This window comes from Methylobacterium bullatum, from assembly GCF_014845095.1.
GTDB lineage: Bacteria > Pseudomonadota > Alphaproteobacteria > Rhizobiales > Beijerinckiaceae > Methylobacterium > Methylobacterium bullatum.
Genome location: NZ_NKUG01000043.1, coordinates 1 through 57,671, shown reverse-complemented (window position 1 = coordinate 57,671; position 57,671 = coordinate 1). Strand labels below are relative to the sequence as shown.

Below are 57,671 nucleotides of genomic sequence, written 5' to 3'. Positions count from 1 at the left end.
ATCAAGACCTTCCCGATCTGCCGCTGGTCGGGCCAGCTCGGCCCCAAGCGCAAGACCGGCGACCGGCAGACGCCGGAGGGGTTCTACACGGTGCCCCAGCGCCAGATGAACCCGAATTCGAGCTACTACCTCTCCTTCGATGTGGGCTATCCCAACGCCTACGACCGTGCGCAGGGCTCCACCGGCTCGGCCGTGATGGTCCATGGCGTCTGCTCGTCCATGGGGTGTTTCGCCATGACCGATCAGGTGGTCGGCGAGATCTACGCCATCGCCCGCGACGCCTTCGCCGGCGGTCAGGCGGCGTTCCAGTTCCAGTCCTACCCGTTCCGGATGAATGCGGCGAACATGGCCCGCTACCGGACGGACCCGAACATCGCCTTCTGGCGCCAGCTCAAGGAAGGCTCGGACCGGTTCGAGGCGACGGGTGAGGAGCCCAACGTCACCGTCACCGCCGGCCGCTACGCCTTCCTCCCCTACAAGGACCCTGCCCTCGAATCCCTGGTGACGGCGCGCCGGGTGCAGGAGGAGGCGCGCATCGCGAGCCTCGTGGAGGAAGGGAGTGCCGCCGTGCGCACCACCTATTCCGACGGCGCGCAGCATCCGTTCTGGGCCGCCCTCTCCGCCAAGGGCGTCTCCCTCGGCGATGTGAGCCGGCCCGAGGCCCTGGCCTATGCCGGCCAGGACGTGATCGTGATCCCGGCCCAGCGCCGCCCGATTCTCGTCGCCGAGGCGGTCTGGTCGCGCTGGATGGTGGCGGCCTCGGTTCCCGCGCTCATGCGGGTGCGCGGGTTCAAGCCGGCCTACGAGCAGGCGCCGTCGCGCTTCGCCGCCCTCGTCACGCGCTACGATCAGACCCTGCCGACGATCCTCTCGGCCTCTCTCACCGGACAAATGCCGGCCCCGACCCCGCCGGCCATCATAGAGACTCTGGCGCAGCGCTAGAGCGCATACGGATGAGCGGGTTCCCCTCTCCCCGCGCGCGGGGAGAGGATCACAGGCACCTTGTCGTGCCTGTGATGAGCGGAGCGAGGGTGAGGGGGCGGTTCCGAATGAGCCTCACCCCGGACGAGCCCCCTCACCTTCGGCTACCGCCTCGACGCGTTCCCCGACGAGAGGGAGACGCGTCCCTCTCCCCGCAGGCGGGGCGAGGGGATGCTCACGCCCGGACCGCACGCGGTCGCTCAGCTCAGCCGAATAACTCAGCCGCCGCCCAACTCACTGCCCCGCGCTCGACAGGCGCGCGGGCGGCGTCCCTCGCAGGGCGGTGCTGACGGGGACGAGGCGGATGCCACGGGTTTCGAGGTCGCGCGACCAGCGGGCGATCCGCTCGATCGTCATGGGCATCGCCCCGGCCGAGGCCAGCGCGAACCCATTGGCTTTGGCCTGGGCTTCGAGCCGGGCGAGTTCGCGGTCGATCGCCTCGGCCTGGGGCATGGCGTCGAGGACGATCTCGGCGCGGGCGACGGGAATCTTCAGCTTGCCGCCGAGAGACGTCGCCAGGGAGCGCGACGAGGTGCCGTCATCCACGAAGCCCAGCCCCCTGGTGCCGATCTCGCGCAGCACCGGTTCGAAGGCGGCCGCATCGCCCTCGAGCTTGGCTCCCATGAAGTTCACGAGGCCGACATAGCCCCCGAACCGGCTCATCACCCAGGACAGCCGGTCGAGATTCTCAGGGGCACGCGAACTCGTCAGCATGGTCTGCGGGCCGGGATCGCTGTCGGGATAGTCGAACGGCTCCATCGGCGCCTGGACCAGGATCTCGTGGCCGAAATCGCGGGCGCGGGCGACGCTGCGTTCGAGGTCGCCGCCATAGGGCGAGAAGGCGAGGCTGATCGCGGGCGGCAGCTTGGCGATGGCGCCCGCCGTGGCGGCCTGCCCGACGCCGAGGCCGGTGACGAGAATGGCGATGCGCGCGCCCGGCGCCCCCGCACCGGAATCGGGGCGGGCATAGACGTCGAGGGGCCGGCGGCGACCGTCGCCGATCTTCGGCACGTTGCCGTGACGGCCTCGTTCCATCAGCCGGGGATCGGGACCGACGAGGCGCACGGGTTCGCTGTCGGGCACGCGGATGATCACCGCCTCGGTGGGGGCGTCCGTGCCGGCGGGCCGCACCACACGGACGCCCGATGCCGTCTCGACCTCGCCGGCCGAGCGCGGGGCCGATGGCGGGGGCTCGGGGGCTTTCGCCACGGGAGGAGGAGCGGCCGGTTCGCGCAGGGTGATCGTCGCGACGGCGGACGGCTCGCCGCCCTGGGGGTCGCCAACCATCGCCAGGATGGTGAGGCCGATGGCGAGGCCCGCCACCGCCATTGCGACCACTGCCGCCGGGCTCATCCGGGGCATCGAGACGCCGCGCAACCGCTGGCCGAGCGTGCGGGACGCCGCAGCACTCTTGGTCCCCAGCGGACGGGTCAGGATGTCGTCGGTGGCCACGGTCAGCCGTTTCCCTGAAGGCTCGCGACCGACGGATGCTGGGCGCGCACGATGCGAGAAACGAAGCGGCCCGCAGAGTCGGTTCTCACCGACATTGCGGGCCGCGCTGGTTAATGTTTGTTTAAATCCAGCGACACGAGTCGCGTTTCAGGACAGTGCCGGGATCGTCAGTTCGGAACGGCGGCCTTCGGCGTGTTGGCCGCGCCCTTCTGGATGCCGCGGATGAAGTCGACGGCGGCGATGAGCTGCTTGTCCTTGGCCGGGTCCGGCGGGACGTAAGCCGACGAACCGCCGCGCTCCTCGACATCCTTCTGCTTGAGGTGACCCTTCAGGCCGGCCTCGCCCTTGGTCTCGTCCTTGCCCTTCAGCTCGTCCGGGATCTCCTGCAGGACCTCCTGGTCCGGCTCGATGCCCTTGGCCTGGATGGAGCGGCCCGACGGCGTGTAGTAGCGCGCCGTGGTGAGGCGCAGGGCGCCGCTGCCGCCCAGCGGGATGATCGACTGGACCGAGCCCTTGCCGAAGGAGCGCGTGCCGAGCACCGTGGCGCGCTTGTGATCCTGCAGGGCGCCGGCCACGATCTCCGAGGCCGAGGCCGAGCCGCCATTCACCAACACGACGATGGGCTTGCCCTTGGTGAGGTCGCCGGACTTGGCCGAGAAGCGCTGGGTCTCGTCCGGGTTGCGGCCTCGGGTGGAGACGATCTCGCCCCGGTCGAGGAACGCGTCGGAGACCGACACGGCCTGATCGAGGAGGCCGCCCGGATTGTTGCGCAGGTCGAGGACGTAGCCCTTCAGCTTGTCCTGGCCCACTTCCGTGGAGAGCTTGTCGATGGCGTTGCGCAGGCCGTCATAGGTCTGCTCGGTGAACTGCGTCAGGCGAATGTAGCCGACATCGCCGCCCTCGGCCCGCGAGCGCACCGGCTTGATCTTGATGACGTCGCGGTTGAGCACGACGTCGATGGGATCCTTGGACTCCTTGCGGGAGATCTTGAGCTTCACCGGCGAGTTCACCGGACCGCGCATCTTGTCGACGGCCTGGTTCAGGGTGAGCCCCTGGACCTGGTCCTCGTCGATCTGCGTGATGATGTCGTTGGTGAGGATGCCGGCCTTGGAGGCGGGGGTGTCGTCGATGGGGCTGACCACCTTGATCAGGCCGTCCTCCATCGTGACCTCGATGCCGAGGCCGCCGAACTCGCCCTTGGTCTGCACCTGCATGTCACGGAAGCTCTTCGAGTCCATGTAGCTCGAATGCGGGTCCAGCGAGGTGAGCATGCCGTTGACGGCCGCCTCGATCAGCTTGGCCTCGTCGGGCTTCTCGACATAGTCGGTCCGCACCTTCTCGAACACGTCGCCGAACAGGCTGAGTTGGCGATAGGTCTCCGCGGAGGCCGCCACCGCGCTGGTCCCGGAGAGCAGATGCGTCTGGGTCGCGAGGAGGGAGGAACCGACGCCAAGAAACGCGCCGGCCAGGACTAGGGAAATCTTGCGCATTATCCGCGAACCTTCTCGCTGGGGCTCTTCGCCCACCACGGCTCCGGATCGATGGAGCCGCCGTCTTTCCTGAACTCGACGTATAGAACCGGCCCGTCACGGTCGCCCGGAGCGGTGCCCTGGCCGCCCTCACCCATGGCCGCCACCGGTTCCCCCGCAAGCACGAACTGTCCGACCTCGACGCTGATCTGATCCATACCGGCCAGCAGCAGATAGTAGCCATCGCCGGCATTGATGATCAAGAGTCGTCCATACGAGCGAAACTGCCCGGCGAACGACACCCACCCATCGGACGGAGACGAGACCACCGCCTTCGGGCGGGTCGCGAGCGATATGCCGCGGGTCGTTCCGCCATTGCCGTCGGGCTGGTTGAAGCCGCGCAGGGTGGCGCCGCTCACGGGCTTGGGCACCTCGCCGCGGGTGTCGACGAAGCGAATCTTGGGGGCGAGCCGCGCGGGATCGCGCGTGCCGGCCGCCGCGAAGCGCTCCTGGGTCGCCCGCGCCTCCTTCGTCTCGGCGGCGCGGGCCTCCTCCGCCGCCCGGCGGGCCGAGGCGACCTCGTTCTCCATCCGGTCGAGGAGCTCCTTCAGGCTTTTCGCCTGGACGCCGAGCTCGGCCGTGCGCGCGCGCTCGGTGACAAGCCCGCTCTCCACCTCGGCGAGGCGGGTGCGGCGGGCCGAGATGAGGGCGTTGATCCGCTGCTGCTCCCTGGCCCAGCCGGTGAGGTCGTTCTGCAGGCCCTCGCGATCGGCGGCGATGAGCCCCTTCAGCCGCACCATCTCGGTGAGGTCGGCGGCCAGGGTCTCGGCCTCGCCGCGCAGTTCGGGCACCACGGCCCCGAGCAGCATCGAGGTGCGGATCACGGCGAGCACGTCCTCCGGCTGGACCAGCACGGCCGGGGGCGGCCTCCGGCCCATGCGCTGCAGGGCGGCGAGGATTTCGGCGATGACGCCCCGGCGGGCTTCCAGGGAGCGGCGGATGCCGGATTCGCTGGCGGTGAGCGTCTTCAGGCGCTCCTCCAGCCGGCTCATCCGGTCCTCCGTCGCCTGGGCCTGGCGTGTGGCATCGAGGAGGGCGGCATTCAGCTTGGCCCGGTCTCCGGCGACCGAGGCGATCTCCGCCTCGAGCTTGGCCCGCGCGCCGGTGGAGGCGGCAAGCTGCTCCTCGATCCGCTTCAGGTTCTCGGCGCGGCGGGCCTTCTCGTCGATGGCGCGCTGCACCGCGTCGGCGGCGGCGGCATCCTGCGGTTTCGGCGCGTCCTGTTGTTTCGCGCTGTCCTGGGCCTGGGCACGACCGAGCGCCAGCAACGCCATCGCCGCCAAGGCAGCGATGCGGATCGCTCCGCCGTCAGGCCCGCGCCGCGCGTATCCGCCCCTCATGCGTCGATGTCGCCCCGGTGATAGGGATGTCCCGCAAGGATCGTCAGCGTTCTGTACACCTGCTCCAGGGCCAGCACGCGCACAAGGCCGTGAGGCAGGGTGGCCGCCCCGAATGCGAGAGAGAGGTCGGCGCGCGTGCGCACCGCAGGCGCCAGCCCGTCGGCGCCGCCGATGGCGACGACCAAGGTCGCCGTGGCCGCGTCGCGCCAGGACGCGATCCGCTCGGCGATGCGCTCGCTGGTCCAGTCGGAGCGCCCGCGCTCGTCATAGACCAGCAGCACGCTCGACGCCGCCGGGGCATGGGACAGGATCGTTGCCCCCTCCTCCACGCTGCGGTCGACGGGGCGCCGGGCCCGGCTCTCCGGAATCTCGACGACGTCGCAGGCGGTGAGACCCAACCCGCGACCGAGCTGGACCGCCCGTTCACGATAGCGCGAAGCCAGATCCCGCTCGGGACCGGGCTTGAGGCGCCCCACCGCCGTCACGAGCAGACGCACGCGTCAGGCGCCCCGCGCCATCGGGCCGGTGCTCAGCCGGCCATGAGGTCGGTGGTGGGACGATCGGCGCCCCACATCTTCTCGAGATTGTAGAAGCCGCGGACTTCCGGGCGGAAGATATGGACGATGATGTCGCCCGTATCGATCAGCACCCAATCGCAGGCGGGCAAGCCCTCGACACGGGCCGTTCCGAAGCCCTTGGACTTCATTTCCTGCAGGATCCGGTCGGCGATGGCGCTGACATGGCGCTGCGAGCGGCCGGAGGTGATGATCATCGTGTCGGCGAGCGAGGTCCGACCGGCGAGATCGATCTCGATGGTTTCCTCGGCCTTCATGTCTTCGAGACAATCGAGCGCGAGCGCCTTGAGATCGCCGATGCGCTGATCGGTGGCGTGGTCGGAACCTGTGGTCCCGGAAGGGTGCGAATCGGTCAGTGTCTCGATTCCCGAAGTGACGGCGGTCATTTTACCTGAACAATCTATAGTCTGGAGAGAGTGGAACGATCACTCTCCGTTTTCAAGAGTCGCGACGCGCTCGTCATCGTCCGGCCCGGAGGGCCGTGGACGACAGGGTCGAGCGCGGGCCATGGAGAAACACCCAGGCCGGGGGTTCGAGATCGGCGAGGAGCCCCGCATCCGATTCGTCGATGCGCCATCGTCCCATCGCCTGCGCCCCTCGGGCGCTCGGCGCCGTCAGGGTGAAGCCCGGCCTATCGATGATGGCAATCGGCATCGTGGCGGCGATAGCACGAAAATCGCGCCAGCGGTGAAATGCCGCGAGAGAGTCGGCCCCCATGATCCAGACGAAGCGCACGGCGGGGCGGCGGGCCTGGAGGTAGGCCAGGCTCTGGCGGGTGTAGCGGGCGCCGATCTGCGTCTCGAAACCGGTGATGGCGATACGCGGATGGTCGGCGACGGCGGATGCCACCGCGATCCGCGTCTCGAGGGGAGCGAGAGCCGTGCGGTCCTTGAGCGGGTTGCCGGGGGTGACCATCCACCAGATGCGGTCGAGCCGCAGCCGTTTCAGCGCCACGAGGCTCACGTGGCGATGGCCGAGATGGGCCGGATTGAAGGACCCGCCATAAAGGCCGATCCGCAGGCCGGGCACGGCGGGAGGCAGCCGGACGAGCCCCTCCGCCTCAAGCCGCACGGGTGGAGCCGGCGAGCCGCATCAGGCAGGCCGCATCAAGGACGCGTCTGCCCGCGGCCATGGACCCGGTACTTGAAGGTCGTCAGCTGCTCCACGCCCACGGGACCGCGCGCATGCATGCGCCCGGTGGCGATGCCGATCTCGGCGCCGAAGCCGAATTCGCCGCCATCGGCGAATTGCGTCGAGGCATTGTGGGTGACGATGGCCGAATCGACTTCCGCGAGGAAGCGCGTCGCCTCGGCGGCATCGGCCGTGACGATGGCGTCGGTATGGTGCGAGCCGTTGGCCTCGATATGGGCGATCGCCGCGTCGAGCCCGTCCACCACCTTCACGGCGATAATGGCGTCGAGATACTCGGTGCGCCAGTCGATCTCGGTGGCGGCGGTGACCCGCGCATCCACCGCCTGCGTCGCCTCATCGCCGCGGACGCTGCAACCGGCCTCGATCAGCGCCGTGACCAGGGGGGCGAGGTGGGTCTCCGCCACGGCGGCATCGACGAGCAGGGTCTCGGCGGCGCCACAGATGCCGGTGCGGCGCATCTTGCTGTTGATCACCAGCGTGCGCGCCATGTCGAGATCCGCGCCGGCGGCCACGTAGACGTGGCAGATGCCGTCGAGATGGGCGAAGACCGGGACCTTGGCCTCGGACTGGACCCGCTCCACGAGGCCGCGCCCGCCACGGGGCACGATGACGTCGATGCAGCCGTCGAGGCCCGACAGCATGGCGCCCACCGCCGCGCGGTCACGGGTGGGGACGATCTGCACCGCGTCCGCCGGCAGACCGGCGGCCTCCAGCCCCTCCCGCATGGCACGCGCGATGGCCATGGCGGTGCGGTGGCTGTCCGACCCGGCGCGCAGGATAGCGGCATTGCCGGCCTTGAGGCACAGGGCCCCCGCATCGGCGGTGACGTTGGGACGGCTCTCGAAGATGACGCCGACGACGCCGAGCGGCACGGCGATCCGCTCGATCAGCAGCCCGTTCGGGCGCTCGAACGCCGCGAGCTGGCGACCGACGGGGTCGGGCAGCGCGCCGATCTTGGCCACCGCATCGGCCATGGCGGCGAGCCGGCCCTCGTCGAGGGTGAGACGGTCGATCAGCGCCTGGGTCTGTCCGCTCGCCTTGGCGGCGGCGACGTCGCGGGCGTTCTCGGCCAGGATCGCCTCCCGGCTCGCCCTCAGGCACTCGGCCACCTGGCGCAGGGCGACATCCTTCGCCTGGGCCGAGGCCTGAGCGATCTTGCGGGCGGCCGCGCGGGCGCGGTGGCCGATCTCCTGCATCTGCTCGGTAAGATCGGGGGCGGCGGTGAAATCGGATCTCAGGTTCAGAACGGGCACGGTCTGTTTCCTCGCAGCTCACCGTTCAAGGCGATGGCAGCATATCGATTGTGCCCTCATGCCATGCGTCGAGGCGGCAAAACAAGCACATTGCTTAATAGTCGAGCCTATTCTCCGACCATCGCCAGGTCATCGCGATGCACCATTTCAGCGCGACCGGGATGAGTGAGCAATTCCGCAATCTCCCGACTCGGGCGACCGATGATCTGTGCCGCCTGTGCACTGTCATAAGCCACGAGGCCGCGCCCCAGGGTGCGGCCCTGCACGTCCCGGATGATCACGGCATCCCCCCGCCCGAAATTTCCCGACAATCCGGTGACGCCGACCGGCAGCAAACTCGCGCCACCCTGCAGTGCGCGGGCCGCTCCGGCATCGACCACGAGGATACCGCGCGGCTCGAGCGAGCCGGCGATCCAGGCCTTGCGCGCGGCGACGGGGTTCGAGCCGGACAGGAACCAGGTGCAGCGCCCCCCCTGCAGGATGGTGCGCAGGGGGTTCTTCTCGCGCCCGTCGGCGATGATCATGTGGGTGCCGCCGCTCGCGGCGATCTTACCCGCCTCGACCTTGGTGCGCATGCCGCCCCGCGACAGTTCCGAGGCCGGCCCGCCCGCCATGGCCTCGATCTCGGGCGTGATCCGCTCGATGAGGGGCAGATGACGCGCGTTCGGGTCACTGGCGGGGGGCGCCGTGTAGAGGCCGTCGATATCGGAGAACAGCACCAGGACGTCGGCCCCGATCATGGTGGCGACGCGGGCGGCGAGACGGTCGTTGTCGCCGTAGCGGATCTCGCTGGTGGCCACCGTGTCGTTCTCGTTGACCACCGGCACGGCACGGACTTCGAGGAGCTTCAGCACGGTGGCGCGGGCATTGAGGTAGCGGCGGCGCTCCTCGGTGTCCTGCGGCGTCACCAGGATCTGGCCCGCCGCGATGCCGTGATGGCCGAGCGCCTCGGCCCAGTAGCGCGCGAGCGCGATCTGCCCCACGGCGGCGGCGGCCTGGCTCTCCTCCAGCCGGAGCGTGCCTGGCGCGTAGCCGAGCACCGTCCGCCCCAGGGCGATGGCCCCGGACGAGACGACGAGAACGTCGACGCCCCGCGCATGCAGATCGGCAATGTCCTCGGCGAGCGCCGCCAGCCAGGCATGGCGCAGGCGACCGCGCGCGCGGTCGACGAGCAGCGCCGAGCCGACCTTGATGACGACGCGGCGGAAATCCTGAAGGGAGGGGATCTGGGACGGGGCGGTCTGGGGAGAAGAGGTCATGGCACGGGGGTGTAGGCGAACGCGATATCCGTGTGAACGAAGTCCTCGCCGTTGAACAGCAGCGGCAGCGCATGGGTCCGGTCCACGAAGGTCGGGCAAGTGGCGCATGTCTCGGTCTGCTACGTATGCAAGCCCGTTCCCCCGTCTTGAATAGGGGGTAAACGTTGCGGGAGTGAAAACGTACCCATGGACCGAACGGAGCACCGCCCTCGCCGCAGGCTGAGACCGGGGTTAGACCTTCGCCGCTTGTGGGCGGATCGCGGAGTAATTCTGCTGGGCTCAGAAGGGATAAGAAGCACTGTCCTTTTCGCAGTGTAGCGAGAGGAAGCGATCGCTAAGCCGTCCTCGCCAGGGCACGCCACCATTCTGGGGATGCGTCGAAACACGATCTCCTTGAACCACATCCCGTTAAGATTGCATGCGCGATAATGTTCGCCCTGGAGGAGTGCTTCTTACGGCATCGCCTTCGATCAATCATGCCTCAGGTTGGTACTGCTGTGAACGTGCATCCTAGAATCGCCTCTCCCGCGGTCGATTTTGAGGATTTCATGGATACATTGCGTGGCCGACTCACGGAGATCGGCATCGCATACGATCACAAGCGCCGACTTCTCATCACGACCCTGATGTTCCGTGACCGCCCATGCTTCTCGCTCCAACTTCTCCGAGATTACAGGGCGCTCTGCGATGGCTTGGCGGACTTTATGGTGGGCATCCCATTCGAAGCTAGACCGGTGCGCTTCCTTCTCCACACCTCGGGTGAGCCAGGGATCTGGTGCCTGGGTGGCGACCTCGACCTCTTTGTCCGATGCATCAGAGAAGGAGACCATGAAACCCTTCGCGATTACGGCAACGAGTGCATCCACTCGGGTTATATCAGCCATACGGGGCTTGGGCTCTCGGTGGTGACCATGTGCCTCGTACAGGGCCAGGCCCTCGGCGGCGGGTTCGAATCCGCGCGTTCTTGCAACTTCCTTTTCGCAGAGGAGCAATCCCGCTTCGGACTGCCCGAGATGAAGTTCAATATGTTTCCCGGTATGGGCGCATATTCCTACATCGCGGAGCGTATCGGCATGCGACGTACCGAAGATATGGTTCTGAAAGCCGGTTCACACACCGCCCACACGATGTATGACATGGGTGCGGTGGATTACGTGGTTTCGAAAGGCGAAGGCATTCGAAAGGTCCGTGCCTTCGTCGACCTCTATGGCGAGAAGTTTAATGGCCTCGCGTCGATGATGGAGGCTCGCAGGCTCTCAATGCGGATAGACTTAGATAGCATGCACCGCGTGGTAGATACCTGGGTTGATTGCGCTTTTCGTATCGGCTCCACTGACCTGAAGAGGATGGAGCGGCTAGTGGCGGCACAGCGTCAACGTCGACAGCGTGCCTCAACCACGCGCACTCTAGGGAATTAGGGCTGCCAAGCCTCCACCGGCTGTGCCTCGGCCTCGGCCGCCTTGGCTTCCATCATCTCCCGGGTGATCGCGCGCAGGGCGTCCTGCACGCCCAGCCCAGTGGCCGAGGACAGGATCAGCGGCTTCGCCTTGGAAGCCCGCTTCAGACGCGCCACCTGTTCCTTCAGCGTGTCGGGATCGACGGCGTCGGATTTCGACAGGGCGACGATCTCGTGCTTGTCGGCAAGACCGTTGCCGTAGGCCTCCAGTTCCTTGCGCACCAGCTTGTAGGTCTTGCCGGCATGCTCGCTCGTCGCCTCCACGAGGTGGAGCAGCACGCGGCAGCGCTCCACATGGGCGAGGAACTTGTCGCCGAGGCCGACGCCGTCATGGGCGCCCTCGATCAGGCCGGGAATGTCGGCGAGCACGAATTCGCGCTCGTCCGAGCGGACCACGCCGAGCCCCGGATGCAGGGTGGTGAAGGGATAATCGGCGATCTTGGGCCTCGCCGCCGTCACCGTGGCGAGGAAGGTGGACTTGCCGGCATTGGGCAGGCCGACGAGGCCGGCATCGGCGATGAGCTTCAGGCGCAGCCAGATCCATTGCTCATGGCCTTCGAGGCCCGGATTGGCGTGTTTCGGGGCGCGGTTCGTCGAGGTGGTGAAATAGGCGTTGCCGAAGCCGCCATTGCCGCCCTTGGCCAAACGCACGCGCTGGCCGACATGGGTCATGTCGGCGATCAGGGTCTCGCCGTCCTCGGCGATGATCTCGGTGCCGGCGGGCACCTTCAGCACCACGTCCGCCCCATTGGCGCCGTGGCGGTTCGAGCCCATGCCGTGCTCGCCCTTCTTGGCCTTGAAGTGCTGCTGGTAGCGGTAGTCGATCAGCGTGTTGAGGCCGTCGACGCACTCGACCCAGACATCGCCGCCCCGGCCGCCATCGCCGCCGTTGGGGCCGCCGAACTCGATGAACTTTTCGCGCCGGAACGCGACGCAGCCGGCGCCGCCGTCACCGGAGCGCACATAGACCTTGGCTTCGTCGAGGAATTTCACGGGTGTTCTCGTCTCTGTCGTTCATTCGCCGAGCGCGGGGCCTGCCGGCTCCGGACCTTGGCGAATCACATGCGGGTTCGGGTTCAGGCTGCGCCTTGTCGGCACTTCCCGTCGAGGTTCAGGTACTGCACGCTGCGCAGGCCCGCCTCGAACCACGCCCCACCCGACTTCGTCCGGTCGTAGGCGTAGAGATTGATGACGATGGCGCCATCCGGCGAGGTGAGGGTCGCCGGTACCTGCGCGTCGTCGAAGGCCCAGATCGGGCGGGCATCGGAGCCGAACTCGGCCCGTGTCCCGTCCATCTCGAACTGGCTCACCTGGGCGAAGACCGGCCGCTCGTCCTGGTCGGAGATCGCAAAGGTGAAGCCGACCTTGGGGCTTCGCCCGACGAAGTTGTAGAATTCGCAGTAGAGCGTCGGGCTCCGTGGCGACGGTCTTTGAATGTCCGCGACCGGGGTCGCGGGAGGCTCCCCTCCGCCACCCAGAAGCACGAGGGCGACCGCGACCGAACCGGTCGCGGCGAGGGCCGCCAGAACGAGCGTGCGTTGCGTCATCGCGGCTCCGCTTCCGAGGGCGACACCGTCCGGACGACGGAGACCCGCGCAGACGACGAAAGGGAGGATGGCGCACCATCCTCCCTTCGATGTCCGACGATCGTCGATGACGGGATGCCCGGTGCGGGCGCCGCCTCGCGGTGGGAGGCCGTGGATTACTCCGCGGCTTCCTGGTGCGGCACGACAGCGACGAAGGCGCGGCCGCGCTTCACCTGGAACAGCACGCGTCCGTCCGCCTTGGCGAACAGGGTGTGGTCCGTGCCGATGCCGACATTGACGCCGGGGTGGAACTTGGTGCCGCGCTGACGGACGATGATGTTGCCGGCGATGACGGCTTCGGCACCGAACTTCTTCACGCCGAGGCGCTGACCGGCCGAATCACGGCCGTTGCGGGACGAGCCGCCTGCTTTTTTATGGGCCATTGTGGTTGACTCCGAATGTCTCGATCAGAACGTCAGGCGCTGATGCCGGTGATGCGCACCACGGTGTGGTGCTGGCGATGACCGCGCTTGCGGCGCGAGTTCTGACGGCGGCGCTTCTTGAAGGCGATGACCTTCGCGTCGCGGCCGTGGCTGACGATCTCGCCGGCGACGCTGATGCCCGACAGGAGCGGCGCGCCGACCTGGGTGGCGCCCGCGTCGTCCGCGAACAGGAGGACTTCGCCGAAGGTCACGGCGGAGCCGGGCTCGCCCTCGACGGTGGCGATCGTGATGGTGTCGTTGGCGGCAACGCGATACTGCTTGCCGCCCGTCTTGATGACTGCGAACATCGTTCTCTCTTCGTGTTCTCTGCCGGCCTCCAGCCTTGCGAGCCTGGACCGTCTTCTTGTTCAGGTCATCCGCGACACCGATTCGAGCGATGCTGCGAACGCGAAACGCGCGGACTTCGTCGAGGAAGCCGCGCGTTGCGGATGTCAGCTAGTCGGGTTTCGCCCGCCTGTCAATGAATGGACGGGCCTTTGCGTCGAGCGCCGCTCAGGCGGCGCGCACGTTGGCCAGGAACCGGCCGACCTCGGCTCTCAGGTGTTCGGACTGGCGCGACAGCTCGGAGGCCGACGACAGTACCTGGGAGGCGGCCGCTCCGGTCTCCTCAGCGGCGCCCGCCACTCCGGAGATGTTGCTCGTCACCTCGTTGGTGCCCACGGCCGCCTGGGCGACGGTCCGAACGATCTCCTGCGTCGCCGCGCCTTGTTCCTCGACGGCCGCGGCAATCGTGGCGGCCACCGCGTTGATCTCGCGGATGCGGGTCGAGATTCCACCGATGGCATGAACCGCATCGCCGGTCGCTCCCTGGATCCGTGTGATCTGGCTGGAGATCTCCTCGGTCGCCCGTGCCGTCTGGCTGGCGAGTTCCTTCACCTCCGTGGCGACCACCGCGAAGCCGCGACCCGCTTCGCCGGCCCGCGCGGCCTCGATCGTCGCGTTCAGGGCGAGGAGGTTGGTCTGCCCAGCGATGGTCGAGATCAGGCTCACCACGTCGCCGATCCGGCTGGCCGCCCGGCTCAGTTCGTTCACGAGGCGGGCGGTCTGGTCCGCCTCGCCGACCGCCGTGAGGGCGAGGGTCGCGGAGCCCGCGACCTGGCGGCTGATCTCCTGGACGGAGGAACCGAGCTCCTCCGCCGCCGCCGCAACCGTGCCGACATTGGTCGCGGTCTGCTCGGCCGCCGCCGCGACCGTCGTCGACTGGCTGGCCGTTTCATGGGCGGTGGCCGTCATGGTGGAGGCGGTGGCCTGCAGTTCTGTCGCGGACGACGAGACCATGCCGACGATTCCACCCACCGCCAGTTCGAAACCATCGGCGAGTTCGATCATCCCGCGGCGGCGCTCGGTGGCCGCGGCCTCGTCGGCGATGCGCGTGATCTCCGTCTGCTCGGCGGCCCTGGCGGCGACCATGGTCCGGATCCCGTCAACGGCCCTGCCGATCGCGCCGATCTCGTCACCGCGCGCGGCCTCGGAGATGCGGATATCGGTGGCGCCTCCGGCCATGCGCTGAAGCACGGCGACGAGGTTGCCCATGGGCCGGGTGATGCCGAAGATCGAGATCAGTCCCGCGCAGACCAGGCTCAGCACGATGCCGAGCCCACTCGCCGCCAAAGCGGCGGACCGGGTCGACTCGGTCAGCGACGCCAGGGAGGCGGCGCCAGTATCCATATAGCTGGTGACATCGCTGGAGAGCACGCCGCAGGCGGTGTAGATTTCCTTGAAGTTCGGATCGACCGCCTCGTGCATCAGGTCGAGCGCCTGGGCGGCCTCACCCTTCTCCACCAGCGCACGCACCTTGAGACTGTCAGCGATCAGACGGTCGATCTGAGCGGCGATCGCCTGGACGCGGGCCGCGAAAGCCGGCGTCTCCTTCGGCAGGTCGATCATCAGTTGCTTGAGCCTGGGATACGCCTGATCCATCTGCGCCAGATAACGCTTCTTGGCCTCGGCATCCGGCTCGGTGATGGCCCGGAAGAGGGCATGGTTCATCTCGAACACGAACCGGTTGGCGCGCCGCGCATTGGCCGCCCCCTTCGCTTCATGGGCGATGAACCGTCCATAATCCCCACCGATCTCGACGAGGCGTCCGGTCGTGTACCAGACGCAGGTACCGAGGACGGCACAGACAAACCCGATGGCGAGACCCAACTTGTAGATGATTTTGAGACGTCAAAGCATGACCCGCAGCCCTCGAGAGAGGGCGATAGATTTGGATTACATACATCAACATCGCGTTAATTCAGTTTTTTCGCGAAACACCGGTCGGCATTATCAATCCAGGGAAAATTATTCCATACTTTCAGAATAAAATGAATTCGCCGACAATACAACGAGCCAGACATTATCGAAATTAAGTCCATTAATGGTCACGATCAAAGCAATATCCCAACAGAATCGGAAGTTTTTCAGTTTACTTGAAGCTCGGACGCCTCTACCGCTTCATCAACCCGCCAAGTACATTTCGCAGGATCGCATTCCCCACCTGCGTGCCCACCGTCCGCGCCATCGAGCGGGCCGCGTTGCCGATGACCTGTTCGGCCAGGCTCTGCGGCGGGCGGCGGCCGCCCTTGGCGGCGGGCTTGGACCCAAGGACTCCGCCCAGCAGCCCACCGAGCATGCCGCTCAAGCCCCCTTCCGATTGCTGCGCCGCCTCGGCGGAAGTGGAATCCAGCCCCTTGCGAGCGGCCAGGATCTCGTAGGCGCTCTCGTTGTCCACCGACTCGTCGTACTTGCCGCGCAGCGGGCTTTTCGCGATCAGCTCGGCGCGCTCCGCCTCGGTGAGCGGGCCGACCCGCCCCTGCGGCGGGGCGATGAGGGCGCGCTCCACGATCGAGGGCGTGCCCTTGGCCTCGAGGAAGCTCACCAGAGCCTCGCCGACGGCGAGTTCAGTGATGGCGGAGGCGACGTCGAAGCCGGGATTCTGCCGGAACGTGTCGGCGGCGGCCTTCACCGCCCGCTGGTCGCGGGGCGTGAAGGCGCGCAGCGCGTGCTGGACACGGTTGCCGAGCTGGCCGAGCACCGATTCCGGCAGGTCGAGGGGGTTCTGCGTCACGAAATAGACACCCACGCCCTTGGAGCGGATCAGGCGGACCACCTGCTCCACCGCGTCGAGGAGGGCTTTTGGCGCGTCGTCGAACAGGAGATGTGCCTCGTCGAAGAAGAAGACGAGCTTCGGCTTGTCGAGGTCTCCCACCTCCGGCAGCTGCTCGAACAGTTCCGACAGCATCCAGAGCAGGAACGAGGCGTAGAGGCGCGGCCGCTGCATCAGCTTGTCGGCGGCCAGGATGTTGACGATGCCGCGCCCGTCGCGGTCCCGCTTCATGAAGTCGTTGAGGTCGAGCGCCGGCTCGCCGAAGAACTGGTCCGCGCCCTGGTTCTCCAGCATCAGCAATTGCCGCTGGATCGCCCCGACGGAGGCGGCCGAGACGTTGCCGTACTTGGCCGAGATCTCCTTCAGGTTCTCAGTGCAGTAAAGCAGCAGCGCGCGCAGGTCCTTAAGGTCGAGGACCGGCCATTGGTTGTCGTCCGCGACGCGGAAGGCGATGTTGAGTACGCCTTCCTGCGTGTCGTTGAGCTCGAGCAGCCTGGCCAGCAGCAGCGGCCCCATCTCGATCACCGTGCAGCGGATCGGGTGCCCTTGCGCCCCGAACAGGTCCCAGAACACGGTGGGGAAACGGTCGGGCTCGTAGGCGATCCCGAGTTCTTCCGCGCGCTTGACGAAGACCGGCTTCGATTCGCCCGCCGCCGCCAGCCCCGAGAGGTCGCCCTTGATGTCGGCGGCGAAGACCGGGACGCCGGCATTGGAGAACCCCTCCGCCAGAACCTGGAGCGTCACCGTTTTGCCGGTGCCGGTGGCGCCGGCCACGAGGCCGTGGCGGTTGGCGAGCTTGAGGGTGAGCGCCTCCGGCTTGGTGCCGCTCTTGCCGACGAGGATGGTGCCGTCGCTCTGCATGATCGCCTGATCCCACCGCTTCGCGTCGCGCCCAGCGCTGCGACCCCGCGGTTATGACGCCCGGGGGACGCATTTTCCAGCAGCACCGCACCTGGCGCTTGATTTCATCGCGGACAGACCAGATGGACTACGCACACTCATGCGTTGGAGCATCGTTACATGGAAGAGTTGATCGCCCGCGTCACCACCAAGACCGGGCTCGACGCCGCGACGGCGCAGACGGCCATCGGCCACATCCTCGCCTTCCTGCAGAAGGAAGGCCCGGCCACCGAGGTCGCCCAGCTCTTCGCGGCGATGCCCGGTGCGGACGCGGCGGCGGCCCAGGCGAACGAGGGCGAGGGCGGCGGCGGCCTCATGGGCATGCTCGGCGGCATGATGGGTGGGGGCGTGATGGCGCTGGGCCAGAAGCTGATGTCGGCCGGCGTTCCCATGGGACAGATGCAGCCGCTGGGCGCCGAACTGTTCGCCTTCGGCCGCGAGAAGGCCGGCGAGGACGTGATGGGGCCGATCGTCGGTTCGATCCCCGGCCTGAACCAGTTCGTCTGAGACCGGTCCGGCTACCCTCTCTTCCCCGTTGCCTGAGCCGGAAAAGAGGAGAATGGGAAAGGTTCGGCGGCTACCCATGGACAGGTCGCCGGCGAACCATTTTGGCGTGACACTAACCGTCTCTGGATTCACGCAAAAGCCTGTCATAAAAGCGTTCGGGCTTCGTGATGATGTGGCCTCGCGGATATGAGGCTCCAGGCTCCATCGGGAGCCGGCCTCGCGGGTCCGGCAGAGCGGAATGGACGATGGTCCCGAACTTCGCGCGTGATGCGTCCACGGCCTGGCTCAACGGCTGGGAGGCCCATGTCCACGCGCCCTTCGCCCGGTTCAAGCAGAAGCGCCTCGAGGCGGGACATGCCGGCTTCTCCGGCCTGCCGGGCTTCGCGAGCCTTCCCGGCGCCGGTGGCCGGTCCCTGATCCCGCCGGGCGGAACGCCGATCCGGTTCAAGCCGCGCCTGAAGAAGCCCCTGGCCGCTCCGGGTCTCGACCCGGTGCTCGGCCGCATCGGCGACCTCGAAGTGCGCCTCGCCACCACCGTCTCGGAGATCCGCCGCGCCCAGCGCCTGCGCTACCGGGTGTTCTACCAGGAGATGTCGGCGGTGGCCTCGGGCATGTCCCTGCTGTCCCGGCGGGACATCGACGATTACGACACGGTCTGCGACCATCTCCTGGTGATCGACCATGCGGCGACGGAGGCGAAACCCTTCCGCCGCCCGAGGCCGAAGGTGGTGGGCACCTACCGCCTGCTGCGCCAGGACGCGGCCGACCGCAATTTCGGCTTCTACACCGCCGGCGAATACGACATCGCGCCCCTGCTCGCCGCGCATCCCGGCAAGCGCTTCCTCGAACTCGGCCGGTCCTGCGTGCTGAAACCCTACCGGACCAAGCGCACGGTGGAACTGCTCTGGGCGGGGATCTGGGCCTATGTCCAGCACCACCGCATCGACGCGATGCTGGGCTGCGCCAGCCTGGAGGGGACCGACCCGGACAGGCTCGCCCTGGCGCTCAGCTTCCTCCACCACCATGCCCGCGCGCCCGAGCCCTGGTGCGCCAGGGCTCTGCCGGGACGGCACGTGGCCATGGACCGTCTGCCGCGCGAGGTGGTGGATGCCAAGGCCGCGCTCCAGTCGCTCCCGCCCCTGATCAAGGGCTACCTGCGGGTGGGCGCCACTTTCGGCGACGGCGCGGTCATCGACCACCAGTTCGGCACCACGGACGTGTTCGTGGTCCTCCCGGTCTCGGCCATCGCCGCCCGTTACATCGGTCATTTCGGCCCGGCCGCGAACAAGCGCGCGGCCTGATCCCGTTTATGCCGCCGCGCTCGCGCGGCGGGAGCGCAGGAACGCCTGGACCTCGCTGGCGGGGAGCGGCCGGCTGAACAGGAACCCCTGGACCTCGTCGCAGCCCTCGCTCCTGACGAGATCGAGCTGTTCCGCCGTCTCGACACCCTCGGCCACGATGCTCATGCCAAGCCGCTCCCCGAGACCCACCACCGCCCTCACGATGGCCGCCGCATCAGGCTCGGCGATGTCCTTGATGAAGGTGCGGTCGATCTTGATCTTGTCGAAGGGAAACCGCCGCAGGTAGCTCAACGACGAGTAGCCGGTGCCGAAATCGTCCAGGGCGATCCTGACGCCCAGCGCCCGCAGGCGGTGCAAGGTCGCCACGACGCGCTCCGGGTCCCGCATCAGCGCGCTCTCGGTCACTTCGAGCTTGAGCCGGTCCGCCGACAGGCCCGCCCCGTCGAGGGCGCTCGACACCGAGCGCTCGAGATCGTGCTGGAACTGTACCGTCGAGACGTTGACGGCGACGCGGATCTCGTCGGGCCATGCCGTCGCCTCGCGGCACGCCTCGGCCAGGGCCCAGGCGCCGAGGGCCACGATCAACCCGGTCTCCTCCGCCACCGGAATGAACTCCATGGGCGAGATGAGACCCCGTTCGGGGTGACGCCAGCGCATCAGCGCCTCGAAGCTCGTGACCGTCTCAGCCGCCAGGTCGATGACCGGCTGGTAGACGAGGTGGAAGTCGCCCCGCCGGATCGCGTCCTTCATGTCGAAGGTGAGGAGGTGGCGCGCCGAATGGCGCGCGGCCAGAGCAGGCTCGAACCGGCGATACGTGTCACGCCCCGTCGTCTTGGCCTCGTTGAGCGCGATATCCGCCCGTCGGAGCAGGTCGTCGGCGGTGATGGTCTCGTCCGGCACCATCGCGGCGCCGATGCCGACACCGATCTCGACCATCATGCCGTCGATCTCGATGGGGGCACCGAGAACCGCGATCACGTGCTTGGCGATCGCATCGACCTCGTGCGGACCGCCGAGCCCTTCGAGCACGAGGGCGAACTCGTCGCCCCCGAGCCGGGCCACGGTATCGCCGGAGCCCACGGCTTCGAGCAGGCGATCGGCGACGATGCGCAGGAGACGGTCGCCACCGGTATGGCCGAGCGTATCGTTGACGGCCTTGAAACCATCGAGGTCGCAGGCGAGCACCGCGGCGGAAGACCGGCCTTCCCGAGCGCGTATCACCGCCCGGTCGAGCCGCTGGCGAAGCAGGCGGCGATTGGGCAGGCTCGTCAGGTCGTCGTGCAGGGCCAGGTACGCGACGCGGGCCTCGGCTTCCCGGCGGTGGGTGATATCGATCTGGGTTCCGACCGCGCGCACGGCCCGGCCCGTGCCGTCCCATTCCACGACCCGCCCGCGGGTGAGAACCCAGAACGAGGTGCCGTCGCCGCAGACGACGCGATGCTCGCACTCGTAGGTGGAGGCGAGGCCCTTGACGTGCTCGATCATGGCGAGGGTCAGGCGCTCGCGGTCCTCGGCGTGGACGATGTGATCCATCGGCTGCCTGGCCTCGATGGCGTCGACGGTATAACCGAGGCGGGCGAGCCAGCGCTCGGAGATCCAGATCGATCGGTCGGCGAGGTTACAGTCCCAGATCCCCTCGACGCCGCTATCGAGGGCGAGCGTCAGACGCTCCTCGCTCGGCTGCATCCTCGACTCGCTCGTGCGCGACGTCCGCATGGATTTCAACCAGCCCCCCGGATCGATGCGGAGGCCGGTTCGTCCAGCGCCCACTCCGGAGGAGACACGGAAGAGGGATCGAGTCCGGCCAGGCAGGTCCATCCGCCTGACGACCGTTCGAAGCCACGCGGCCACCTTCAGTGACGACCTCGCCGGGATCATGATCGGCACGCTCGACGCGGGCGCCGGAATCGCCGGCGATCTCGCAGGCTGAATGGATTCCGCAGTGACCGTGAACCGTTTGCCGTCACGACCCGCTTTCTCATTCGAACGGCGATACTTGCGCAGACCGCCGGAATCAGCCGGCACACCTCATGCGTCAAGCATCGTTATGCGAAGCGTCCGTTAATGGAAAGTCAATGAAGCGCAGCTGGAAACCGGATCGAAATGCATTCAAATTGCCGCACCGCGCATTATGGCGAGATACCGCAGCAAACCAGCATTTTACCGGTACATATATACCATTTTTGAACTTTAACCCTTGTCACCCGGCCAGATCGTCGAGACACCATCCATCGACGATGAAAGTATGCTGGTACAGCGACGATGTCGTCGGAATCGATCGCCGACTAGACGCACATGTGGCTCCGAGAAATCAAAGACACGAACAGAACGATTTCAGTACGTAGTTTCAATTATAGTAGTATAAATACAATTTTCAAAATTCATATAAGTTATTTTTTACCCTTATTGACAACATACGTCACGATATCATCCGAAATCGATAGCCCATCTCCGCCGAAACGCATTTTTGGCGATCAAAAAACTCACTCGATCACTATAAAATAACTTATATCGACTCAGCTCACTTATGGTTTTTAGTATAAATACCACTGACATAACCGGCATCCCGCCACATTACGTCTATCGCAGCCGAAAGAAGAGACCGAAAAGCCGTTTTTCGCGCCAAGGGACTGGGCCAGAGCCTCAGGCCCTGGCGTCGGCCACCAGCGCCGCCAGCCCCTCGCGGTAGGTCGGATAGGCGAGATCGACGCAGAGCTCCTCGCGGATCAGGCGGTTCCGCACGCGCTTGTTCTCGCCGTAGAAGCTGCGCGCCATCGGGCTCAGATCCGCCGTCTCGAAATCGATCTCGGGCGGCAGCGGCAGGTTGGCGAGGCCGGCGGCGTATTCCGTCACCACCTGCGGCGGCGTCGGCTCGTCGTCGGTGACGTTGTAGATCGCCTGCGCCCTCGGCCTGTCGATGGAGGCGAGCAGGGTCGTGGCGATGTCGTCCACATGGATGCGGTTGAACACCTGACCCGGCTTGATGATGCGCTGCGACTTGCCCTCTCGCAGCTTCACGATGGGGTTGCGGCCCGGCCCGTAGATGCCCGACAGCCGGAACACCTGCACGGCCTTGCCGGTCTCCTGCCCGAAGGCGAGCCAGGCCTTCTCCACCGCGATGCGGCCATGCGAGCGCCCGCTCGTGGGGTTGGGCGGCGTCGTCTCGTCGATCCAGGCGCCCTGCTGGTCGCCGTAGATACCGATGGTGGAGAGATAGCCGATCCAGCCGATCCGGCTGTCGGCGATGGCGTCCCGGTAACGGGCGAGCACCGTGTCTCCGTCGCGAGACGGCGGGGCGGACACCAGCAGCACGTCGGTGTCGGCGAGGTCGCCCGCGATCCGCGCGTCGTCCGTCTCGGGGCCGAAGCCGCGCAGGGCGACATCGCCGAGGCCGGCGCCGGGCCGGGCCGGGTCGGTGACGGTGGCGCGGATCTCGCCGAACCGCCCCGCCGCGCGCTCGACGAAGCGGCGCGCCGTGAAGCCCAGACCGAAGACGAAGAGGTTCATGCCGTCGTGTTTCCCGCGTGATCGAGTGCCGCGCGCCATTCGGCGCCGACCTCGGCATCGGTTTCGCCGATGGCGTGGCTGTTGAAAAGGCCGCGCATCGCCGCCGCGTCGGTGAGGCGGCTCGACGCCCATACGGCCATACCGCGTACCAGGGGCGACGGATCGGAGAGGCAGCGTTCGGCCTCCCGAGCGAGCGCCGGATCGCCGGAATTGCCGATGGCGATGAGGACGTTGCGCAGGAAGCGGTCGCGCCCGGTCCGCTTCACCGGGGTTCCGGCGAACCGCGCCCGGAAGGCCGCATCGTCGAGGCGCGCCAGTTCGGCGAGGGGAGGCGCGGCGAGGTCGGCCCGCGCGCCGAGGCGCGCCTCCGAGGCGGCGACGGCGAACTTGTTCCAGGGGCAGACCGCAAGGCAATCGTCGCAGCCGAAGACGCGGTTGCCGATGGCCTCGCGGAATTCGGGGGCGATCGGCCCTTCGTGCTCGATGGTGAGGTAGGAGATGCAGCGCCGCGCATCGAGCTGGTAGGGGGCGGGAAACGCGGCGGTCGGGCAGATGTCGAGGCAGCGCCGGCAGGAGCCGCAACGGTCGGCCTCGGGCAGATCCGGCACGAGATCGGCGGATGTGTAGATCGCCCCGAGCAGGAGCCAGTTGCCGTGCTCGCGCGAGACGAGGACCGTGTGCTTGCCCTGCCAGCCGAGGCCCGACGCGGCGGCGAGCGGCTTCTCCATCACCGGCGCGGTATCGACGAAGACCTTCACCCGCACGTCGCCCTTGGCGGAGAGGTAGCCGCCGAGCTCCTTCAGCTTGCCCTTCACCACATCGTGATAGTCGCGGCGCTGGGCATAGGCCGCGATGGCGCCGCGATCCTTCAGGGCCAGCAGCGAGAGCGGATCGACCTCGGGGCCGTAGTTCATGCCCAGCATCACGATGCTGCGAACGCCCGGCCACAGGATCGACGGATCGGCGCGCTGGTCCGCGCGCTCCACCATCCACTCCATCCCGCCGTGATGCCCGGCGGCGAGCCAAGCGGGCAGCCGCTCGCGCAGGGCCGGCGCCGCATCGGGGGTGGTCACCCGCACCGCGTCGAAGCCGAGATGCCGGGCGCGGGCCTCGAGCGCCTGCCTCAGGGCATCGCCGGAGAGAATTTTGCGCTGCTCCCGGCGGCCGGCCGCCTGCTTGCCCTCTGCCCGGAACTGGCCCGAAGGGGAGTTCAGAAATCGAGATCCGCGTAATGATCCGCCGGGGCCATGCCCGGAACCCGGTCCGCCAGCAGCGTCCGGAAGGAGGGGCGCGATTTCAGCCGCGCGTACCAGTCCCTCGCCGTCTCGTCCTCGTCCCATGGCACGTCGCCGAGATAATCCACGCAGGAGAGGTGAGCCGCGGCCGCGAGATCCGCATAGGTCAGATGGTCGCCGGCGATCCATTTCCGGCGGGACATCAGGTAGCCGATGTACTTCATATGGTAGCGCACATTGGTGCGCGCCGCACGAATGGCATGCATGTCCGGCGGACCGCCGCCATTGGCGCTGGTCATGAAGCGCTTCGAGATCTTCTCGGTGACGAGATAGCCGGTCACCTCCGCATCGAACTTCACCAGGAACCAGTCGAGCAGGCGGCGGACCTCCACGCGATCGGCGGTGGCCTCCGGCAGCAACCGGCGCCCGGACAGGCCGAGGCCGCGGGTCTCGTCCAGATACTCGGCGATGATGCCGGCCCCCGGCACGGCGAGCCCGGTCTCCTCCACCAGGACCGGCGTCGTCCCGGCCGGATTGATGAGGAGGAAGGCCTCGCGCCGGTCCCAGACCCGCTCTTCCACGAGTGCGGGCTCCATGCCCATCTCGCTGAGCACGAGACGGATGAAGCGCGAATGCGGACAGAAGGGGGAGTGGTGAAGCGTCGCCATAGAGGCCGTTTCGAAGGGGATGGAACCGCGGGACGCGCCGTATCGGGACCGCCGGTGGGTGAGGGTCGCCGGTCGAGACTTATTGCCCGATCATTGCCGCCTCATTAACACGCTGGACATGTTCCGGTAACCGCTCGTCAACTCTGATCGCCGACACCGTGCGGCGACCCGCGCTCCCACCCCACAACAACCGAGGCGAGACATGATGGATGCCATGAGCATCGTGAAGGCGGTCGTGCTCGCCGTCGTCGAAGGCGCCACCGAGTTCATTCCGGTCTCCTCCACCGGCCACCAGCTCCTGGTCGGCCACTTCATCGGCTTTCAATCGCCCAACAACACGTTCGAGGTGCTGATCCAGCTCGGCGCGATCCTGGCGATCCTGGCCGTCTATTTCCGCCGCCTCCTGGGAATCGCCGTGGCGTTTCCGAGCGATCCGAACGCGAGACGCTTCGTCCTGGGCATCCTCCTCGCCTTCCTGCCGGCGGCGATCATCGGCGGCCTGTTCTCGAAGTACATCAAGTTCTACCTGTTCAATCCGTGGATCGTCTGCGCCACCCTGGTGGCCGGCGGCCTCGTCCTCCTCGTCCTCGACGAGACCGACCTCGAGGTGAAGAAGCGTGACGTCTTCGACTTCACCCTGCCGATGGATTTCAGGATCGGCCTGTTCCAGTGCATCGCGATGATCCCCGGCGTTTCGCGCTCCGGCGCCACCATCGTCGGCGCGATGCTGATGGGAGCGGACAAGCGCTCGGCCACCGAGTTCTCGTTCTACCTCGCGATCCCCACCATGGCCGGGGCCTTCGCCAAAGACCTCCTCGACAATTACAAGAACCTCTCGCAGGACGATTTTGGCCTGATCGCCATCGGCTTCGTCGTGGCCTTCCTCTCGGCCTTCGTCGTGGTCCGCACCGTGCTCGACTACGTCTCCTCCCACGGCTTCCGGCTGTTCGCGTGGTGGCGCATCATCGTCGGCTCGCTCGGCTTCGCGGGGTTGATCCTGTTCGGCTGACGCACCCGCCTCGCGGCCCCGGACCCGCCTCGCACGCCGGGGCTCGCGACGCGGGGGCGGCCTTCGTTTTTCTTTGAGTCCGCGCTGATTTCTTTGATGAGTCCGGCGTGTTGCCCGGCAAGCCTCGCCGTGCGAGGGCTGTCGCCGACAGCGTCCGGCCACGCGCGGCCGGCGGAAGCGTGCGCCAAGGCCCTGACGATGGACAATCGCCCCCTCGCCGACCTGTTCCCCACGCCCACCCGCGAGCGGTGGCTCGGCCTGGTCGAGGGCGTGCTCAAGGGCGGCGATTTCGAGAAGCGCCTGGTCTCGAAGACGGCGGACGGCATCCGGATCGAACCGCTCTACGAACCGGCCGCCCCGGTGGCGCAGCCCATGCGGGCGCCCGGCCCCTGGCGCATCGCCCAACGGGTGGACCACCCGGACGCGCAAGCCGCGCACGGTCTCGCCATGGCCGATCTCGAAGGGGGCGCCGATGCCCTGAACCTCGTCTTCGCGGGCGCTGTCTCGGCGCGCGGCTTCGGCCTCGATGCCGGAGACGTAGCAACCCTCGACACCGCCCTGTCGGGCGTGATGCTCTCCCTCATCGCGACGCGGCTCGATGCCGGCGGGCGCGGGCTGGAGGCGGCCCGTCTGGTCAAGGCTTTGGCGGCGCACCGGAACGAGGATCTCGGCAGCCTCGACCTCGATCTCGGCCTCGACCCGATCGGGACGCTCGCCGCCACCGGCCGCCTCGACGCGACGATCCCTGAGATCGGCGCGGCGGTCTCGGCGCTCCTGTCGGAGTTCGACGGGGCCGGCTTCACGGGCCGCGCGATGCTCGCCGACGGGCGCCCCTATCACGAGGCCGGCGCCAGCGAGGCGGCGGAACTCGCCGCCACCCTCGCCACGGCCGTCGCCTATCTGCGCATGCTGGAGGCCGGCGGGCACGACCTCGCCCGCGCCCGCGACGCCGTCGCCATCCTCCTCGTGGCCGATGCCGACGAGTTCCTGACCATCGCCAAGTTCCGCGCCATGCGCCGCCTCTGGGCGCGGGTGGAAGCCGCCTGCGGGCTCGACCCGAAGCCCCTGCGCCTGCATGCCGAGACCGCGTGGCGGATGATGAACCGGAACGACCCGTTCGTGAACATCCTGCGCACCGGCATGGCCGCCTGCTCGGCCGGGCTCGGCGGCGCCGATTCCGTCACCGTCGTCCCCTACACCGCCTCGCTGGGCCTCGCCGACGCTTTCGCCCGGCGCGTCGCCCGCAACAGCCAGATCGTCCTCATCGAGGAATCCAACCTCGCCCGCGTCGCCGATCCGGCGGCCGGAGCCGGCGGGTTCGAGGCGCTCACCGAGGAGCTCACCACCGCGGCCTGGGCCGCCTTCCAGGCCATCGAGCGCGAGGGCGGCATCGTCGCGAGCCTGCAGGCCGGCGCGATCCAGGCCCGGATCGGCGAGACCCGCGCCACCCGCGCGAAGAACGTCGCCACGCGCCGCGAACCGCTGACCGGGGCGAGCGAGTTCCCCTTCCTCGCCGAGAAGCCGGTGACGGTCCTCGACCTGCCGCCCTCCGATGTCGTGGCGCCCGCCTTCGCCCTCGGCGGGGCCGGGACGACCACCTGCGAGGCCCTGCCCTCCTTCCGCCTCGCCGAACCCTACGAGGCCCTGCGCGACGCGTCCGACGCCCATCTCGCCAAGACCGGGCGGCGCCCCCTGGTGTTCCTGGCCAATCTCGGGACGGTCGCCGTCTTCAACGCCCGCTCGACCTTCGCCGCCAACGCCTTCGCGGCCGGCGGCATCGAGGCGGTGAACGAAGAGGGTTTTTCGGAGAGCGACGCACTGGCCAGGGCTTTCGCCGCATCCGGCGCGCGCATCGCCTGCCTCTGCTCATCGGACGCCCTCTACGCGACCCATGCCGTCGCGGCGGCCGAAGCCCTGAAGGCGGCCGGGGCCAGGACGGTCTATCTCGCGGGCAAGCCCGGCGATCTCGCGGAGGGGCTCAAAGCCGCAGGGGTCGATGCCTATCTGCACGCGGGAGGTGATCTCCTCACGCTGCTTCAGGCCGCCTTGGGCGAAGCCACACGAGCGTGAACCGCAACCGATACGCGATCCGGGGCGTTCCCAGCCCCGATCACGCCCTTGCAGAACAGGCTACGATGCGACGCTTCCTCCTTGCCGCCGGCTCTCTCGCCCTCCTGACGACGTCCCTCGGAACCACCGAAGCGGCCACGCGGAAGGTCTCGGTGCCCAACCGCTACGACGGCGCCTGGAGCATCGAGGTCATCACCCAGGACGGCCCCTGCGACCGCGCCTATCGCTACGGCGTCCGGATCGCCAAGGGCGAGGCGAGCTATCCCGGCGGGGATTTCGACATCCGGGGGCGCGTCTCCGGCAACGGCTCCGTGCGCGCGACGATCATGCGCGGTTCCGATGGTGCCACCGTGGTCGGCCAACTCGATCGCGGCGGCTACGGCAGCGGCACCTGGTCGAGCAACGGCATGATCCGCTGTTCCGGCCGCTGGAACGCCGAGAAGCGGGGCTGATCCGGCTTCTGTGATCGGCCGGGCACAGTCGGCTCACGAAATCGCGCATCGCAGGTTTCGGGGCGCGTCGTGCCCTGTTCCTGTCCAAGTCTTCGATGAATACTTGGGGCGAATCGATTTCGATCGACCTCGAGGTATGTGCGCGATGAAAGCTCGGCTGCTTGGCGCTCTCTTGACCCTTGTCGCGACGGCGGGTGCCGCAAGCGCGGCGCCCCGCACACCCGGACACGCCCATGCGGCCATGGCGCCACTGGAGCGCGCCGCCACGGAGTGCTTCGCCGAGACGGTGATGGCCAACCCGGCCGCCATGCGCCATGCCCGGGCGGGCCGCTGGTACGAGGCGGCGGGGATCATCGGCTTCCTCTGCCGCCCCGAGGTGGATGCGATGATCCGCACCCATGACCAACTCTTCGGCAACGGCACCGGCCAGCGCTACTTCAAGGCCGCCTATACCCGTCATCTCGGCGGCGAACTCGCCATCCGCCTCCAGCCGATGCTGGAACGCACGGCCGTGGCGACCGCCGAACCGGCCGCCGATAGGACCGCCCCGGAAACCGGCGACAAGGCCGAGTAGCGACTTCGAACCGAGCTTCGCCGAGCCTTGGTATCAGGCGTCGACGGTCTCTTCCTCGTCGCGGGCAGGAACGGCTTCGTCGTCCGGCAAGGCGAGGCGCGGATCGGGCCCGAGGAGCGTCTCCACCAGGGCATCGATGCGGGCCGACACGCCCTCCTCCCGCAAGGCGTCCCGCACCAGGGCCCTCGCCTTTTGGAACGAGACCTCCATGGGCAGCGCGACGGCGGCCGCCACCTCCTCCGCCACCGCGCCTTCCGCCGCCAGCCCGGCATGGACCGCCTCGCGCGGGTCGAAGCGGGGGATCGGAAGCGTGAACATCAGCTTGTCGAAATCCCGCGCGCCCTGCTCGCCCCGGCTCTGCAAATGGGCGATGCGGATGCGAACCGCCTCGCTGTTGAGGATGGCGATAAGGAAACGGGCTTCGTCCTCGGAAGAGACGTCCGCCCAGTAGAGTTTGTGGTCGATGATTCCCCGGCGATCCCTGACGATACAGGCCGCGGGCCATAATCCGGCCTTGGCGAAGACCACGCGAATGGGCGGCAGCGGAAACTGCGAGGACAATCCGCGTTGAAAATTCCATCGTTGCTTGAGTGTGATGCGTCCGGCGCTGTGTTGCGCCCAGCTTGCCTCGGCTTGTCGCATCCAGGCTCCGAGACGGCTCACGCCACGATCGCTCGCCTGTTTCGGATCGAGAACACTCCCATCGGACGCCACAGGCACGATGCCCTCGAATGCGTTCAGAACGCGAAACGACGCGATGGATTCGCCGAGATAGACCGGCCGGACGTAACCGCTTTCGACAGCCCCCTGTTGGGCGGGCAGGTCTCGCCAAGGAGCTTTCTCTTGCGGGGATCGCCTGCTTCTCAAGAGGGGTGCTGCGGCGTTGCCGCCAAGACGGCCTGACTGAACGCGATCCACCAGACACAGCATGCGCGGAACGAGGGTCGCCCCTTGATGGAAGAGCGGGCGATAGGGCGACCCGGCCTCGAAGTTCGCAGGCACCGGTGCATCGGCCCGATCCAGCCGCAGGCAGCGATCCGCCACCTCCTCGGGCACGTCCTTGAAGGGGAGCCGCCCGGCGAAAGCCGTGACCCGCGTCGGCGTCGGCCGGGCCTCCCCCGCCGTGACATCGGCGAACAGGACGCAGGTGGGCACCCTGAACAGGGGCGAGACGGCCTGATTGTCGAGAACCCAGGCGTCAGAGAACGCGACACGGACCTCGGTCCAGTCCCCGGTGCGGAAGGCTCGGAACTGGCCCCGGCTCAGGGCGGCGAGCGGCAGCACCATGGCGACCCGGCCGCCCGGCCGGTCGCCCTCCGGCGGCCGGACATAGAGCTCTGCGGCGCGTGCGAAGAACAGGCCCGACAGATCGGTCTGCGTCACCAGCCGCGCCTCGTCGGGGCCGACCCAGATGCCGAGCCGGCGCGCGGTATCCCGGAACAGGGCCTGCAGGGCGGGCGCCATGTAGCGGTAGGACAGCCAGGGCGGGTTGCCGATGACGACGTCGACCCTGGCGCCGTCCGAGAGCGCCACCGGGCGGCTGAGGTTGCGGGCGAAGAAGCCCCAGACATGGTCGCGCCCGGCCCGGCGCAGGCGGTCGTAGATCGTGAAGGTGGTGACGAGCGTCGCGTGCTGCTCCGCCGCGACGCCGAGCCCAGCGAGCCCGCGCGCGAAGGCGTCCGCCGTGCGGACGGCCTCGCTGGCATCGTGCATGGCGGTGACGACGCGGTCGAACAGGGGCGGATCGGCGCAGAGGCCGAGGGGGAAGCGCAGGGTCGGCGCGCCTTTGCGGCCCTCGCGGGGGTCGCGCGGCACCTCGACCACGAGGTCGCTCTCGAACGCGTCGCGCTTCACGTTCCATTGCAGCGCATCGCCGAGATAGACCGGCAGGGAGATGTCGCCGCCTCGCCCCGGCAGGGCGTCGCCGAGCGCCAAAAGGTAGGTGACGCGGGCGAAGATCACGGCCACCGGATGGACGTCCAGCCCCGTGACGGAAGCGCAGCAGCGCGACGCGATCTCGGTGAGGGGCACGCCCGCCGCGATCAGGGCCTCGCGCTTGAGGCGCACGGCGTGGAACAGGAAGCTGCCCGAGCCGCAGGCGGGATCGAGGCAGGTCTGCTCGGCCGGCCGGTCGAGGGCGCGCCGCACCACCTTCCGGGCAAGCCAATCGGGCGTGTAATATTCACCGAGATCGTGCCGTTGCGCCGGATCGATGAGGGATTCGTAGAGCACTTTCAGAAAGTCGACATCGACGCTGCCGAGGTCGAACCGGGCGGCATGCGCGGCCAGGCTGGCGACGATCGCCTCCCCGCCCGGCGCCTGGATCACCCAGCCGAAGAAATCCGTTTCCACCGCGCCGTGGACCCCCGCCTCGTGGAAGGCGCGCCCCGACAGCAGATCCTCGGGCGAGCGCCCGGTGGCGCCCATGGTTCCGGCGGCGATCGCCTTGGCGAGGATGACCAGATAGGTGTGCTGGAGCCAGAGCGTGTCGTCGTCGATGGCCTTGCCGTAGACGAAGCCGAGATGACGCGACCAGAGCTGCCGCTTCAGCACCGCCTCCGGGTCCGCCGCCAGCGCCTCCCAGGCCTTGGCGAGGAGGCCGAGGGTCCGCGCGAAGGCGGCGCTCTGGCGGCCGAGTTCGTTCGTGATCCCGGCCGCGTCCGCCGGCAGCCAGTCGAGGACCGCGATGACGCCTTCGAGCCAGGCAGTGAGGCCACGGGCATCCGCCAGCCTCACCTCGTGCTCGGTGAGCTGCACCAGGACGCCGTCCCGCATCTCGTAGGCGGTGAAGGTGGCGCCGTCGGTGGCGAGCCCCACGTAACGCTGGCCGGTGGCGCCCTCGCGTTCGGGCAGGTAGCGGGTGAGCTGAGCCTCGGCGTCCCTGGCCTCCCGGCGCAGGTCGGACTTGATCTCGATGATCGTCCTGCCGAGCAGGGCGTCGAGACGACCTCTAACCTCAGGTATCTTTCTCTCGAAGAAAATCTGCTCGCTCTTGGCGCCCAGCGCCTCGGTCAGCAGGCGGTAGAGCAGAAGCCCTGACCTTCTCATGTCCCGGACGGATCGAGAGTTCCGCGACGATCGCGCTCAGGGAATCACCGTCGATCGACATCCACGCCTCCTCAGGAGAGAGAAGCGAGTTAGTATACCTCAGGTTGTTCATCAAGGGTCGAGTGTATGACGCCTGTGGGAGGCCGCCCTTGCCGAGGGGCGAAGGGCAAAGGGCAAAGGAACTGGGGCCGAGGCGCACGAGCGCGGAGAGGCGATCGAGGATGGCGAGGTGGCCCTGGGGAAAGGCCGGCGCGGGTACGTTCCGAACTCCGCACGGACCGGAACCGCCATGAACTCCCGGCACCGGGGAGGGTCGTACCTGATCTTTGATGAGAATTTGCGCAGGATTGATACCAAATGACCCAGTCGCGTGTGATGAACCGAAGGCTTGATCAAGGAATGCGAAGCTAAGTTCCAGCCGCAAAGAGGCTGCCGAAGGGGCACGGCTTCCGGTAGTCCGGACCGACAGGCTCGCAAGGCTCGCGTGAGGGTTTCATGATCAGGGCGATCGTCGACGGATGGCTCGGAAGGACCGGTGGGCGGCGGGAAGAGAACCCACCTGCGTCCGGGATGCTGTCGCACAACTTGGGCGCGGTGCTCGCCTTCCTGAACGCGATTTCGCGCGCCTGCAGCAGCGCGCCGACGCCGGAGACCGCTATCGTCGATTGCCTCGCCATCGTCGGCCGCTTCACCGAATGGCCGATCGCCCATGCCTACCGACGCATGGACCAGGACGGCGTGGACGTGGATGCAATGGTGTCGATGAGGGCGTGGTACCTCGCCCCCTCCGACGTGCCGGGGCGGACGGACGCTTTCGTCGCCAATTCGGAGCGAGCGGTCTTCGCCCCCGGCCAAGGGCTGGTGGGGCGCGTCTGCGCGGAGGGACGCGCGATCTCCTGCGAGGACGTGACGGTTGTGCCCGGCTTCGTCCGCGCGACGGCGGCGCGGGAAAACGGCGTACGCGGCTGCTTCATGTTCCCGGTCCGCATCGGTGACCGGGTGGAAATCGTGCTGGAATTCTTCTCCCGCGAGAAGGCGGAGTTGAGCGAAGCCCTGCTCGAACTGATGGCCTACGTGGCCGACCGCCTCGCCATCACGGTCACCGACCATGCCCAGCGCGAGCGCGTCCGCTCGCTCATGGCAGCCCTCGACGGGATCGCCTCCGGGCTCGCGGACACGACCATGCAGGTGGAGGCGGGCGCCCGCACGGTCCTCACCGTGGCCGAGACCGTGGACGAAAGCCGCGCCCAGGCGGACCGGGCCAACCTCGCCGCCTCCCGCGACATCGACGGCGTGTCGGATGCCGCGCAGGGCCTCGTCGCGCTCTCGCGCGAGGCGAGCGCCCATGCCGGACAGGTCGAGATCATCGCCGACCGGACGAGCGGCATCCTGGGCCAGGCGGTGGACGTCTTCTCCGAACTCCAGGAGCGCATCGCCGGCATCGGGCAGATCAGCGACCTCATCGGCATCATCGCCGCCCAGACCAACCTCCTGGCCCTCAACGCCACGATCGAGGCGGCCCGCGCGGGCACCGCCGGACGTGGCTTCTCGGTGGTGGCCGCGGAGGTGAAGGACCTCTCGAACCGGGTCAGCACCGCCACAGCCGAGATCTCGCAGCAGATCGCTCGCCTCAGGGAGGTCGCCGCCCAATCGACCGCGTCCCTCGCCTCGGTGCGTGACGAGGTGACATCCGTCCGCGTCAGCGCGGCCGACATTTCCCGCGTCAGCGCCTCCCACCAAGAGGCTGCGGGCGGCATCGCCGAAGGCGTGTCGCGGGTGCGCGGCACGATCTTCGAGGCGACCCGCCACCTCGACGCCCTGCGCGCCACGACCGAGGAAGCGCTGGCCTCGTCACAGGCCCTCGGGGCGACCTCCGGCCACCTGCGCGACCAGGGTCGCGACCTCGGCGAAGCGGCGCGGCAACTGGCCGTCTCGGCCCGTTGAAGGCCCGTCCCGGAATCGTGGTCGCAGCGGCTCCGGCATCGGCGAGGGGCGGTGATGCGCGCGCTCAGGCGCCCGCGAGACGAAAGCTCGCCTGGCGCCGATCCACCACGCCGCGACGGCGCTCGACGAACCGGGTCTGATTGCGGCCGTTGGCCTTGGCCTCGTAGAGGGCGGCGTCCGCGAGACTGAACAGGTCCGATGGCGCCAGGGGATCGGTCGCGGGCGCGCCCATGGTCGCGACGCCGATGCTCACGGTCACCGATCCGGGTTCGATCCCGGCCGCCTCCACCGCGAGGAGCGCCACCCTGGCATGGACCCGTTCGGCGATGCGCAGGGCTTCGTCCTCGTCGCCATCCTGCAGCAGGATCGCGAATTCCTCGCCGCCCACCCGGCAGACGAGATCGACGGGACGGTGAATGCTTTCCAACAGGCAGCGGGCGAGGCCGCGCAGCACCTCGTCGCCCACCGCATGCCCATGGCGGTCGTTGAAACGCTTGAAGTGATCGGCATCGATGACCAGCAGCGCGAAGTGGCGGGCCGCATGGCCGGCATCGCCCCGCAGGGCGGTCAGGGCCTCCTCGAACCGGCGGCGGTTCGGCAGGCCGGTCAACGCATCGGTGAGCGACTGCCGGGCGAGTTCGACTTGCATCGCGCCGCGCCGCTCCAACTCTCGTCCGAACAGCAGCGAGAGGCAGACGGTCAGGCCGCAGAGCGCCACCACGATGGCGGTGATGACGATGGCCTTCGCGCGCCATTCGGCCTCGATCTCGTTCACCGCCAGGGCGACGTTGAGGATCAAGGGCAAGGTCCCGACCTGCGTGAAGGCATAGTGCCGGTCCACCCCGTCAAGGCTGGAGGTCCCGACGAAGCTACCGCTGCCCTCGCGGACGAACCGCTCGAAATTGGCCGTTCCGGCGAGGCTCGTCCCGAAATCGGAGTCCCGGTTCGGGTAGCGCATGACGCGCGTCCCATCGTGCAGGTACAGGTTGATCGCGCCGTCGCGCCCGAGGCCCAGGCGGTCGAACAACCGCGTGAAGTACGACAGCTTCAGGGTGCCCAGGACCACCCCGCCGAACGACCCGTCCGGCTTGTCGACGCGTTGGCTCAGCACCATGACGCGTGCGCCCGTCAGACGCGACATCAGCGGCTGGCTGATCAGCAAGCCACCGCCGCCCCGGGCCTTGTGGGCCTTGAAGTAGTCGCGGTCGACATTGTTGGTGTGGCGCGCCGGGATGGCATGGCCGTCGAGAATGCTGTCGCCCCGCTCGTCGAGGACGAGGATCACGCCCATGTCCTGTGCCGAGATCGCCCGATCGAACAGGATCAGCTGGCGCAGCTCCGGCGACAGATCGGCGAGAGCGGGAAGTTTCAGGTTCTCGGTGACGCCCTGCAGCGACAGATCGATGATTTCGATATTGCGGGCGATGTCGCGTTCGATGATCTGGAGCAGGTTCTGCGAGGTCTGCTCCGCCTTGTCCCAGGCGTCCTTGCGCAGGTCGAGCAGCATGATGGCCGACACCACGAGCATACCGACAGGCGCCAGAATCCCGAAGAGGATCCACGTGCGCGCCGAGCGGAACCTGCGAGCGAATCGGCGCGGCAGGACCATCGGCATCTCCTCCCAGGTCACCCGGAGGTGCCTGGTTCAGACCATGTTGCCCGCCTCTCCGGCCGGGACAGGGCACGTCGAGAAGTCTAAGCCACAAGCCTTAATGCAGGGCTAAACATGCCGCGGCACAACCGGAGGTGGAGGCAGTGTCTTCCGCTCCGGCTCCGGCTCCGGCTCAATCGTCCATCTTCAGCGCGGCGATGAACGCCTCCTGAGGGATCTCCACACGGCCAAACTGGCGCATCTTCTTCTTGCCCTCCTTCTGCTTGTCGAGGAGTTTGCGCTTACGAGAGATGTCGCCGCCGTAGCACTTGGCGGTCACGTCCTTGGAGAGGGCCTTGATGGTCTCGCGGGCGATGATCTTGCCCCCCAACGCCGCCTGGACCGGGATCTGGAACAGGTGGCGGGGGATCAGGTCCTTCAGCTTCTCGCACATGGCCCGGCCGCGATGCTCGGCGCGGCTGCGGTGGACCAGCATGGAGAGGGCATCCACCGGCTCGGCATTGACGAGGATCGACATCTTCACGAGGTCGCCCTCCCGGTAGTCCGAGATGTGGTAGTCGAACGAGGCGTAGCCCTTCGAGATCGATTTCAGGCGGTCGTAGAAGTCGAACACCACCTCGTTGAGCGGCAGGTCGTAGACCACCATGGCGCGCTTGCCGACGTAGTTGAGGTCGACCTGCGTCCCGCGCCGGTCCTGGCAGAGCTTCAGGACGCCGCCGAGATACTCGTCGGGGGTGAGGATGGTGGCGCGGATCCACGGCTCCTCGATGGCGGTGATCTTCATCACGTCCGGCATGTCGGCCGGGTTGTGCAACTCCTTCAACGTCCCGTCCGTCATCTGCAGGCGGTAGACCACGGAAGGAGCGGTGGAGATCAGGTCGAGGTTGAACTCGCGCTCCAGGCGCTCCTGGATGATCTCGAGGTGGAGCAGGCCGAGGAAGCCGCAACGGAAACCGAAGCCCAGCGCCGCCGAGGTCTCCATCTCGTAGGAGAAGCTCGCATCGTTGAGCCGGAGCTTGCTCATGGCGCTGCGCAGGGTCTCGAACTCGGCGGCATCCACGGGGAAGAGCCCGCAGAACACCACCGACTGCACGTCCTTGAAACCCGGCAGCATCTCCTTGCAGGGGCGCTTGTCCTCCGTGAGCGTGTCGCCCACGCGGGTATCGGCGACCTCCTTGATCGAGCCGGTGAAGAAGCCGACCTCGCCGGGGCCGAGCTCGCCGATATCGGCCATCTTCGGCCGGAACACGCCGATCTTGTCGACCCCGTGCACGGCGTCGGCCCGCATCATGCGGATGTTCATGCCCTTCTTGAGCACGCCGTCGACGATGCGCACCAGCACGACGACGCCGAGATAGACGTCGTACCAGCTGTCCACCAGCAGGGCCTTGAGGGGCGCGTCGCGGTCGCCCTTGGGCGGCGGCAGGCGCTTGACGATGGCCTCCAGCACCGCCTCGATGTTGAGTCCGCTTTTCGCCGAGATCGCCACCGCCTCGGAAGCGTCGATGCCGATCACCTCCTCGATCTGGGCGCGGATGCGCTCGGGCTCGGCGGCCGGCAGGTCGATCTTGTTGAGGACGGGGACGATCTCGTGGTTGGCGTCGAGCGCCTGGTAGACGTTGGCGAGCGTCTGCGCCTCCACGCCCTGGGAGGCGTCGACCACGAGGAGCGATCCCTCGCAGGCCGCGAGCGAGCGCGACACCTCGTAGGCGAAGTCCACGTGGCCGGGGGTGTCCATCAGGTTGAGGATGTAGTCCTTGCCGTCCTCTGCGCGGTATTCGAGGCGCACGGTCTGGGCCTTGATGGTGATCCCGCGCTCCTTCTCGATGTCCATCGAGTCGAGCATCTGCTCGCTCATGTCGCGGAGCGCCACCGTGCCGGTGGTCTGGATCAGCCGGTCGGCCAGCGTCGACTTGCCATGGTCGATATGCGCGACGATGGAGAAATTACGGATGTTGTCGATGGGGACGGTGGTCATCGAGGGGTCTGTCTCCGGCGCGGTCGCGGTCCGTCGGCGTAAGGACGGGCCCGGCGCACGGCTTTTCGGTGTGTGGACGCGTGTCGGGAGATAGCAGTGCGGCACCGGCACGCCAAGCGGAGCCGCGTCCGCACGTGGTCGCGCCCCTCGGTTCCGGGTGCGACGGGTCTCAGAGCAGGGCCACCGTCTGGCGGATTTCGGGCATGGTCGGCCCCGTGATCTCGTGGACCATGCGGTTCATCAGGTCGCGGGCGATGAGGCAGCGCCCGCGGGCCTCGTCCCGCGCGGCACCGGCGGGCAGCGCGGCGAAGGTCCGGCAGGCCTTGGCGAGGTCGCGGAATCCCGTCCTGTCAGCCCGGGCGGCGAGGGTTTCCGCGCTCGCCCCGTCCGTGTCGGGTCCGAAACGGTCGACGAGCCTGACGAAGGCACGCACGTCCTCGCGGGCCGCCTCCTCGCCCATCTGGGCGATCAGGGCGTCGAAGGCGCTCCGGTCGAAGATCGGCGGCCGTTCCGGCATCGGCGCGTCCGCGTCGCTCTCCCGCAGGACGATGGAGGAGATCTGGTCGCCGACCACCCGCGACAGGGTCGGGAGATCGAACGGCTTGCCAAGTTGACCGTTGGCGCCGGCCTCCGTGAGGGCCCGGACCCGGTCCGGCATCATGCTGGCGCTCATGGCCACGATCGGCACCCGGCGCGCCGGGTGCTGGAGGGAGCGGATGCGCCGGATGGCCGTGGTCCCGTCCATTCCGGGCATCGACACGTCCATGAGGACGAGGTCGTAGGCGCTGGCCTGCACCGCCAGGATGGCCGCCTCTCCGTCGGTGACCATGTCGACGCCGTAACCCAGGCGCTTCAGCATCGCCTGGACGACCTCCCGGTTGATCGGGTTGTCCTCCACCACGAGGATGCGGCCGGCCCCGGGCGCGTCCGGGCTCGGAGCCGGCGCCGCGCGTATCAGCACCGGCGCCGGCGCCAGGGAGAGAGAGAACCGGTAGGCCGCCGTCTCGCCCAGCGGCGTGCTCCGGTCGATGCGCCCGCCCCCCATGAGTCCGACGAGGCGCTGGGCGATGATGAAGCCGAGGCCGCTGCCGTCGAGGGCCACGGTGCGGGCTGCGGACTGCTCCGGGTCTTCGCCGGCATGGGCGGTGACGAAGACGCGCCAGCGCTCGGCGGACTCGGCGCCGCGCGGCCCCTGCAGCGCGAGGGTGACGGTGCCCCGGCGCAACGTGCCGATGGCGTCGTTGAGCAGGTTGAGGAGGATCTGCCTCAGGCGGCGCTCGTCGCCCAGGACATGGCGGGAGCCGTCGCCGGGAACGGCCAAGTCGATGGCGACCCCCCTCGCCTCGGCCATGGGCCTCACGAGATCGGCCGTCCCGCTCACCAGGGCGGGCAGGTCGATTGGGATGCTGTCGAGGCGCAGGTTGCCTTCCCCGGCCCGGGCATAATCGAGGACGTCGTCCACCGTGCCGAGAAGCGTGTCGGTGGCCGCCCCCACCAGGGCGAGATAGCGGACCTGATCGGGCGAGAGCCCGGTCGTGTGCGCGAGGAGGTCGGTGAAGCCCTTGATCGTCGTCAGCGGCGTCCGGATCTCGTGGCTCATGAGGTTCATGAACTCCGATTTCGCCCGGCTCGCATTCTCGGCCTTGGCCTGGGCCAGTTCGGCGGCGTCGCGGGCCATGCGCAATTCGTCGGCCTGATCCTGCCGCTTCGTCACGTCCCGCAGGGTCGATATCACGTTGGGCGCCCCAGGCGCGGCGGAGGTCAGGAGGTCGTTGACCGCCTCGATCCAGATGCAGCGGCCATCCGCATGGCGCATCCGGAACAGGGACACGATGCTCGGCCGGTCGGGGGCGAGGCGGGCATCCGCGGCGGAGAAGGCGGCGAGATCGTCGGGGTGGATGCGCGTGCGCGGATCGAAATCCGACCCTTCCGTGCCGAACAGCGCCGCGCCGGAAGGCGAGACATAGGCGATGCGCCAGTCGGCATGGCGCAGGATCACCACGTCGGTCATGGTCTCGGCGAGGAGTTTGTAATGCGCCTGGCTCGCCGCGAGTTCGCGGCCGCGCTCGGCCACCCGGACCTCCAGGTTGGCATTGACCTCAGCGATGGCGGCGTGGTGCTCGGCCGAAACATGGGACGCCGTCACGAGCGCCCGGCCGATCTGCTCCACCTCGCGGATCTCGCTGGCGGGAAGGTGGACGGGGTCGCCGCGCCCGACCGCCCCGGCGGCCCGCTTCAGGTTCCGCACCGCCCTGGCTACCTGCCGGGCATAGATCCAGGCGACGATCCCGCCGCTGCCCAGCAGCGTCACGGCGAGGAAGGCCAGGACCGCGAGCGAACGATAGAGCGAGGCCTCGAAGGCATTCCGGTCGAGGCCGGTGACCACCGTCCAGTCGGAGACGCCGGAGCGATGGTGGAATTCCATGACGCTGGCCTCCGCCTTCTCCCAATCCTCCAGACGCTGGAGCCTGGGCGGAGACGAGGAGGGCTCCTTCGTGGAGAGGCCGGACGAGTCGGGCGCATCGTCGGTTTGTGCGACGATGCGCTTCGCGCCATCGACGAAGACGGCGGAGAACGGGTCGTCGATCTCGGCCTGTGCAATCAGGCGGGCGAAGTGATCCGTGCGCACGGCGATGGAGACGAACATCTCCGGGGCGCCGCCGCGCAGGACAGGCGCGCAGATCAGGACGATATCGGCCCCGGTGACCACGCTCTTGATCACCGGAGAGATGACCGGGCGCCGGGTCGCGATCAGGGACGCGGCGAGCTCGGGACGGGGGGAGGACGGCATGGCCGTGCCGACGGGCACGCGCGTGTTGACGATCTGGCGGCCATCGACATGGACGAGGGACACCGTGAATTCGGTGGTGTCCACGAGTGCCCGCCCCTGGGCATCGAACCGCGCCCAGTCCTCGGCATCGATGGAGGGCGAGGTCGCCAGGGTCCTGGCCATCGCGCTCATCTCGGAGAGATCACGGTCGAGGCGCTCGCGGAGATGGTCTCCGGTGAGCTGTCCCATGGTCTGCAGACGGGCTCGCTCGGCGGCCACGTACCAGTCGGTGGTGACGACGGCGAGCACCACGAGGGGAAGCGCGATGGCGAGGGCGAAGACCATCATGGCCGCCACCGCCGAGTGTTGCCCCCGCTCTCCGCGCCTGCGCACCGCTCTCTCACCTTGTCGATGGGCGCACCGATGGGACGCGGCCTCGCTTCACCTAAGCAGGGATTCTCCGGCTGGCCAATGGATTGTGAGGTTGTTCGAAATTCATGGTTTCGACGGCTTTATGAATAGCGTCGTCCAGGGTCCGCGCTTACGCGAACGTTCGATTTCAATCGGGTCCGACTCATGCGTCCTCGGCGCGTTCGGCGGACACCCGCCATCGCACGGTCGAAGGGTGATGAGTTTCCCTCACCTCCGTCCGGTCTCAGATGAAGGGGCCGATCAGCCGCTCGTACTCGGCCTCGGCGAGGCCATAGCTGTCGCCGGCCAGTTCGACGAGCTTGAGCCGGTCACGGATCGTGATCTGCCCGCGCCGCATCACGATCATCCGCGTGCGCTCCAATTCGTGCAGGGCGACGGTGACGCGCGGGCGATGCATGCCGAGCATCAGCGCCAGCATCTCGTGGGTCATGACTACGCGGCCCTCGTCGAGCCTGTCGCTGGCCAGGAGGAGGCAGAGCGCCAGGCGCTCCTCCACCGAATGGTGCCGGTTGGCCAGGGCCATCTGGCTGGTCCAGAGGATGACGACCTGGACGTAGCGCAGGAGGATGTCGCGTAGGGCACTGCTCTGGGCCATCGCCTGGCGCAGGGCGCCCGCGCCCATGCGGAGGGCACGGCCCGCCACGCGGACCTCCACGGTGAGGGGCGTGTGCTCGATGCCGAGCACGAGGGCGGTGCTGACCATTCCGTCGCGCCCGACGACAGCGATCTCGACAGTGCCGCGTTCGGCGATCGCCATGGTCACGGAGGCCAGTCCGCTCTCGATGAAATACGCGTGCGGGATGGGCTCGTTGGCCATGACGATCCGCTCGCCGACGGTCAGCACCACCTCTTCGAGCTGCGGCAGCATCTGGCTGAAGACTTCGATGGGAAGCGCCCGCAGGAGGCGGTTCTCGACCAACGGCGCCTGGAGCGGCTGGAGTCGTGAGTTCATTAGTGACGCTCCGGCAAGCATCTCGCCTATACTTTCAAGGAACTCGGAATAAACAGTGGCGAAGAGCCGCATTCTGCAGAATATTGATTAAAATTCCAGTAAAATAGCACAATATTAAGTACTAGCTTGGGCTTCGATGTGTATTTTAATTCGCAACATTTGAACCTCCGCGATGTACGCGAGCGATCCGGGTGCCGAGGCCGAGCGGCGTGTCAAAGGCGATCGGCTCCCGCGTCCGCCCGTGGCGGGGGAAGGGGGCGAGCCTGCGCCTACATGCGTCCTGCAAGTGCGAGGCGGATGATCGTTGGGACGTCGACGGGCCCGCGACGCCCGGGCCGCGTCGGTGTCTGCCGCGCCGGCCGTGGGAGAGGTGCCGGTTCCCGTATCAGCGCGCCGGGAGGGAGCCCGGTTCCGGCAGGGCCAGGCTTGTCCGGATCGGACTCGTCGGCGGCTCGCGACGGACGTCGATGATGTCGCCCGGCTGGAGGAGCGCACGCTCGTTCGCCTCGAAGGTCTCCGTCCGCTCGCCCACGGCGCGCGTGATGAAGACTTTCCGCGCCGGGGTGCCGGGGCTGGCTGCACCGAGCATGCCGCCGGACTGGAGGCGCGCCTCCCGGATCTCGCGGGCGCTCGGCAACTGCATCTCCACTTCCGTCAGGCGCGTGGTCACGTCCTGCAGTTCGGCGAGGAGGCGGCGATGATAGGTGTCGGTGAGTTCCTGGGCGCGCAGGGCGAGGTCGCCGATCGCCAGATCGAGCCGGGCGAGTTCGGAGTTCAGCCGCGCGATGGTCCCCTTGTTCCGGGCCTCCTCGCGCTGCAGTTCGATCCCCTGGTACCGTCGCGCCAGACCGTTGCTGATGAGCTTCTCGTAATCCTCGAGATGGGACTGGATCAGCCGGAGCTGCGTCTCCTCCGCCTTGCGCTGCGCCTCGACGCCAGCGATCTCCGCCTCGATCCGCGGCTGCTGCGCACGGAGCATCTCGGCAGATTGCGCGAAGGCGCTCCGCTGCGCCTTCAGGATCCCGCGTTCCTCCGCGAGGAGACGGGTGAAGCCCTCGTCGCGTTCGCTGCCGCGCGGCGGGGTGAAATCCTCACGGTCTTGCCGCTGCGCTTCCAGCCTCTCGCGCCGGACCGTGAGCAGACGCAGGGTCGCCTCCAGGACCCGGACCCGTTCGTCGGCACTGAGGAACTCCGTGCGCTGGGAGATCTGCGCCTGTTCGGGCAAGGCGAAGCCGCCGGCCAGGGCGATGCCGCTGAGAACCGAGGCCCCGTAGCGGAACGGGTAACTCCCCGCGACGCGCACGTCGCCCAGGAGGTAGATCGGCCGCATCTCCGTGATACGCAGGCTCACCACCGGCTGCTGCAGAAAGCCGTCGGCCAGATGGCTGACGATCTGCTTCTGGGCCTCCGGCAAGGTCATCGCCGAGACGGTGACTTCGCCGACCAGGGGCAGGAACAACGCGCCGCTGCCATTGACCACGAACTCGCCCGAGAGTTCGGCTTGGCCGTAGACCGACAATCCGAGCCGGTCTCCGGGCGCGAGTCGATAATCGGAATCCTGGGCGCCGGCCGCCCCGCCGAGGGCGACCCACAGGGCGAGTGCCGCGATGCGGTAGGGCACGCGCGCCAGGCGCGTCCGTCGATGCTGTCTCATCATGGATCAACCGACCGCTTGTCTGGTGAGGCCTATCTCGCAGGATCGCCAATAGTCTAAACCGCGGAAATTCCGGCTCCGGCATCGCCTTTCGGACGATCCCGGCCCTACAAGGAGTTAGTCCTTCCGAATATCGGCCATGCTATAAAATCTAATCGATGATTTTTGGCGTCGAGTCGCGGCAATATTCGATGGTACTATTCCTTATTCGGTCATGAAGCCTGCCCTATGCACCGGATGCGCCACTTGTAGCGTGCAATGATTGTCCTCCATGGTTCGGCGGCGCTCCGAGTTCCTCCCCGAGGGGACGGTCGAGCGAGATCACCGACGGAACGCTCGTTCCAGTCTCGGACGCGACGATCGTCGGTCCTGGGAATGAGCCGGAGGGGCACCGACAATGAAGCGCATCCTCGTAACGGGTGGGGCCGGGTTCATCGGGTCTCATCTCTGTGGACGGCTGATCAAGCAGGGAAACGAAGTTCTCTGCGTCGACAATTTCCTGACAGGTGCGCGCTCGAACCTGGATAAGCTGCTCACACACCAATCCTTCGAGCTCCTTCGCCACGACGTGACGTTCCCGCTCTACGTGGAGGTCGACGAGATCTACAATCTCGCCTGCCCGGCCTCTCCGGTTCACTATCAGCGGGACCCCGTCCAGACGACGAAGACCAGCGTGATGGGGGCGATCAACATGCTCGGCCTGTCCAAGCGCCTCCACGCCCGCATCCTCCAGGCCTCGACCAGCGAGGTCTATGGCGATCCGGACGTTCACCCGCAGCCCGAGAGCTATTGCGGCCATGTCAGCATCGTCGGGCCGCGCGCCTGCTACGACGAGGGCAAGCGCTGCGCCGAGACGCTGTTCCACGACTACCGCCGCCAGCATCGGATGTCGGTGCGCGTGGCGCGGATCTTCAATACCTACGGGCCGAACATGCATCCGCAGGACGGCCGGGTGATTTCGAACTTCATCGTCCAGGCGCTGACGCATCAGCCGATCACGATCTACGGCGACGGCTCCCAGACCCGGTCGTTCTGCTACGTGGACGATCTCGTCGAAGGCTTGCTCCGGCTGATGGCGGTGGAGGAGGAGCCCGGCGACGTGGTCAACCTCGGCAACCCGTCCGAGATCAACGTCCTCGCCCTGGCCGAACGCATCGTGCAACTCTGCAACTCGCGCTCGACGATCGAATGCCGGCCCTTGCCCCAGGACGACCCGAGGCGGCGCTGCCCCGACATCTCCCGCGCCCGGGAGAAACTGAGATGGTCGCCCCGGGTCGATCTCGACACCGGTCTGGTGCGGACGATCGCGTATTTCGAAGCGCGGCTCATCCAGAAGGGCTCGCCGATTCATGCCCTGCGCGAACTGGCCCGCTCCGAACCCCTGACGCAGGTCGCGGGATGACCGACGATCTCACGCCGAGTGGCGCCGATCTCAATCGCCGGGCGCGATCCGTGCGTCCGGAAACCCGCCGCCGCCACGCGGTCGAGCTGACGGGCGCGGAAACGGCGGGGGCTTCACCCGCCCCTGCCGGGGGCTGGGAACTGCCGCGCGCCGAGATTCTCGGGCTCGACGTCAGCGCCATCACCTTCGCGGACGCCATTGCGGCCATCGATGCCTTCGTCCGCTCGGGCAAGCCGCATTACGTCTGCATCACCGGGGCCCATGGGGTGATCGAGAGCAGAAGCGATCCGCACTTGCTCGCGATCCACAACGCGGCGGATCTCGTGACGCCGGACGGCATGCCCCTCGTCTGGATGTCGCGGCTCCTTGGCCACACTTCGACCGAGCGGGTCTATGGCCCCGACCTGATGCGCGCGATCACGCGCCTGTCGCCGTCCCGCGGCTATCGCCATTTTTACTACGGCGGAGCGCCCGGTGTGGCCGAGGCGCTGAGCGCCCGCCTCCGGAATGCAAATCCGGGACTGTCCGTGGTCGGCACCTGCTGCCCTCCGTTCCGGAGCCTGTCGCGGGAGGAGGACGAGGCGGTGGTGGCACAGATCAATGCCGCGCGGCCGGACATCGTCTGGGTCGGCCTCAGTACCCCCAAGCAGGAAAACTGGATGGCCTCCCATCTCGGACGCATCGATGCGCCGGTCATGATCGGCGTCGGGGCAGCCTTCGATTTCCTGGCGGGCACCAAGCGGCAGGCCCCGGTCTGGATGCAGAAGCGAGGCCTCGAATGGCTGTTCCGCCTCGTGAGCGAACCGAAAAGGCTCTTCGCCCGCTACATGAAGATCGTCCCCCTGTTCCTGCTGCTCGCTGCCGGGCAGCTTCTCAGGACCTGGTTCGCCTCCCGCATGAGGGGTGGGGCCTCCCCGGCGATGCCGGCCCCGCCGCCTCATCGGCCCGGGTGATTCCCGCTCCCGGGCCGTGCCGGGCCTCGCCCCCGTGGCCACGGTGTCCCGCCTTCTCTCGTTCCAGGGCCGGTATGGCCTCGAACTTTCGGAATGGCTTCCCATGAGCACCACCGACAGCATCATTCTCGCGGGCCCTGCGGTCGAGCGGATCAAACCGGTGGAGGTCGAACTCCGGCCCGGACGGCGGCGGGCCATCGTCACGACGGTTCTGGTCGGGGGGGACCTGTTCTTCTCGGGCATTGCCGGCGTCGTGCCCTGGCTGCTGACCGGCTGGCCGCCACTGACGGATTGGTTGGGACCCTCCACCCCGGTGCCGATTCCCCCTGTCGGCGTCGTGCTCATCCTGGCGGTGTTCGGGCTCTATTCCAGCTATGGGCCGAGCCCCCCGGAGCGGTTGCGATTGCGCGTCCTCGGGGTCTGCATCTACGCGATCAGTTGCCTGCTGGTGGTGAGCGCTCAGGGGCCGTCGGCGCGGGGCGTTGCCGAGATCGCGGTGGTATCGGCGCTCCTGGTGGTGATCGGCTTCTATGGCGAATCCGCGCTGCGAAGCGCCCTGATCCGGTGGAGGCTCTGGGGGGCTCTCACCGTGATCGTGGGGACCGACACCGCCGGGCGCAGCCTGGCCGACACGCTCCTCGCCCAGCCGGAACTCGGGTTTCGGCCGGTGGGCTTCCTCGCCGAGCGCGGGCAGGAGCCGGTGCGGATAGAGGGACTGCCCATCCTCGGCATGATCGACGAGATGCCGGCGGTGCCGGTGGAGGTGCTGCTGTTCTCGTCCTGCGCCACCCTCGCCCTGTATGACGGCAAGGGGGCGGGCGGGGCGCCCGCTCCACGCACGGTCCTCGCCCAGCAGATCCACGAGTTGCAGAACATGTGGGTGCAGGTGCAACCCCTCGGTAGCGCCATCGGCCTCGAGATCCGGCGCGAACTGTACCGGCCGCGCAACCTCGCCCTCAAGCGCGTGATCGACTGCACCTTCGCAGGCCTCGGCCTGATCGTGGCCATTCCGGTGATCGCGATCCTCGCCGTAACGATCCGCAGCCTCGATCCGGGCAGCCCGTTCTATGTCCAGATCCGCGTCGGGCGGCATGGACGGCCGATCCGGGTCCTGAAGTTGCGGACGATGTATTCCGACGCGGAGCGCCGGCTGCACGCCCACCTCGAATCCTGCCCGGCGGCCCGCGAGGAATGGCAGCGCTTCTTCAAGCTCTCCGCCGATCCGCGAATCCTGCCGAAGGTCGGGCATTTCATCCGGCGCACGAGCCTGGACGAGCTGCCCCAGCTCTGGAACGTCCTGTGCGGCGACATGAGCCTCGTCGGTCCGAGGCCGTTTCCGGCCTATCACATGGACGGGTTCGATCCCGATTTCCGTGCGCTTCGCACCAGCGTGCCGCCCGGCCTGACCGGCCTTTGGCAGATCTCGTCGAGAAGCGACGGCGATCTCCACGTCCAACGCAGCCAGGACACCTACTATATCCGCAACTGGTCGCCGTGGCTCGACCTCTACATCCTGATGGGAACGGTCTCGGCGGTCCTGGGCGCCAAGGGCGCCCGGTAACCTCCGGCAATCCGGGGCGACGAGGGATGATTGTCGACGCATTCGCCAAGCCGATCCGCCGGCGGGCCGGTCACCAACTCGCCCAGCGAGGATACGGGCAATACCAGCGATATCCTATGGGCCGATATCACCGAGGCGGACATCGCGCCCCAGGCGCACTCGACCAACGCGTCCGCTTGGAACCGAGACCCATTCGACGAAATCGGGCATCCGAATCGATGTGCTTGTCCCGAAGATCCATCCTCCGGGACAAGCATTCTTATGGTTTTCATTCAATCGATCGAATTGTCGTCCCACTCGATGTGCTGCCGCTTTTCAGGCCATAAGAATATAACGATCAATCCTATGCTACCAAAAATCGAAACAAAGGCAGAGATCCAAAATATGATTTCCAGCACGGCACCCTCCGGTCGTGCAATGGCGCCTGATCCTTTTTCGCCGATGAAGAATCGGCTGTCAATTATCACACGACTTCTATGATCTAATCATTGAATATTTGATCTGCACCTGAATCCAGTCCTGAAACAGGACGGATGTCGCTGATCGTCTCGCGAAAGAAATGGCGTGGGGAGCCCGGCACGGCGAAGGGGTCCCGCTGTCCGCGACGGCGCAGGCGCCCACTCTACTCCGTCACCGCCTCGGCCACGAACTTCGCATGGCCCTTCGCCCGCAGGTCGCAGGCGGGGCAGGTGCCGCAGCCGTAGCCCCAGGCGTGGCGTTCCCCACGTGTGCCGAGGTAGCAGGTGTGGGTGTCCTCGACGATGAGGTCCACCAGTGGCTGGCCGCCGAGGTCCTTGGCCATCTTCCATGTCTCGGCCTTGTCGATCCACATGAGCGGCGTGTGGAGGACGAAGCGGCGGTCCATGCCGAGGTTCAGCGCCACCTGGAGCGCCTTGATCGTATCGTCCCGGCAATCGGGATAACCGGAGTAATCCGTCTCGCACATGCCGCCGACGATGTGGCCCAGCGACCGGCGGTAGGCCAGTGCCGCGGCGAAGGTCAGGAAGATGATGTTGCGGCCGGGCACGAAGGTGTTGGGCAGGCCGCCCGCCTCGAAGGCGATCTCGGTGCTGCGGGTGAGCGCGGTCTCGGAGACCTTGCCCAGGGCATCGAGGGCGATGGTGTGGTCGCGGCCCAGACGCCGGAACCAGGCCGGGTTCATGGCCGCCATCGTCTCGCGCAGGGGCGCCCGCCCGTCGAGCTCGACCCGGTGGCGCTGGTTGTAGTCGAAGCCAAGGGTCTCCACCCTGGGAAAGCGCTCCAGCGCCCAGGCGAGGCAGGTGGTGGAATCCTGTCCGCCGGAGAACAGGACCAGGGCACCGTCGTCGCTCATGGTCAGGCTTCGCCTTCGTATTCGGCCCAGGACATCGGAGTCTCCATGACCTTGACCGAGGACAGGCCGGGCAGGGCGGGCTTCGTCCGATGCCAGATCCAGGCCGCGATATGCTCGGCGGTCGGGTTCTCCAGCCCCTCGACCTCGTTGAGGCAGTAATGGTCGAGCTGGGCCAGGATCGGCGCGAAGGCGTGCTCCACCTCGAAGAAGTCCACCACCCAGCCCGTCGCCGGGTCCACGGCGCCGGAGATCGTCAGCTCGACCCGGTAGGAATGCCCGTGCATCCGGTGGCAGCGATGCGTCTCGGGCACGTTGGGCAGGCGATGCGCCGCCTCGAAGGTGAAGGCCTGGGTGATCTTCATGACAGTCGACTCTGAGGTTCTCCGCGCGCCGAACTGACCGGCACAAGGTCACGGAAGGGGGTCACGGGATACCGATGATCTTGTGGGTTTGCAGCGAGAGCCGCCAGCGCGCGTCGCGGCGGCAATACTCCACCGCCGCTCGGGTATGGGCAAGGCGGTCGGGCCCGTCCATGGGCTGGAGCCAGTGGTGGCGGAAGTCGAGGGCGGCGAAGCGCTCGGGACGCGCGTCGTCCTGGGGGTAGACGAGCTTCAACTCGTGCCCGGTGGTCTGGACCAGGGCATTGCCGGCCTTCGGGCTCACGCAGATCCAGTCGATCCCCTCGGGGGCCGCCAGGGTACCGTTGGTCTCCACCGCGATCTCGAAGCCGCGCGCGTGCACCGCCGCGATCAGTGCGGGGTCGAGCTGCAGCAGCGGCTCGCCGCCGGTGAAGACCACGTAATGATGCGTGGCGCCGCCCTCCCAGGTGGCGGCGATGGCGTCGGCGAGCGCCTCCGGCGTCGAAAAGCGCCCGCCGCCCTCGCCGTCCATGCCGATGAAATCCGTATCGCAGAACGTGCAGGCGGCCGTGGCGCGATCCTCCTCGCGGCCGGACCAGAGATTGCAGCCGGAAAACCGGCAGAACACCGCGGCCCGGCCCGCCTGGGCTCCTTCACCCTGGAGGGTGTGGAACAGTTCCTTGACCGCGTAGCCCATCGCTCTCTCAGCCGATCTCCCCGGAAGACCCCGTCCCGCGCGGGGCAACGGCCTGCCTCCGACATCGCGACGCAATGGGACAGCCCATAGACGCCTCCTCGCTCCGAGGCCATGGCGCGGAGCCCAACGCAACCATGCGCGCGCGGCAACGTCCGCCCGTCCGGACCTGTGCATCGCACCAATCGTTCGGCCGCATGCCATGGTCTCGCCATGGAGACGGCGTTGATGGGCATTCGCGCCGAGCCCTCTCGCAGGGATGGCCGAAGGCTGGCATCCCTCGCCAAAGCTCGGCCATTGCGCTATTTTTCTTCGGACGGACCGGCCATGATGGCGTCGGGGCGTTCCCTTTCGAGACGGGCCTGATGTCGAACCGATTGTTGCGCCGCCTCGTTCTTGGTCTCGCCACGGCCGCGGGATTGCTCGGAGCGGGTGCGGCCGGCGCGGTGACGGCGCCGATCCTCGTGGTCGAGGTCGATTCCGGCAAGGTCATCTACGCTCAGGGCGCCACCGACCCGTGGTTCCCCGCCTCCATCACCAAGCTGATGACCGCCTACGTCGCTCTCGACATGGTGCGGCAGGGCAAGGTCTCGCTCGACACCCTCATCACCATCTCGCCCGCCGCCGCCGCCGAGCCACCCTCGAAGATGGGCTTCAGGCCAGGCACGCAGCTGACCCTCGACAACGCCCTGAAGATCATCATGGTCAAGTCGGCCAACGATGTCGCCTGGGCGATCGGCGAGAATCTCGGCGGCTCGGTCGAAGGCTTCGCCGCCCTCATGAACGAGACCGCCGCCCGGATCGGCATGCGCGAGAGCCGCTGGACCAATCCCAACGGCCTTCCGGATGCCCGGCAATGGACCTCGGCCCGCGACATGGCGGTGCTCGGCCGGGCACTGATCCGCGACTTTCCAGACAACCGCGCCCTGTTCTCGATCAGCGCGATCCAGTTCGGCAAGTCGATCATGGCCAACCATAACGGCCTGCTCGGCCGCTATGCCGGGGCCGACGGCATGAAGACCGGCTTCATCTGTTCGGGCGGTTTCAACGTGGTGGCCAGCGCCACCCGCAACGGCCGCCGTCTCATCACCATCGTCATGGGCCAGCCGAGCGCCCGCGAGCGCGACCTCAAAGCGTCCGACCTGTTCGATTACGGCTTTGGCCAATCGGCGGGATGGACCGCGCAGACCATCGATTCCCTGCCCGCTTCCGCCATCTCCGAGCCGCCGGACCTGCGCCCCTATATCTGCGACAAGCGCAAGGCCCTGCCGGTCGACGAAGGCCCCGGTCCCATCGCCTCGCAGGCCGGCAGCGAGAATGCCTCGATCCTCGCCGCCGCCGCGCCCGTGGGCTCGGCGCTCGCTTTCGCCACCCTCAACAACGGCTCCCTGAAGGGCCGTGCCCTGCCACCGCGCGCGCCCCTGCAGCCGATCCTGGTCTGGATCGGCCGCGATCCGGCCGAAGGCGCCATCGCCCTGAACGAGCAGGCCGAGGCCGAGAAGGCGGAACGCGCCGCCAAGATCGCGGAGGCCCGCAAGACGAAGCTCGAGGCCGCGAACGCCAAGCGCGAGGCATCGAGGCTCGCCAAGCCGGCCGCGAACGGCAAGGGCGCCGTGCCGGCCACAGCCAGCGCCTACGCTCCGCTGGAGACGACTCCGGTGATCGCGGGCGGCACGAAATCGTCCGCCAAGGCCGAGGCCGGCAAGAAGCCCGCTGCGAAAGCCGCGACGAAGCCGGCGCACAAGGCCCCGGAAAAGCCTGCGGCGAAGGCTGCGGACAAGTCCACGGCCAAGCCTGCGGCCAAGTCTGCAAAAAGCGCCGCCAAGGCATCAGGCACCGGCAAGACCTCCGCTGCGCGATCCGCCGAGGATTGAGCCGGCGGCGGCGGCGGGGTAGGCCGGTTCCATGCCCAATCCCTCCCAGCCTACGTCTCCCAACGACGATCCCCGTCGTCCGGAGCCGATCCCACTCACGGTGCTCACCGGCTTCCTCGGAGCCGGCAAGACCACGCTCCTCAACCGGATGCTGCGCGATCCGGCCCTGTCGGACACCGTGGTCATCGTCAACGAGTTCGGCGAGATCGGCCTCGATCACCTGCTGATCGAGACGGTGGACGAGGACATGATCCTGCTCGGCGCCGGGTGCCTGTGCTGCACCGTGCGCGGCGACCTCATCGCCACCCTCGAAGATCTGCTGCGCAAGCGCGACAACGGCCGCATCACGCCGTTCCGGCGAGTCGTCATCGAGACGACGGGCCTTGCAGACCCGGCCCCGATCCTCCACGCGCTGATCTACCATCCCTATCTCGCCCTGCGGTACCGGCTGCAGGCCGTCGTCACCGTGGTGGACGCGGTCAACGGCGCATCCACCCTCGACGCTCATCCCGAGGCCGTGCGCCAGGCCGCCGTGGCCGACCGGATCGTGCTGGCGAAGGAGGATCTCGTCGACACGGGAAGCGACGCCCTGCGCGACCGCCTCCGGGTTCTCAATCCCACGGCGCCCATTCATGGTCCCGACGTGGCGCCGGCCGAGCTTCTCGGCGGGTTCTTCGGTCTGGACGGCAAGAGCGCGGATGTCCGCGCCTGGCTCGGCGCCGAGGCCTTCCCGGACCACGATCATCATCACGGCCACCACCATCACGACGTGAACCGGCACGACGCCGCGATCCGGGCCTTCACCCTCACCAGCGACGTGCCGGTGAAGCGGGCCGCCTTCGAGATGTTCCTCGATCTCCTGCGGTCCGGCCACGGCCCGAAGCTCCTGCGCCTGAAGGGGCTGGTGGCGCTCGCCGACGAACCGGATCGTCCCGTGGTGGTCCACGGCGTCCAGCACGTGATCCATATGCCGGTCCAGCTCGCCGCATGGCCCGACGACGATCACCGCTCTCGCCTCGTCCTGATCGTGCGCGATCTCGATCCGGCCTTCGTCACCGGCCTGTGGGATGCCTTTCTGGGGCGTCCGAGGATCGATGCGCCCGATGCCGCCGCGCTGACGGCCAATCCGCTGGCGATCCCCGGGGGCTAGTTCACCGGTCTCTTCGGCAGAGGCCGTCCTATTTCGAGAATAGCTGGGCGGCATTCATTTTGATTCTATATACCATGCTTGGCCTTATGGCCTAGGATGATGTTCCATTTCGGAACACATCGGTAGCGGAATCGCCGAATGAGACAGGGGCTGAGCATCATCGAGGGTGGCCGGTTCGTCGAAGCGGGGCGAATCGGGACGGGTGTCGACGCGGAGGAGTGTCGCATCGTCTTAAGGCGGCCCAACGTGGTGGAGCCGGTGGAGATCGACGCGTGGCGCGCGCTCCTCACCCGTATCCGCTGGCCGGAACCGATCTACGCCGACCCGGACTACCTACTCACCGCGGCCGTGCACCAATCCGGCGGTCGCGATCTCGTCTTCGCCTTCGCATGGAGCGGCCAGGGCGAGCTCGCACGCCTGCGCGGCGTCATTCCCCTGTCCATGCCGCACGGCCTGTGGGGCAATGGCCGGGCACAGGGCTGGTATCCGCCCGGTCCGGTCGTCGCGCCCACCATCGAGCCCGGGTTCCTCGATGAGGTCGAGGGCGCGTTGCGTGCGGCGGTCAAGGCGGTCCATCCCCGCTCGACGCTGATCATGATACCGCCCCCCGCGGTGCCCCTACCGGAGGAGACGGTCCTTCTTTCGGATGCGTCCGATGCCCAGGTCGTGCCGGCGCGGGATCGCGTGGGCGTGCGGCTTGCCGGACCGTGGACCCGTGATGGCGTCGAGATCGAGCGCATCACCGAGCCCTTCCGCATCCGCGATGCCGTCGAGACCTATCTCTCGTTCGATGCGCGGGTGTCCGGAAACCCGATCGTGCGGGATCCGTCCGCCTCGTCCATGGTCAGGGTGGTGACGCGGCGCTTCGCCCAGAGGCGCCAGACCAGCGTCGACTTCGCGCGCAAGGATGGCGTCATCGTCGCCGCGGTCCTGCGCCTCGGCGCAGGTCCGGGCTCGATCGTATGGCGGCAAGCCGAGACGCGGGCGGCCTGACGACCCCATAAGCTTCGGATATCAAAGGCCGCTCCCGGCCTATTCGTCCTCGCCGAATTTGTTGGCGAGGAGGTCGGTGATGGCTTGGAGGCAGGCTTCGGCGTCGCTGCCAGAGGCCACCACGGCGATAGAGGTGCCCTGTGCCGCGCCGAGGGTGAGCAGGCCCATGATCGAGCGTCCGCCCACGGTCTCGCCCGAGCGTGTGACGGTCACCGCGGCCTCGAACTTCTCCACCGTCTGCACGAACTTGGCCGAGGCCCGCGCGTGCAGGCCGCGCCGGTTGATGACCGGAAGGATCCTCAAATGGCCGCCCTCCGGGACCGTGATCTCGGGCTCGACATCGTCGTCGTCGTAAGCGTCGCTCATGGGCCTGTGCCGTCCCTGTCCCGTCCCTGTGCCCGGCGCGCCAACGGTGAGCCCGGCCCGATCCTCGTCCAGTGATGGCACGGCCGAGCCGGGACAACGCCGCGCGAAATCGCCACGCTTGCCTGATAAGCCGACAGAGGATGTTTGGGAAAGTCCGTTCGTCTCGCGGACGTGTTATTTGCCGGCGAGGACGCGCGAGGCGACGTTGATGTACTTCCGGCCCGCCTCCTGGGCATGGAGCACCGCATCCCCCAGGGGCTCGGCATCGCGCACGCTGGCGAGCTTGATCAGCATCGGAAGGTTGATTCCGGCCACCACCTCCACGGTCCCGCCATTCATGCAGGACAAGGCGAGATTGGAGGGCGTGCCGCCGAACATGTCGGTGAGCACGACGACGCCCTTGCCGGTATCGACCCGGTCCACGGCTGAGACGATGTCGAGCCTGCGAAGCTCCATATCGTCGTCGGGGCCGATCGTGATCGTCTCGATCTGCTTTTGCGGACCGACCACGTGTTCAAGGGCAGCCTTGAACTCGGTGGCGAGCAGCCCGTGGGTGACGAGCACCATTCCAATCATAGACGCGTGTTCCGACACCCAGTGGGAGCCGCCATTTTGTGCAGCGCAAGGTCGGACGCAAGACGAGAGTGACGTTTTGCGTCTCCTAGCCCCAGGATCATGTCATGTGGGTGGGCGCCACGCTATATGGGAGAGCCGAATTCGCATGAGACGGTGCGGAGGTGCGTCCGTGGGGCAACGCTCGCACTGGGGATGAGAGCACAGAGCACGAGACCCGGCGCCAACGCGCGGTCGCGGATGTTGCGGTCCAGCATGATCCGGCGAATCGCGACGCCAAGGACATCGACCGAATCCATGGGCGTGTCGGGCAGTCGCGGCAGCGTCCCGACGAGATCGACAACGAGGCGGATGACGGCCGCATCGGCCAGCGGCGATGCCCGGACGAGCCCCATGCCCCGGATCTCGATCAACCCGTGAAGGGCGGGGTGGCCGCGAGCGACCACGCGTCCGTGATGGGGGGTGAGCCCGATACGGTCGTCGCCCACCAGCGCGCCGTAGCCGCCCTCCTGCCGCGCCCGGTCGAGGAGAGCGAGGGCCAGGGACGATTTGCCGGCGCCGGATTCGCCCCTGATGAGGATGCCGGCTTCACCCAGCACCAGGCAGGTGGCGTGGACCGTGAGGGTCGATGCGGGAGGGGGCCGCTCCACGGGCCGGCGTGCCTAGCGGGACGCCGCGGGGAGGCGCACGACGAACCGCGCGCCGCGCACCGTCGCCTCGCCGTTCTCGTCAGCGGGTCCGGGGCGGTTCGCGGCCCTGATCGTGCCGCGATGGGCCTGGACGATCTGGCGCGAGATCGACAGGCCGAGGCCGGAATTCTGGCCGAACCCCTGCTCCGGCCGGTCGGTGTAGAAGCGCTCGAAGATCCTCTCCAGGGCGTGTTCGGGGATGCCGGGGCCCTCGTCCTCGACGATCAGTTCCACCTCGGCGCGGACCCGGCGCAGGGCCACCCGCACCTTGGCATCGGGGGGTGAGAACGAGCGGGCGTTGTCGAGGAGGTTGTTGACGACCTGTCCGAGCCGGCTGTCATGCCCGAAGATCATGAAGGGCGCCTCCACGTCGCCGGGCGGCGTGTCCACGTCGAACTGGATGAGCGCGTCCTTCGGGCGCCGTCGCTCGTTGGCGACGGAGACCACCGTCGTCATCAGCTTGTGCAGGTCCACCTTGCGCGCCTCGGCGCGGGCGAGCTCCGCATCGAGGCGCGAGGCGTCGGAGATGTCGCTGATGAGGCGGTCGAGGCGCTTCACGTCGTGCTGGATGATGGCGAGCAGGCGCGAACGGGAATCGTCGGACTTGGCGAGGGGGAGCGTCTCCACGGCGCTGCGCAGGGACGTGAGGGGGTTCTTCAGCTCGTGGCTGACATCGGCGGCGAAGCTCTCGATGGCGTCGATGCGCCGATAGAGGGCCTGGGTCATGTCGCGCAGGGCACCTGACAGGTGGCCGATCTCGTCGGTCCTGCCGGTGAAATCGGGGATCTCCTCGCGCGACTTGATGCCGAGGCGGACCTTCTCGGCGGCGTCCGCGAGGCGGCGGACCGGGCCGGCGATGGCCCCGGCCAGCAGGATCGACAGGACCAGCATCACGGAGGCGGCGATGAGGAAGACCTGGAGCAGGCCGAACCGCTCCGAGGCGATGACCCGGTCGATGTCGCCGCCTTGGGTCGAGAGCATCAGCGCGCCGCGGACCGCCCCCGACCGCAGGATCGGGACCGCCACGGAGACGTTTGTCTCCCCGGCCTCGTTGCGGCGGACCAGGGTGCCGCGAGCGCCGCCGAGGGCGACCTGGACTTCCTTCAGGCTGTGGCCGCTCGCCGGGCCGACCTCTTCCAGGACCGACGTGCGGGCGGTGCCGAACAGCTTGGCCTGGACGAACTCCCAGGCCTGTTCGAGGAAGTTGTGCTTGCTCCGCACGACGATGCCGTCGCTGCGGCCCATCTCGCCGCGGGCCGAGAGCGTGCGGGTGTCGAACAGCAGGCCGCCATCCTGGTCGTAGACCCGCGCGCGGTTGCCGGTGGGCGTGATGAGACGGCGCAGGAGCGGCGCCACCCGCTCGGGGTTGAGGGAAAAGGTGAGCGGAGAGGGGGTGTCGTCGCCCGCACCGCCTTCTCCGGCCTGCAATTGGAGCAGCTTGTCTGGATCGATGCGGATCGCGTCGGTATCCACCGAGGCCGAGGAGGAGATCGCCCCGGCGATGATCTCGCCCTGGATCAGCAGGCTCTGCACCCGCGCCTGGATCAGTCCCTGCCGGAACTGGTTCAGGTAGAGGAAGCCGAACAGGAGGGCGATCAACCCGACGAGGTTGAGGACGACGATCCGGCGCGTCAGGCTCGAGGAGGCGCGCTGGCCGATGCCGCGCCAGATCGTGCGCGGCAGGGAGAGGAGGCCGCGTTGCGGAGCGTCGGCTTGGTCTTGGGAATCCACGATCGTCCGAAGTTGGAGATTTTGCCCGGAAGGGGCGCCATCGCTGCAGCAAAACCACCGCCACGCGACGCCCGTAAACACCGCCATGCGACGGCGAAACCCGTCCGTTCGAGCGGGCGGCGCGTGGCGGTGAGGTTCTCGAGGGAGTTCGACGTCCGTGAGTCGCGCTCAGCCTTCCTTGAAGCGGTAGCCGACGCCGTACAGGGTTTCGATCATGTCGAAGTTGGTGTCGACCACCTTGAACTTCTTGCGCAGGCGCTTGATGTGGCTGTCGATGGTGCGATCGTCGACGTAGACCTGATCGTCATAGGCCGCATCCATCAGGGCGTTGCGGCTCTTCACGACGCCGGGCCGGTGGGCCAGGGCCTGCAGGATGAGGAACTCGGTCACCGTGAGGGTAACGGCCTCGCCCTTCCAGGTGCAGGTGTGCCGCTCCGGGTCCATCATCAGCAGACCGCGCTCCAGGGAGCGGGCGGCGGCATCGGCCTCGCGCGCGGCGGCGCCCGGCCCGTCCTTGGGGGCGAAGCGGCGAAGCACGGCCTTGACCCGCTCCACCAGGAGGCGCTGCGAGAACGGCTTATGGATGAAGTCGTCGGCGCCCATCTTGAGGCCGAAGAGCTCGTCGATCTCCTCGTCCTTCGAGGTGAGGAAGATCACCGGCAGGTCGGATTTCTGGCGCAGGCGACGCAGCAGCTCCATCCCGTCCATGCGCGGCATCTTGATGTCGAAGATCGCGAGATCGGGGGGCGAGTGCTTCAGGCCGTCGAGGGCCGAGGCGCCGTCGGTATAGGTCTGGATCCGGTAGCCTTCGGTCTCGAGGGCGATCGAGACGGAGGTGAGGATGTTTCTATCGTCGTCCACGAGGGCGATGGTGGGCATTTCGCGTTCCCTGTTGCTCGGATGCGGCCTTCGCGGACGTCGGTTCGCTCTTGTCGTCTCCGCATCCCGCCCTCAAAAGACGAGGGCCGGCAAGACGCGCTGGCGAACCCTTCGGAAACGGGGCCGCATTCGCGCGGAGAGTCAGGCTGTGTAAAGACTTCGGTTGAAAAAAGCGAGCTTGCCCGGTGGATATGTCGGTTTGACGCTTGACTGAGGCCGCCGCGCCGCAGTCCGGCGGCCTCGCGCAAGCGGTTCGAGAACACCTATCATCGCGATTCTGAATGAAGGCCGGCGGTCGGAAAAGCCCGGCGCGGAACCACATGAAAGCAGGATGCACCATGGCTGACGAAAACCGGATCGAGGATGGTCGGGGCGGGGGCGAGG

General features: G+C 67.7%; 47 protein-coding genes (1 of these 47 running past the window's edge). 15 read left to right on the top strand and 32 right to left on the bottom strand.

Going from position 1 to position 57,671, the window contains the following annotated elements; translation table 11 throughout:
* A protein-coding gene (locus MBTS_RS06320; protein WP_187273377.1) for a L,D-transpeptidase family protein crosses the window boundary here: on the top strand, positions 1-942 show its 3' portion. 252 nt of this gene lie to the left of the window's left edge; the window shows 942 of its 1,194 coding nt (coding positions 253-1,194); the start codon falls outside the window, past its left edge; the stop codon is at positions 940-942.
* Positions 943-1,215: 273 nt separating this feature from the next.
* Here the strand turns inward: MBTS_RS06320 and MBTS_RS06315 are convergent, their stop codons facing one another.
* The 8 genes from MBTS_RS06315 to proB form a co-directional block, all read right to left on the bottom strand.
* On the bottom strand, positions 1,216-2,439 hold the full coding sequence (locus MBTS_RS06315; protein WP_147831133.1) for a divergent polysaccharide deacetylase family protein: 1,224 nt from the start codon (positions 2,437-2,439) through the stop codon (positions 1,216-1,218).
* A gap of 161 nt (positions 2,440-2,600) precedes the next feature.
* Positions 2,601-3,923 (bottom strand): S41 family peptidase, encoded by a 1,323-nt coding sequence (locus tag MBTS_RS06310; RefSeq protein WP_018041691.1) that lies wholly within the window; start codon positions 3,921-3,923, stop codon positions 2,601-2,603.
* A complete protein-coding gene (locus tag MBTS_RS06305; protein WP_373321231.1) occupies positions 3,923-5,302 on the bottom strand; it encodes a murein hydrolase activator EnvC family protein in 1,380 nt (459 codons plus the stop codon). The genes MBTS_RS06310 and MBTS_RS06305 overlap by 1 nt, the downstream gene beginning before the upstream one ends.
* A complete protein-coding gene (gene rlmH / locus MBTS_RS06300) occupies positions 5,299-5,799 on the bottom strand; it encodes a 23S rRNA (pseudouridine(1915)-N(3))-methyltransferase RlmH (protein WP_056146922.1) in 501 nt (166 codons plus the stop codon). Before rlmH ends, MBTS_RS06305 begins: the two co-directional genes overlap by 4 nt.
* 32 nt (positions 5,800-5,831) lie before the next feature.
* The gene (gene rsfS / locus MBTS_RS06295) at positions 5,832-6,263 is read right to left on the bottom strand and encodes a ribosome silencing factor (protein ID WP_018041688.1); all 432 of its coding nucleotides are present in this window, start codon (positions 6,261-6,263) and stop codon (positions 5,832-5,834) included.
* Positions 6,264-6,336: 73 nt separating this feature from the next.
* The gene (locus MBTS_RS06290; RefSeq protein ID WP_056146923.1) at positions 6,337-6,948 is read right to left on the bottom strand and encodes a nicotinate-nucleotide adenylyltransferase; all 612 of its coding nucleotides are present in this window, start codon (positions 6,946-6,948) and stop codon (positions 6,337-6,339) included.
* A 35-nt stretch (positions 6,949-6,983) separates the two neighbouring features.
* Positions 6,984-8,282, bottom strand: coding sequence for a glutamate-5-semialdehyde dehydrogenase (locus tag MBTS_RS06285; protein ID WP_192215267.1), 1,299 nt, complete (start codon positions 8,280-8,282; stop codon positions 6,984-6,986).
* Between the two features lie 107 nt (positions 8,283-8,389).
* Entirely contained in the window at positions 8,390-9,541 is a 1,152-nt protein-coding gene (proB, locus tag MBTS_RS06280; RefSeq protein ID WP_192215266.1) for a glutamate 5-kinase, read from the bottom strand.
* 476 nt (positions 9,542-10,017) lie between these two features.
* Here proB and MBTS_RS06275 point away from each other — a divergent pair, with 476 nt between their 5' ends.
* Entirely contained in the window at positions 10,018-10,959 is a 942-nt protein-coding gene (locus tag MBTS_RS06275; protein WP_192215265.1) for a crotonase/enoyl-CoA hydratase family protein, read from the top strand.
* Here MBTS_RS06275 and obgE read toward each other — a convergent pair.
* From obgE to MBTS_RS06245, 6 genes are all read right to left on the bottom strand, one after another.
* The gene (gene obgE / locus MBTS_RS06270) at positions 10,956-11,990 is read right to left on the bottom strand and encodes a GTPase ObgE (protein WP_056146931.1); all 1,035 of its coding nucleotides are present in this window, start codon (positions 11,988-11,990) and stop codon (positions 10,956-10,958) included. The genes MBTS_RS06275 and obgE overlap by 4 nt on opposite strands.
* Positions 11,991-12,073: 83 nt before the next feature.
* The gene (locus MBTS_RS06265) at positions 12,074-12,544 is read right to left on the bottom strand and encodes a hypothetical protein (RefSeq protein WP_192215264.1); all 471 of its coding nucleotides are present in this window, start codon (positions 12,542-12,544) and stop codon (positions 12,074-12,076) included.
* A gap of 155 nt (positions 12,545-12,699) precedes the next feature.
* The gene (rpmA, locus tag MBTS_RS06260) at positions 12,700-12,966 is read right to left on the bottom strand and encodes a 50S ribosomal protein L27 (RefSeq protein WP_018041680.1); all 267 of its coding nucleotides are present in this window, start codon (positions 12,964-12,966) and stop codon (positions 12,700-12,702) included.
* 32 nt (positions 12,967-12,998) lie between these two features.
* Entirely contained in the window at positions 12,999-13,313 is a 315-nt protein-coding gene (rplU, locus tag MBTS_RS06255; RefSeq protein WP_018041679.1) for a 50S ribosomal protein L21, read from the bottom strand.
* A gap of 205 nt (positions 13,314-13,518) precedes the next feature.
* The gene (locus tag MBTS_RS06250; protein ID WP_210322687.1) at positions 13,519-15,174 is read right to left on the bottom strand and encodes a methyl-accepting chemotaxis protein; all 1,656 of its coding nucleotides are present in this window, start codon (positions 15,172-15,174) and stop codon (positions 13,519-13,521) included.
* 283 nt (positions 15,175-15,457) lie between these two features.
* Positions 15,458-16,978 (bottom strand): helicase HerA-like domain-containing protein, encoded by a 1,521-nt coding sequence (locus MBTS_RS06245; RefSeq protein ID WP_192215263.1) that lies wholly within the window; start codon positions 16,976-16,978, stop codon positions 15,458-15,460.
* 159 nt (positions 16,979-17,137) lie between these two features.
* On the opposite strand from MBTS_RS06245, the gene MBTS_RS06240 reads away from it, so the two are divergent.
* Both MBTS_RS06240 and olsB read left to right on the top strand, forming a co-directional pair.
* A complete protein-coding gene (locus tag MBTS_RS06240) occupies positions 17,138-17,524 on the top strand; it encodes a hypothetical protein (RefSeq protein ID WP_018041676.1) in 387 nt (128 codons plus the stop codon).
* A 245-nt stretch (positions 17,525-17,769) separates the two neighbouring features.
* Positions 17,770-18,825: a l-ornithine N(alpha)-acyltransferase gene (gene olsB, locus MBTS_RS06235; RefSeq protein ID WP_056146937.1), complete on the top strand. Its 1,056-nt coding sequence runs from the start codon at positions 17,770-17,772 to the stop codon at positions 18,823-18,825.
* Positions 18,826-18,831: 6 nt separating this feature from the next.
* On the opposite strand, the gene MBTS_RS06230 is transcribed toward olsB, so the two are convergent.
* From MBTS_RS06230 to MBTS_RS06215, 4 genes are all read right to left on the bottom strand, one after another.
* Positions 18,832-20,511: a putative bifunctional diguanylate cyclase/phosphodiesterase gene (locus MBTS_RS06230; protein WP_192215262.1), complete on the bottom strand. Its 1,680-nt coding sequence runs from the start codon at positions 20,509-20,511 to the stop codon at positions 18,832-18,834.
* Positions 20,512-21,468: 957 nt separating this feature from the next.
* Positions 21,469-22,332 (bottom strand): SDR family oxidoreductase, encoded by an 864-nt coding sequence (locus MBTS_RS06225; RefSeq protein WP_192215261.1) that lies wholly within the window; start codon positions 22,330-22,332, stop codon positions 21,469-21,471.
* Positions 22,329-23,459 (bottom strand): tRNA epoxyqueuosine(34) reductase QueG, encoded by a 1,131-nt coding sequence (gene queG, locus MBTS_RS06220; RefSeq protein WP_192215269.1) that lies wholly within the window; start codon positions 23,457-23,459, stop codon positions 22,329-22,331. The genes MBTS_RS06225 and queG overlap by 4 nt, the downstream gene beginning before the upstream one ends.
* Positions 23,460-23,542: 83 nt before the next feature.
* Entirely contained in the window at positions 23,543-24,235 is a 693-nt protein-coding gene (locus MBTS_RS06215; protein ID WP_018041671.1) for a glutathione S-transferase family protein, read from the bottom strand.
* A 205-nt stretch (positions 24,236-24,440) separates the two neighbouring features.
* Between MBTS_RS06215 and MBTS_RS06210 the strand changes: the two genes are divergently transcribed.
* From MBTS_RS06210 to MBTS_RS06195, 4 genes are all read left to right on the top strand, one after another.
* Positions 24,441-25,244 (top strand): undecaprenyl-diphosphate phosphatase, encoded by an 804-nt coding sequence (locus MBTS_RS06210; RefSeq protein WP_056147178.1) that lies wholly within the window; start codon positions 24,441-24,443, stop codon positions 25,242-25,244.
* A 198-nt stretch (positions 25,245-25,442) separates the two neighbouring features.
* Positions 25,443-27,314: a methylmalonyl-CoA mutase subunit beta gene (locus MBTS_RS06205; protein ID WP_192215260.1), complete on the top strand. Its 1,872-nt coding sequence runs from the start codon at positions 25,443-25,445 to the stop codon at positions 27,312-27,314.
* A gap of 65 nt (positions 27,315-27,379) precedes the next feature.
* Positions 27,380-27,766 carry a hypothetical protein gene (locus MBTS_RS06200; RefSeq protein ID WP_056146951.1) on the top strand — a complete coding sequence of 129 codons (387 nt, stop codon included), beginning with the start codon at positions 27,380-27,382 and terminating at the stop codon, positions 27,764-27,766.
* Positions 27,767-27,911: 145 nt separating this feature from the next.
* On the top strand, positions 27,912-28,340 hold the full coding sequence (locus tag MBTS_RS06195) for a hypothetical protein (RefSeq protein ID WP_056147181.1): 429 nt from the start codon (positions 27,912-27,914) through the stop codon (positions 28,338-28,340).
* A gap of 33 nt (positions 28,341-28,373) precedes the next feature.
* Here MBTS_RS06195 and MBTS_RS06190 read toward each other — a convergent pair whose 3' ends face one another.
* Positions 28,374-31,388, bottom strand: coding sequence for an N-6 DNA methylase (locus tag MBTS_RS06190; protein WP_238253686.1), 3,015 nt, complete (start codon positions 31,386-31,388; stop codon positions 28,374-28,376).
* A 495-nt stretch (positions 31,389-31,883) separates the two neighbouring features.
* Between MBTS_RS06190 and MBTS_RS06185 the strand changes: the two genes are divergently transcribed.
* The gene (locus MBTS_RS06185; RefSeq protein ID WP_147831413.1) at positions 31,884-33,332 is read left to right on the top strand and encodes a methyl-accepting chemotaxis protein; all 1,449 of its coding nucleotides are present in this window, start codon (positions 31,884-31,886) and stop codon (positions 33,330-33,332) included.
* A 64-nt stretch (positions 33,333-33,396) separates the two neighbouring features.
* Here the strand turns inward: MBTS_RS06185 and MBTS_RS06180 are convergent, their stop codons facing one another.
* From MBTS_RS06180 to MBTS_RS06160, 5 genes are all read right to left on the bottom strand, one after another.
* On the bottom strand, positions 33,397-34,941 hold the full coding sequence (locus MBTS_RS06180; RefSeq protein ID WP_192215259.1) for a sensor domain-containing diguanylate cyclase: 1,545 nt from the start codon (positions 34,939-34,941) through the stop codon (positions 33,397-33,399).
* Between the two features lie 175 nt (positions 34,942-35,116).
* Complete coding sequence (gene lepA, locus MBTS_RS06175; RefSeq protein ID WP_056160725.1) at positions 35,117-36,922, bottom strand: translation elongation factor 4; 1,806 nt, start codon at positions 36,920-36,922, stop codon at positions 35,117-35,119.
* A 169-nt stretch (positions 36,923-37,091) separates the two neighbouring features.
* Positions 37,092-40,040 carry a response regulator gene (locus tag MBTS_RS06170; RefSeq protein WP_147831410.1) on the bottom strand — a complete coding sequence of 983 codons (2,949 nt, stop codon included), beginning with the start codon at positions 40,038-40,040 and terminating at the stop codon, positions 37,092-37,094.
* Positions 40,041-40,347: 307 nt separating this feature from the next.
* The gene (locus MBTS_RS06165; protein WP_018046139.1) at positions 40,348-41,076 is read right to left on the bottom strand and encodes a Crp/Fnr family transcriptional regulator; all 729 of its coding nucleotides are present in this window, start codon (positions 41,074-41,076) and stop codon (positions 40,348-40,350) included.
* Between the two features lie 385 nt (positions 41,077-41,461).
* Positions 41,462-42,733 (bottom strand): polysaccharide biosynthesis/export family protein, encoded by a 1,272-nt coding sequence (locus MBTS_RS06160; RefSeq protein ID WP_147831408.1) that lies wholly within the window; start codon positions 42,731-42,733, stop codon positions 41,462-41,464.
* Positions 42,734-43,127: 394 nt separating this feature from the next.
* Here MBTS_RS06160 and MBTS_RS06155 point away from each other — a divergent pair, with 394 nt between their 5' ends.
* From MBTS_RS06155 to MBTS_RS06145, 3 genes are all read left to right on the top strand, one after another.
* Positions 43,128-44,132, top strand: coding sequence for a UDP-glucuronic acid decarboxylase family protein (locus tag MBTS_RS06155; RefSeq protein ID WP_018046137.1), 1,005 nt, complete (start codon positions 43,128-43,130; stop codon positions 44,130-44,132).
* On the top strand, positions 44,129-45,085 hold the full coding sequence (locus MBTS_RS06150) for a WecB/TagA/CpsF family glycosyltransferase (RefSeq protein WP_147831406.1): 957 nt from the start codon (positions 44,129-44,131) through the stop codon (positions 45,083-45,085). The genes MBTS_RS06155 and MBTS_RS06150 overlap by 4 nt, the downstream gene beginning before the upstream one ends.
* 103 nt (positions 45,086-45,188) lie before the next feature.
* Positions 45,189-46,646, top strand: coding sequence for an exopolysaccharide biosynthesis polyprenyl glycosylphosphotransferase (locus MBTS_RS06145; RefSeq protein ID WP_238253685.1), 1,458 nt, complete (start codon positions 45,189-45,191; stop codon positions 46,644-46,646).
* Between the two features lie 622 nt (positions 46,647-47,268).
* On the opposite strand, the gene queC is transcribed toward MBTS_RS06145, so the two are convergent.
* The 3 genes from queC to queE form a co-directional block, all read right to left on the bottom strand.
* On the bottom strand, positions 47,269-47,979 hold the full coding sequence (gene queC / locus MBTS_RS06140) for a 7-cyano-7-deazaguanine synthase QueC (protein WP_018046134.1): 711 nt from the start codon (positions 47,977-47,979) through the stop codon (positions 47,269-47,271).
* Positions 47,980-47,981: 2 nt separating this feature from the next.
* Positions 47,982-48,341 carry a 6-carboxytetrahydropterin synthase QueD gene (gene queD / locus MBTS_RS06135; RefSeq protein WP_147831402.1) on the bottom strand — a complete coding sequence of 120 codons (360 nt, stop codon included), beginning with the start codon at positions 48,339-48,341 and terminating at the stop codon, positions 47,982-47,984.
* Between the two features lie 61 nt (positions 48,342-48,402).
* Positions 48,403-49,035: a 7-carboxy-7-deazaguanine synthase gene (queE, locus tag MBTS_RS06130; RefSeq protein WP_056146971.1), complete on the bottom strand. Its 633-nt coding sequence runs from the start codon at positions 49,033-49,035 to the stop codon at positions 48,403-48,405.
* A gap of 362 nt (positions 49,036-49,397) precedes the next feature.
* Between queE and MBTS_RS06125 the strand changes: the two genes are divergently transcribed.
* From MBTS_RS06125 to MBTS_RS06115, 3 genes are all read left to right on the top strand, one after another.
* The gene (locus MBTS_RS06125) at positions 49,398-50,906 is read left to right on the top strand and encodes a D-alanyl-D-alanine carboxypeptidase family protein (protein WP_147831400.1); all 1,509 of its coding nucleotides are present in this window, start codon (positions 49,398-49,400) and stop codon (positions 50,904-50,906) included.
* A 31-nt stretch (positions 50,907-50,937) separates the two neighbouring features.
* Positions 50,938-52,056 (top strand): CobW family GTP-binding protein, encoded by a 1,119-nt coding sequence (locus MBTS_RS06120; protein WP_147831398.1) that lies wholly within the window; start codon positions 50,938-50,940, stop codon positions 52,054-52,056.
* 138 nt (positions 52,057-52,194) lie between these two features.
* Positions 52,195-53,049: a hypothetical protein gene (locus tag MBTS_RS06115; RefSeq protein ID WP_018046129.1), complete on the top strand. Its 855-nt coding sequence runs from the start codon at positions 52,195-52,197 to the stop codon at positions 53,047-53,049.
* Between the two features lie 39 nt (positions 53,050-53,088).
* Here the strand turns inward: MBTS_RS06115 and MBTS_RS06110 are convergent, their stop codons facing one another.
* The 5 genes from MBTS_RS06110 to MBTS_RS06090 form a co-directional block, all read right to left on the bottom strand.
* On the bottom strand, positions 53,089-53,415 hold the full coding sequence (locus tag MBTS_RS06110) for an HPr family phosphocarrier protein (protein WP_018046128.1): 327 nt from the start codon (positions 53,413-53,415) through the stop codon (positions 53,089-53,091).
* 174 nt (positions 53,416-53,589) lie between these two features.
* Positions 53,590-53,991 (bottom strand): PTS sugar transporter subunit IIA, encoded by a 402-nt coding sequence (locus tag MBTS_RS06105; RefSeq protein WP_026176340.1) that lies wholly within the window; start codon positions 53,989-53,991, stop codon positions 53,590-53,592.
* A 122-nt stretch (positions 53,992-54,113) separates the two neighbouring features.
* Positions 54,114-54,638, bottom strand: a complete 525-nt coding sequence (locus MBTS_RS06100; RefSeq protein ID WP_147831396.1) for an HPr kinase/phosphorylase — start codon at positions 54,636-54,638, stop codon at positions 54,114-54,116.
* A gap of 12 nt (positions 54,639-54,650) precedes the next feature.
* The gene (locus tag MBTS_RS06095; RefSeq protein WP_018046125.1) at positions 54,651-56,408 is read right to left on the bottom strand and encodes a sensor histidine kinase; all 1,758 of its coding nucleotides are present in this window, start codon (positions 56,406-56,408) and stop codon (positions 54,651-54,653) included.
* Positions 56,409-56,576: 168 nt separating this feature from the next.
* Positions 56,577-57,287: a response regulator transcription factor gene (locus MBTS_RS06090; RefSeq protein WP_018046124.1), complete on the bottom strand. Its 711-nt coding sequence runs from the start codon at positions 57,285-57,287 to the stop codon at positions 56,577-56,579.
* Between the last annotated feature and the right edge of the window lie 384 nt (positions 57,288-57,671).

Excerpts from the sequence above, each read along its gene's own strand:
- MBTS_RS06125 (WP_147831400.1), top strand. The coding sequence starts at position 49,398 with ATGTCGAACCGATTGTTGCGCCGCCTCGTTCTTGGTCTCGCCACGGCC.
- MBTS_RS06150 (WP_147831406.1), top strand. The coding sequence starts at position 44,129 with ATGACCGACGATCTCACGCCGAGTGGCGCCGATCTCAATCGCCGGGCG.
- queC (WP_018046134.1), bottom strand. The coding sequence starts at position 47,979 with ATGAGCGACGACGGTGCCCTGGTCCTGTTCTCCGGCGGACAGGATTCC.
- MBTS_RS06210 (WP_056147178.1), top strand. The coding sequence starts at position 24,441 with ATGGATGCCATGAGCATCGTGAAGGCGGTCGTGCTCGCCGTCGTCGAA.
- MBTS_RS06305 (WP_373321231.1), bottom strand. The coding sequence starts at position 5,302 with ATGAGGGGCGGATACGCGCGGCGCGGGCCTGACGGCGGAGCGATCCGC.
- rpmA (WP_018041680.1), bottom strand. The coding sequence starts at position 12,966 with ATGGCCCATAAAAAAGCAGGCGGCTCGTCCCGCAACGGCCGTGATTCG.
- MBTS_RS06195 (WP_056147181.1), top strand. The coding sequence starts at position 27,912 with ATGAAAGCTCGGCTGCTTGGCGCTCTCTTGACCCTTGTCGCGACGGCG.
- queD (WP_147831402.1), bottom strand. The coding sequence starts at position 48,341 with ATGAAGATCACCCAGGCCTTCACCTTCGAGGCGGCGCATCGCCTGCCC.
- MBTS_RS06265 (WP_192215264.1), bottom strand. The coding sequence starts at position 12,544 with ATGACGCAACGCACGCTCGTTCTGGCGGCCCTCGCCGCGACCGGTTCG.
- proB (WP_192215266.1), bottom strand. The coding sequence starts at position 9,541 with ATGACCTCTTCTCCCCAGACCGCCCCGTCCCAGATCCCCTCCCTTCAG.
- MBTS_RS06160 (WP_147831408.1), bottom strand. The coding sequence starts at position 42,733 with ATGATGAGACAGCATCGACGGACGCGCCTGGCGCGCGTGCCCTACCGC.
- MBTS_RS06200 (WP_056146951.1), top strand. The coding sequence starts at position 27,380 with ATGCGACGCTTCCTCCTTGCCGCCGGCTCTCTCGCCCTCCTGACGACG.
- MBTS_RS06230 (WP_192215262.1), bottom strand. The coding sequence starts at position 20,511 with ATGCAGCCGAGCGAGGAGCGTCTGACGCTCGCCCTCGATAGCGGCGTC.
- MBTS_RS06090 (WP_018046124.1), bottom strand. The coding sequence starts at position 57,287 with ATGCCCACCATCGCCCTCGTGGACGACGATAGAAACATCCTCACCTCC.
- MBTS_RS06155 (WP_018046137.1), top strand. The coding sequence starts at position 43,128 with ATGAAGCGCATCCTCGTAACGGGTGGGGCCGGGTTCATCGGGTCTCAT.
- queE (WP_056146971.1), bottom strand. The coding sequence starts at position 49,035 with ATGGGCTACGCGGTCAAGGAACTGTTCCACACCCTCCAGGGTGAAGGA.
- MBTS_RS06225 (WP_192215261.1), bottom strand. The coding sequence starts at position 22,332 with ATGAACCTCTTCGTCTTCGGTCTGGGCTTCACGGCGCGCCGCTTCGTC.
- MBTS_RS06205 (WP_192215260.1), top strand. The coding sequence starts at position 25,443 with ATGGACAATCGCCCCCTCGCCGACCTGTTCCCCACGCCCACCCGCGAG.
- MBTS_RS06110 (WP_018046128.1), bottom strand. The coding sequence starts at position 53,415 with ATGAGCGACGCTTACGACGACGACGATGTCGAGCCCGAGATCACGGTC.
- MBTS_RS06165 (WP_018046139.1), bottom strand. The coding sequence starts at position 41,076 with ATGAACTCACGACTCCAGCCGCTCCAGGCGCCGTTGGTCGAGAACCGC.
- rplU (WP_018041679.1), bottom strand. The coding sequence starts at position 13,313 with ATGTTCGCAGTCATCAAGACGGGCGGCAAGCAGTATCGCGTTGCCGCC.
- rsfS (WP_018041688.1), bottom strand. The coding sequence starts at position 6,263 with ATGACCGCCGTCACTTCGGGAATCGAGACACTGACCGATTCGCACCCT.
- MBTS_RS06275 (WP_192215265.1), top strand. The coding sequence starts at position 10,018 with ATGCCTCAGGTTGGTACTGCTGTGAACGTGCATCCTAGAATCGCCTCT.
- olsB (WP_056146937.1), top strand. The coding sequence starts at position 17,770 with ATGGTCCCGAACTTCGCGCGTGATGCGTCCACGGCCTGGCTCAACGGC.
- lepA (WP_056160725.1), bottom strand. The coding sequence starts at position 36,922 with ATGACCACCGTCCCCATCGACAACATCCGTAATTTCTCCATCGTCGCG.
- MBTS_RS06170 (WP_147831410.1), bottom strand. The coding sequence starts at position 40,040 with ATGATGGTCTTCGCCCTCGCCATCGCGCTTCCCCTCGTGGTGCTCGCC.
- MBTS_RS06115 (WP_018046129.1), top strand. The coding sequence starts at position 52,195 with ATGAGACAGGGGCTGAGCATCATCGAGGGTGGCCGGTTCGTCGAAGCG.
- MBTS_RS06120 (WP_147831398.1), top strand. The coding sequence starts at position 50,938 with ATGCCCAATCCCTCCCAGCCTACGTCTCCCAACGACGATCCCCGTCGT.
- MBTS_RS06240 (WP_018041676.1), top strand. The coding sequence starts at position 17,138 with ATGGAAGAGTTGATCGCCCGCGTCACCACCAAGACCGGGCTCGACGCC.
- MBTS_RS06310 (WP_018041691.1), bottom strand. The coding sequence starts at position 3,923 with ATGCGCAAGATTTCCCTAGTCCTGGCCGGCGCGTTTCTTGGCGTCGGT.
- MBTS_RS06185 (WP_147831413.1), top strand. The coding sequence starts at position 31,884 with ATGATCAGGGCGATCGTCGACGGATGGCTCGGAAGGACCGGTGGGCGG.
- MBTS_RS06215 (WP_018041671.1), bottom strand. The coding sequence starts at position 24,235 with ATGGCGACGCTTCACCACTCCCCCTTCTGTCCGCATTCGCGCTTCATC.
- MBTS_RS06245 (WP_192215263.1), bottom strand. The coding sequence starts at position 16,978 with ATGCAGAGCGACGGCACCATCCTCGTCGGCAAGAGCGGCACCAAGCCG.
- MBTS_RS06180 (WP_192215259.1), bottom strand. The coding sequence starts at position 34,941 with ATGGTCCTGCCGCGCCGATTCGCTCGCAGGTTCCGCTCGGCGCGCACG.
- MBTS_RS06105 (WP_026176340.1), bottom strand. The coding sequence starts at position 53,991 with ATGATTGGAATGGTGCTCGTCACCCACGGGCTGCTCGCCACCGAGTTC.
- MBTS_RS06190 (WP_238253686.1), bottom strand. The coding sequence starts at position 31,388 with ATGAGAAGGTCAGGGCTTCTGCTCTACCGCCTGCTGACCGAGGCGCTG.
- MBTS_RS06145 (WP_238253685.1), top strand. The coding sequence starts at position 45,189 with ATGAGCACCACCGACAGCATCATTCTCGCGGGCCCTGCGGTCGAGCGG.